Origin of the sequence: Arthrobacter endolithicus, assembly GCF_026627425.1 — a bacterium.
In the GTDB taxonomy this organism is placed as follows: Bacteria; Actinomycetota; Actinomycetes; order Actinomycetales; family Micrococcaceae; genus Arthrobacter_M.
On sequence record NZ_JAPNLH010000015.1, the window covers coordinates 57,672 to 98,447 of the forward strand.

The 40,776-nt window shown below is 63.3% G+C and carries 34 protein-coding genes and 1 tRNA gene (1 of these 35 cut by a window edge); 17 read left to right on the forward strand and 18 right to left on the reverse strand.

The genetic code is table 11. The features are described from left to right. From OS914_RS13410 to OS914_RS13460, 11 genes are all read right to left on the reverse strand, one after another. Nucleotides 1-18, reverse strand: the start of a protein-coding gene (locus OS914_RS13410; RefSeq protein ID WP_267546562.1) for an LLM class flavin-dependent oxidoreductase. It extends 1,041 nt beyond the left edge of the window; only the first 18 of its 1,059 coding nucleotides appear in the window; the start codon lies at nt 16-18; its stop codon lies off the left edge, out of view. Between the two features lie 95 nt (nt 19-113). After that, nucleotides 114-1,178: an alpha/beta fold hydrolase gene (locus tag OS914_RS13415; RefSeq protein WP_267546563.1), complete on the reverse strand. Its 1,065-nt coding sequence runs from the start codon at nt 1,176-1,178 to the stop codon at nt 114-116. 4 nt (nt 1,179-1,182) lie between these two features. Then, complete coding sequence (locus tag OS914_RS13420) at nt 1,183-2,043, reverse strand: 3-hydroxybutyryl-CoA dehydrogenase (protein WP_267546564.1); 861 nt, start codon at nt 2,041-2,043, stop codon at nt 1,183-1,185. Further along, nucleotides 2,040-2,792: an enoyl-CoA hydratase/isomerase family protein gene (locus OS914_RS13425; protein WP_267546565.1), complete on the reverse strand. Its 753-nt coding sequence runs from the start codon at nt 2,790-2,792 to the stop codon at nt 2,040-2,042. Before OS914_RS13425 ends, OS914_RS13420 begins: the two co-directional genes overlap by 4 nt. Next, a complete protein-coding gene (locus tag OS914_RS13430; RefSeq protein WP_267546566.1) occupies nt 2,789-3,961 on the reverse strand; it encodes an acyl-CoA dehydrogenase family protein in 1,173 nt (390 codons plus the stop codon). The genes OS914_RS13425 and OS914_RS13430 overlap by 4 nt, the downstream gene beginning before the upstream one ends. A 107-nt stretch (nt 3,962-4,068) precedes the next feature. Continuing rightward, nucleotides 4,069-6,150, reverse strand: a complete 2,082-nt coding sequence (locus tag OS914_RS13435) for an acetate--CoA ligase family protein (protein ID WP_267546567.1) — start codon at nt 6,148-6,150, stop codon at nt 4,069-4,071. Continuing rightward, nucleotides 6,150-6,986, reverse strand: a complete 837-nt coding sequence (locus OS914_RS13440; RefSeq protein WP_267546568.1) for an SDR family NAD(P)-dependent oxidoreductase — start codon at nt 6,984-6,986, stop codon at nt 6,150-6,152. The genes OS914_RS13435 and OS914_RS13440 overlap by 1 nt, the downstream gene beginning before the upstream one ends. After that, a complete protein-coding gene (locus tag OS914_RS13445; RefSeq protein ID WP_267546569.1) occupies nt 6,983-8,830 on the reverse strand; it encodes an ABC transporter ATP-binding protein in 1,848 nt (615 codons plus the stop codon). The genes OS914_RS13440 and OS914_RS13445 overlap by 4 nt, the downstream gene beginning before the upstream one ends. Further along, nucleotides 8,827-9,726, reverse strand: a complete 900-nt coding sequence (locus tag OS914_RS13450) for an ABC transporter permease (RefSeq protein ID WP_267546570.1) — start codon at nt 9,724-9,726, stop codon at nt 8,827-8,829. Before OS914_RS13450 ends, OS914_RS13445 begins: the two co-directional genes overlap by 4 nt. Then, nucleotides 9,723-10,697, reverse strand: coding sequence for an ABC transporter permease (locus tag OS914_RS13455; protein ID WP_267546571.1), 975 nt, complete (start codon nt 10,695-10,697; stop codon nt 9,723-9,725). The genes OS914_RS13450 and OS914_RS13455 overlap by 4 nt, the downstream gene beginning before the upstream one ends. Then, nucleotides 10,694-12,217, reverse strand: coding sequence for an ABC transporter substrate-binding protein (locus OS914_RS13460; RefSeq protein ID WP_267546572.1), 1,524 nt, complete (start codon nt 12,215-12,217; stop codon nt 10,694-10,696). Before OS914_RS13460 ends, OS914_RS13455 begins: the two co-directional genes overlap by 4 nt. 362 nt (nt 12,218-12,579) lie before the next feature. Between OS914_RS13460 and OS914_RS13465 the strand changes: the two genes are divergently transcribed. Together OS914_RS13465 and OS914_RS13470 are read left to right on the forward strand one after the other, a co-directional pair. Further along, nucleotides 12,580-13,197 (forward strand): TetR/AcrR family transcriptional regulator, encoded by a 618-nt coding sequence (locus tag OS914_RS13465; RefSeq protein ID WP_267546573.1) that lies wholly within the window; start codon nt 12,580-12,582, stop codon nt 13,195-13,197. Between the two features lie 6 nt (nt 13,198-13,203). Then, a complete protein-coding gene (locus tag OS914_RS13470) occupies nt 13,204-13,842 on the forward strand; it encodes an NUDIX hydrolase (protein WP_267546574.1) in 639 nt (212 codons plus the stop codon). A gap of 23 nt (nt 13,843-13,865) precedes the next feature. On the opposite strand, the gene OS914_RS13475 is transcribed toward OS914_RS13470, so the two are convergent. Then, a complete protein-coding gene (locus OS914_RS13475) occupies nt 13,866-14,327 on the reverse strand; it encodes a DUF3817 domain-containing protein (RefSeq protein ID WP_267546575.1) in 462 nt (153 codons plus the stop codon). Between the two features lie 329 nt (nt 14,328-14,656). Between OS914_RS13475 and OS914_RS13480 the strand changes: the two genes are divergently transcribed. From OS914_RS13480 to OS914_RS13490, 3 genes are read left to right on the forward strand one after another with little or no spacing between them, the layout of a single operon-like run. Then, nucleotides 14,657-15,571 (forward strand): ABC transporter substrate-binding protein, encoded by a 915-nt coding sequence (locus tag OS914_RS13480; RefSeq protein ID WP_267546576.1) that lies wholly within the window; start codon nt 14,657-14,659, stop codon nt 15,569-15,571. Between the two features lie 6 nt (nt 15,572-15,577). After that, entirely contained in the window at nt 15,578-16,552 is a 975-nt protein-coding gene (locus OS914_RS13485) for an amino acid ABC transporter permease (protein ID WP_267546577.1), read from the forward strand. Next, entirely contained in the window at nt 16,549-17,316 is a 768-nt protein-coding gene (locus OS914_RS13490) for an amino acid ABC transporter ATP-binding protein (protein ID WP_324290663.1), read from the forward strand. Before OS914_RS13485 ends, OS914_RS13490 begins: the two co-directional genes overlap by 4 nt. 62 nt (nt 17,317-17,378) lie before the next feature. Here OS914_RS13490 and OS914_RS13495 read toward each other — a convergent pair whose 3' ends face one another. Continuing rightward, complete coding sequence (locus OS914_RS13495; RefSeq protein ID WP_267546578.1) at nt 17,379-18,464, reverse strand: SGNH/GDSL hydrolase family protein; 1,086 nt, start codon at nt 18,462-18,464, stop codon at nt 17,379-17,381. A 127-nt stretch (nt 18,465-18,591) separates the two neighbouring features. Here OS914_RS13495 and OS914_RS13500 point away from each other — a divergent pair, with 127 nt between their 5' ends. The 4 genes from OS914_RS13500 (at nt 18,592) to OS914_RS13515 (ending at nt 27,101) form a co-directional block, all read left to right on the forward strand. Further along, nucleotides 18,592-19,011 (forward strand): MarR family winged helix-turn-helix transcriptional regulator, encoded by a 420-nt coding sequence (locus tag OS914_RS13500; protein WP_267546579.1) that lies wholly within the window; start codon nt 18,592-18,594, stop codon nt 19,009-19,011. A 68-nt stretch (nt 19,012-19,079) separates the two neighbouring features. Then, nucleotides 19,080-19,733: an HD domain-containing protein gene (locus OS914_RS13505; protein WP_267546580.1), complete on the forward strand. Its 654-nt coding sequence runs from the start codon at nt 19,080-19,082 to the stop codon at nt 19,731-19,733. A 96-nt stretch (nt 19,734-19,829) separates the two neighbouring features. Then, a complete protein-coding gene (locus OS914_RS13510) occupies nt 19,830-23,594 on the forward strand; it encodes a TM0106 family RecB-like putative nuclease (RefSeq protein ID WP_267546581.1) in 3,765 nt (1,254 codons plus the stop codon). Between the two features lie 12 nt (nt 23,595-23,606). Further along, nucleotides 23,607-27,101, forward strand: a complete 3,495-nt coding sequence (locus tag OS914_RS13515; protein WP_267546582.1) for a DEAD/DEAH box helicase — start codon at nt 23,607-23,609, stop codon at nt 27,099-27,101. A 35-nt stretch (nt 27,102-27,136) separates the two neighbouring features. Here the strand turns inward: OS914_RS13515 and OS914_RS13520 are convergent, their stop codons facing one another. The 3 genes from OS914_RS13520 to OS914_RS13530 all read right to left on the reverse strand — a co-directional run bounded on the left by OS914_RS13520 (nt 27,137) and on the right by OS914_RS13530 (nt 28,873). Next, nucleotides 27,137-27,457, reverse strand: a complete 321-nt coding sequence (locus tag OS914_RS13520; RefSeq protein ID WP_267546583.1) for a putative quinol monooxygenase — start codon at nt 27,455-27,457, stop codon at nt 27,137-27,139. A gap of 70 nt (nt 27,458-27,527) precedes the next feature. Then, nucleotides 27,528-28,601, reverse strand: coding sequence for an alkene reductase (locus tag OS914_RS13525; protein ID WP_267546584.1), 1,074 nt, complete (start codon nt 28,599-28,601; stop codon nt 27,528-27,530). A 189-nt stretch (nt 28,602-28,790) separates the two neighbouring features. Beyond that, a tRNA-Leu gene (locus OS914_RS13530) sits at nt 28,791-28,873 on the reverse strand. 308 nt (nt 28,874-29,181) lie between these two features. Between OS914_RS13530 and OS914_RS13535 the strand changes: the two genes are divergently transcribed. The 7 genes from OS914_RS13535 (at nt 29,182) to pknB (ending at nt 38,951) form a co-directional block, all read left to right on the forward strand. Beyond that, nucleotides 29,182-29,991: an FhaA domain-containing protein gene (locus OS914_RS13535; protein ID WP_267546585.1), complete on the forward strand. Its 810-nt coding sequence runs from the start codon at nt 29,182-29,184 to the stop codon at nt 29,989-29,991. Next, nucleotides 29,988-30,473 carry an FHA domain-containing protein FhaB/FipA gene (locus OS914_RS13540; RefSeq protein ID WP_267546586.1) on the forward strand — a complete coding sequence of 162 codons (486 nt, stop codon included), beginning with the start codon at nt 29,988-29,990 and terminating at the stop codon, nt 30,471-30,473. Before OS914_RS13535 ends, OS914_RS13540 begins: the two co-directional genes overlap by 4 nt. Nucleotides 30,474-30,475: 2 nt before the next feature. Then, on the forward strand, nt 30,476-32,125 hold the full coding sequence (locus tag OS914_RS13545) for a PP2C family protein-serine/threonine phosphatase (RefSeq protein WP_267546598.1): 1,650 nt from the start codon (nt 30,476-30,478) through the stop codon (nt 32,123-32,125). Beyond that, on the forward strand, nt 32,122-33,567 hold the full coding sequence (locus OS914_RS13550; RefSeq protein WP_267546587.1) for an FtsW/RodA/SpoVE family cell cycle protein: 1,446 nt from the start codon (nt 32,122-32,124) through the stop codon (nt 33,565-33,567). Before OS914_RS13545 ends, OS914_RS13550 begins: the two co-directional genes overlap by 4 nt. After that, nucleotides 33,564-35,024 carry a peptidoglycan D,D-transpeptidase FtsI family protein gene (locus tag OS914_RS13555; protein WP_267546588.1) on the forward strand — a complete coding sequence of 487 codons (1,461 nt, stop codon included), beginning with the start codon at nt 33,564-33,566 and terminating at the stop codon, nt 35,022-35,024. Before OS914_RS13550 ends, OS914_RS13555 begins: the two co-directional genes overlap by 4 nt. Continuing rightward, nucleotides 35,021-36,895 (forward strand): protein kinase domain-containing protein, encoded by a 1,875-nt coding sequence (locus OS914_RS13560; RefSeq protein WP_267546589.1) that lies wholly within the window; start codon nt 35,021-35,023, stop codon nt 36,893-36,895. The genes OS914_RS13555 and OS914_RS13560 overlap by 4 nt, the downstream gene beginning before the upstream one ends. A gap of 67 nt (nt 36,896-36,962) precedes the next feature. Beyond that, complete coding sequence (gene pknB, locus OS914_RS13565; protein ID WP_267546590.1) at nt 36,963-38,951, forward strand: Stk1 family PASTA domain-containing Ser/Thr kinase; 1,989 nt, start codon at nt 36,963-36,965, stop codon at nt 38,949-38,951. Nucleotides 38,952-38,954: 3 nt separating this feature from the next. Here the strand turns inward: pknB and OS914_RS13570 are convergent, their stop codons facing one another. Next, on the reverse strand, nt 38,955-39,596 hold the full coding sequence (locus OS914_RS13570) for an aminodeoxychorismate/anthranilate synthase component II (RefSeq protein ID WP_267546599.1): 642 nt from the start codon (nt 39,594-39,596) through the stop codon (nt 38,955-38,957). 271 nt (nt 39,597-39,867) lie between these two features. On the opposite strand from OS914_RS13570, the gene OS914_RS13575 reads away from it, so the two are divergent. Further along, complete coding sequence (locus OS914_RS13575) at nt 39,868-40,128, forward strand: cell division protein CrgA (RefSeq protein ID WP_267546591.1); 261 nt, start codon at nt 39,868-39,870, stop codon at nt 40,126-40,128. Here OS914_RS13575 and OS914_RS13580 read toward each other — a convergent pair. Continuing rightward, nucleotides 40,125-40,571: a hypothetical protein gene (locus tag OS914_RS13580; protein ID WP_267546592.1), complete on the reverse strand. Its 447-nt coding sequence runs from the start codon at nt 40,569-40,571 to the stop codon at nt 40,125-40,127. The genes OS914_RS13575 and OS914_RS13580 overlap by 4 nt on opposite strands. Nucleotides 40,572-40,776: the final 205 nt, after the last annotated feature.

The window sequence follows — 40,776 nt, forward strand, 5'->3', positions numbered from 1 at the left end:
GAAACCTATTCGCTTCATATGCTCTCCAACCCAGCGCACACGGCTGGCATTCCGCTGGATACGTAAAGGATGCTCAATTGGAGTGATCCGACGAACCAGCACCGGCAGCGGGCTCAGCCCCAGGCGGCCAGCCCCAGTGAACCCCCGGAGTCGAGGATCTCCTGGGCCCGGCCGGGGGTGGCCAGGATGGTGTTCCCGCCATCATTGACCACCAGCACACCGCCGAGGTGTGCCACATCGGCCAGGATCTGGTCCCAGTGCCGGTACTGCACATCATGTCCTTCACCGTCGTAAATCCGCTCCTCAATCACGTTCGGTAAAGCCGAACGCCACGTCTTCAGATGGGCGAGCGGGACGGTGGAGTCGGCACGGCCCCAATACAGAAAGGCCGGTGCGTGGACAGCGCCGAGTTCGGGCAGCGGAACGGTGCTATAGAGGTCGAAAGCCTGCACTAGGCCCTCCGGCGCAACGTCCCGCCCGCGGGCGAATACACCGCGGGTGGCCTCCTCGACCACCGAATCATCGAAGCCTGGAATCCGGTGCACGGGGCTGTCCGCCGGAAATTTCCACCAGGCCACCGGATCCGCGGCAACCGCCGCCACGTCATAGCGTGCGCCGGGTCCGTCCAGATACTCGGAGAAGGCGCACGCCAGGTGAAGTGAGCGCACCCGGCCAGGATGGGCAGCGGCCAGCTGGGCGGCGTATGGTCCACCGCCGGAGATCGCGACCACAGAGACCTTGTCGATGCCAAGACTGTCCAGCAGCGACCAGACGTCGGCCGAGTATTCGGCAAATCCGACCGTGGGATTGAACGGCGTCTGCCCCAGCCCGTTGCGTTCGACGGATAGCACCCGTACCTGCAGCTGCTCGCGCAGGGAACGCGCGAACTCCAGCAGGCCAAAGGCGCGCACGGTGGTACCGGCGCCGCCCAGGAACAGCAGAGGCTGCCACCCGGCATCCCCCTCATCGATGAAGTTCACTTCCCGGCCGGAGGCGACTACTGTGCTGTGCACCGTGGGGCCCAACGAATCAAACCCTTGTTGATGCACTGCGGTCACGTGTTCCGCGGTAGCCTGGGCCGCCGGCACCCGTGCCACGGCCCCCTGTGCTGCGGAGGGCTGTGATTCACTGCCTGGTGCTTCGGCCTTCAGCGATTCCTGCACCGATCCCATGGCCATCCCCTTATTCGTAGTTGTAAAATCCGTGACCGCTCTTACGCCCCAGCATCCCGCTTTCCACCATGCGCATCAGCAGCGCAGGCGCTGCATAGTGGGGTTCCTTGAATTCCTCGTACAGTGAGTTGGCCACGTGGAGCACGGTGTCCAGTCCCACCAGATCGGTCAGCCGCAGCGGTCCCATTGGGTGGGCACAGCCGTTCACCATCCCCGCGTCTATGTCCGCCGCCGAGGCATGGCCGGCTTCGACCATGCGGATTGCGGAGAGCAGGTACGGCACCAGCAGCGCATTGACGACGAACCCGGCGCGGTCCTTGGCGTAAATAACTTTTTTGCGCAGTGTTCCGGCGGCATAGTCGCGGGCGCGTTCGAGTGTTTCTGCGCCGGTGAGCAGCGAGGAGACCAGTTCCACCAGGTTCAGGACCGGTACCGGATTGAAGAAATGCAGGCCCACGACTTGGCCGGGGCGCGACGTCACGGCCGCAATTCGGCTGATCGGTATGGAGGACGTGTTGGAGGCCAAAATGGCATCCGGGGCCCGCACCGCCGCGTCTATACGGCGGAAGGCAGCCAGTTTGAGTTCCGGGATCTCCGGCACCGCCTCGATCACCAGCTGCCGGTCCGCGAAAGCCTCAATCCCGGTGCTGAAGCTGACCCGTGCCAGCGCGGCATCCCGGTCCTCGCCGCCGAGCTTGCCGGCCGCGACGGCCTTATCCAGGGACTGCGTGAGCCGCGTGCGGCCGTTGGCAACGGCGGAGTCGTCAAATTCAACCACGACGACGGCGCTCCCGGCCCGCGCGCAGACTTCGGCAATACCGGCCCCCATCAGCCCGCAGCCAAGCACTCCCACACGTTCAATCCCGCTCACTTCCCCTCCTCCGCCGATCTGTTCAGCGCCGCGTAGGCCAATTGCTCTATCAGCAGCGAGGATGCGGAGGAGGACTCCGCGGCGGCATCGATGGCGGCCTTCGTCCAGGCGACGGCCAGAGCTGGCTGCGCGGCCAGGAAGCCGGCCCGTTCCAGCGCCACCGGCATAACCTCACCGGCGGCCACCACCTCACGCACCAGCCCGAGCCGGTACGCCTCGGTGGCCGGAAACCGCTCCCCGAAGAGGATGATTTCCCGCGTCACCGCCGCCCCCACGGCCCGGACCAGACGGGTCAGGCCCCCTGAACTGGGCAGGATCCCGAGTCCCACCTCGGGCAGGCCGAACTGCGCGGTTTCGTCGGCAATGCGGATGTCGCAGGCCAGTGCCAGCTCAAAGCCGGCACCCAGACAATAGCCGGAAATAGCGGCGACCGTCGGCTGCGGCAGCCGGGAAACGACGTCGTACACGGACCCGCTGCCCCGGTAATAGGCCGCGATCCGCTCCGGTGTCATCTGCGGCAGCTCGGACGTGTCCGCACCGGCGGAGAAAGCCCGGGCAGATCCGGTGAACACGATGGCGGCCGCGGAACCGACCGCCGGCGAGCGCAGCACCTCCAACAGCTCCTGCTCCAAGGCTGTGGAGAGCGCATTGAGTTTGGCCGGCCGGTTCAGCTGCAGGACCACCACCTTGCCGTGGTCCTGCAGCTGAATCAACGGTTCGGTACCACTAGGGTCCGGGATTTCTGTCACCGCGGCACCGCTCCGGCGTAGCTCAGCAGACCCTCGGCCCCGCGCTTGTTGATTTCATTGCCGATGATGATGGTCTGGATCTCCGAGGTGCCCTCCCAGATCCGGTCCACGCGCAGTTCGCGCCACAGCCGTTCCACCGGGTTCTCCCGCATATAGCCGCGGCCGCCGAAGATCTGCAGGGCGTTGTCCACACAACGGTTGGAGGCCTCCGACGCACCAAGCTTGATCACCGCGGCCTTAGCATTGAGCAGCTTGCGGTCCATCCCCTGGTCCGCCTCCCATGCCACCTGGTAGGTCAGCACCCGGTTGGTCATGATGTCCACAGTGTTCTTGGCCAGCATGTTCTGGATCAGCTGGAAGTCCAGGATCGGCTTGCCGAACTGCACCCGCTCCTTGGCCCATTCCGCCGCCAGCAGGGTGGCTCTTTCGGCGGCGCCGATGGTACGGGCTGCGATCATCAGCCGCTCCTCCACAAACCAGTCCCGGGTCAGCTCGTAGCCTTGGCCGATCTCGCCCAGGATCTTGTCCGCCCCCACCCGGACGTCTTCGAAAAGGAACTCCGGGTGCTCGTAGACGAAGGTGTGGGTATACCGCGGGACCCGCTTGACCGAGACGCCGGGCAGGTCCTTATCCACTAGAAACATGGTGGGTGCGCCGTCCACGCTGGCCAGCACCAAAATGAAGTCGGCCACATCCCCAATGGTGACAAAAAGCTTTTCACCGTTTATCAGGTAGGAATCCCCGTCCTTGACGGCAGTGGTCTGAATATTCTGCGGGTCTGAGCCCGCCTCCGGCTCCGTAATCGCCACCGCATCGCGCCGCTCGCCGCGGATTTCCGGGATCAGGTATTCCTCGCGCTGGGCCGGGGTGCAGGCCTTCAGCGCGTTCGCCGGTCGCCACATGGTGTCCCAGAGCGCACCGGTAAGCTTGCCGACCTCCTCGGAGACGATGGCGTGCTCCAGCACGCCTAGTCCGGCACCGCCCCATTGAGTCGGCATGTTGATGGCGGCCAGGCCGTGGTTGATGATCAGCTGTTTGACCTTCACATGCTGCTCGGCGCTCAGGCCGTTGTTCATTTCGCAGTCCAGCTCGTACTGCATCATTTCATTGGTCCAGGCGATGGCGCGCTGCTTGAGTTCGATCTGCTGCGGGGTCATTCGGAAGTCCATGGGAATCCGCCTTCTGTTCGTATGACTGATTGCTTAGCTTGGTTTTGGGGTGGGCGTACAGGGGGCCGGCCGGCTCCTGCCCTGCGGGCCGGCCACGGCGGGGACGTTCAGTCGAGCACTATGCGTGCGTCCAGGGCGATGGCCCGGTCCGGCGTCGCTGCGACCGGGTTGCATTCAATTTCGCTGATTTCCGGGTGTGCGGCAGCAAGTTCGGAGAGCCGGGCAACGACGTCGGCCGCGGCATCCACGTCCACCGGAGGCCGGCCGCGGGCGCCCGTCAACAGGGCAGCGCCGCGCAGCGAGAGCAGCAGATCGCGGGCCTGCGCGGACGAGACGGGGCCGAGCGCGCAGCGGACATCGCGCAGAATCTCCGCGAAGACGCCACCGAGGCCCACCAGCACAATCGGACCGAAGCTTCGGTCGCGTCTGACTCCCACCAGCAGTTCGACGGCGCCGGTCAGATCCGCCATTTCCTCCAGCGAGCACGACGGCGGCGCAAGCCGGTTCTGTACGTCGTGCCAGGCGGCCAGCAGACTGTTGGCGTCCTGAAGGCCCAGGATCACCCCGCCACGGTCGCTCTTGTGCTCGTCGCCGAGCGCCTTGAGGACCAGGGGGAACTTCAGCCCGGCGGCCGCGGCCAGCAACTGTTCCTTGCTGCTGACCTCCACGGCCGGGACGAAGGGAATTCCGGCCCCGCTCAGCAGCCGGCGCGAGGCGTAGTACCCGGTGTCCGTAAGCGGATCGGCAGGTCGGGGCAGCTCGGGGACCCCGGTTGCCGGCTCGGTGTGCCGCCGTACCAACCGCCCCAGCGCCCAGGCCGCCTCCTCAATCCCCCGATATACCGGAATGCCGCCGTCCCGGAGGGTATCCGCGGCCGCGGACTGCCAGTTCATTGTCTGCACCACCACGGTTCCGCCGCCGGCCCTGGTGGAGCCGGCCATCTCCCGGGCGGCGTCGATCTCGCGGGCCGCCAGTTCGGGCCCGTAACTGCCGTAGCCGCCGAAGTAGCCGCTCATCAAGGTGGCATCAACATCCGCGCTGCCGGTGAGGTGGTCCAGGACCCGGGCGAAGCACATGATGTCCTGCTCCCCGCCCCCTGCCACATCCACCGGGTTGCTCACCGCGGCCGTCGGCGGCAGTTCCGCGGCCACCGCGGCCTGCAGCGCAGGCGGGAATTCGACGACGTCAAGCCCCTGTGCCGCCGCACTGTCGCTGGCAACCGAGGCCTGCCCGCCGCCGTCGGCGAACACGGCCGTCCGGGCTCCCCGCGGTACCTTGCTGCGCACCAGCGCCTGCAACAGGTGCGCCATCTGCGCCGGAGACGAAACCTGCTCGATCTTCGCGGCGCGGCAGGCGGCCTCCACAACGATCCCGGAGGACACCATGGCCCCGGTGTGGGATTTGGCGTTGCGCACCGAGGCATCGGTAGCACCGACCGTCAACAGCACAACGGGTTTGCCCGCCGCTGCGGCACGGGCCGCGGCGCGGGCGAATCGGCGGCCGTCACGGAAATCCTCGCAGTAAACGGCGATGGCGGCGGTGCCCTCGTGCGTGGCGTAGGCGTCAACCAGATCCGCGGCATCCAGATCCGCTTGGTTGCCCAGGCTGGCGAAACGCGAGACGCCCATGCCATGGTCCACCAGCAAAGTGGCCAGTTCGAGAGCAAGATTTCCGCTTTGGGAAATCACGCCGATATTACCTACCGGGAATTCGTTGGAGGCAAGGGTCAGTCCGCTGCTGTGGTCCAGCACTCCTAGGCAATTGGGGCCCAGCATCCTCGCTCCGGCAGCACGGACCTTCGCGGTGATGCGCTGCTCCAGTCTGCGGCCTTCCTCGCCAGCCTCGCCGAGCCCGGCACTGATGCCGACGATGGCACGGGCACCGGCGGCGAGCGCGTCGTCAACCGCTTCCTCGAACCCGGACACCGGGACCGCAATGACGGCCAGATCCACCTGGCTGCCGACGGAAACCACGCTCGGCGCCGCGGCCCTGCCCAGGACGGTCGCCCGGGTACGGTTGATCAGATGTACCGGTCTGTCACCTTTGAGCGCCTGCACGGCGATCCAGTTGCCGTATTTGCGGGTGTCGTCACTGGCACCGATGATGGCCACCGCGTTGGGTGCGAAGAGGGCATCCAGATTGCCTACGGTACTGCTTGAGGTGTTGATGTTCCCGATGGTGATTGTCATCAGAGCTCCTTTGCTGGAACGGGACGGCCGGAACCCCAGGCATTGGCTCCGCCGTCAATATCTATGGTGGTCCCGGTGATGTAGCGGGCGGCGTCGGTGGCCAGGAACGTAATGACCTCCGCAACGTCGCTGGGTTGGCCGAGCCGGCCCAGCGGGACACCCTGCTCCCACTCGAGCCGTGCCTGGGCGGAATACTGGTCCAGGCCTTCGCTGATGATGCTGCCGGGTGCGACCGCAACGGAGCGGATTCCATAACGGCTCCACTCCAGCGCCAGCCCGGACGCCAAATTTTCCACAGCTGCCCTGGCCGCGGTGGCATGCACCATGCCCGGGATGCCGCGGTGCGGTGAGAATGCCATGAAAACGATGAGCCCGGACCTGTTGGGAATCATGCTGCGCGTGGCCACCTCACGGGTGACGTTCCAGACCGACTCGACGGACAGCCGATGGACAGCCCGCCAGCCGTTCACACTGATCTCCTCGGCCGGGGCCTGGAATTGGCCGCCGGCGTTGTTGACCAAAACATCGATCCGGCCAAACGTTGCCAGCGCCTGATCCACCAGCTCCGTCACCTGCTCGGGCTCCCGGATGTCACCGGCCACTGTCTGGGCCTCACCCCCTGCCTGGCGGACCAGCTCGGCGGTTTCCTTTAACAGCGCCTCACGCCGCCCGGCCAGCACCACTTTTGCTCCGGTCCGTGCCACGGAAAGGGCTGTTGCCCGCCCGATGCCGGTGCCCCCTCCGGTGATCAGCACGATTTTATCCGCGAGTGCCTCGGGGTGGAAGCTGGACCGCACGGTTGGTTCTTCTGCCGGAGCGCTGCGCAGACCCGTCACAGCGCACGCGCCTGAAGCTCGTCGGCGGCAGTGGGGCCCGCCCCGGCAGCTGCCGTCCGCGGCCCGGCGTACAGCCGGCTGGGCAGTTGGAAGTTCGGCGTGGCCTTCATCAGCGAGCGGGTGTAATCATGCTGCGGGTTGGCAAAAACGTTCGCCACATCCCCAAACTCCACAATCCTTCCCTGTTCCAGGACAGCTACCTGCTGGGCAATGTTGCGCACCAGGGCAATGTTGTGCGTGATGAACAGCAGCGTCAGCCCCATCTCGGCCTGCAGGCTCCGGAGCAGATCCACCAGTGAGGACTGGACCGAGACATCCAGTGCGGAAGTAATTTCGTCACAGATCAGGACCTCCGGTTCGGTGGCCAGGGCGCGGGCGATCGCAACACGCTGGCGCTCACCGCCGCTGAGTTGGTCCGGATACCGCAGCGCGTGATCGGGCCGCAGCGACGCACGTTCCAGCGCGTTGCCCACAATCTCGCGGGAATTTTTGACCCTGCCGCGAACGGCAATGACGGGCTGCAATATCAGCTCCTCGACGGTGCGGCGCGGGTTCAGGGACTCGTACGGGTTCTGGAAAATATACTGGACCCGGCGGCGTTGCTCCTTGCTGCGCTTGAAGCTGCTGGCGGCCAATGGCACCCCGTCCAGCAGCAGTCCGCCGGTGAAATTGTGGTGGAGCCCGGCGATGCAGCGGCTCAGGGTGGTCTTACCGGAACCGGATTCACCCAGTAGAGCTACGCAATCACCGGTGTAGACGGACAAATCGATATCCTGCAGCACGGTGTTGCTGCCATAACCCGCCTTGAGCGCCTTGATCTCAATGGCAGGCCGTCCCGAGGCACCCCGGGCCGAATGTGCGCGGTTCGGCTGCGCAGCGATCGCGGGCAACGGCGTATCTGCCTTGAAGCAACGCACGCTGTGGCGCTCTCCCACGTCGGTGACGCCGGGCGGGGCCACCGTGCAGCCGGCATCAGCGAGCGGGCAGCGGGGTGCGAAAGCACAACCCTGCGGCCGGGCCAGCGGCGAGGGCGCGTTGCCGGGAATGCCGACCATCGGGCGCTTGGCTTCCAGATCCGGTACCGCCAGCAGCAGCCTGGCAGTGTACGGATGCGCCGGGTTGGCGAGGACGTCAGCGGTACTTCCGATCTCCACGATCCGGCCCGAATACATCACTGCGATCCGATCGGCCAGTTCGGCCACCACCGCCATGTCGTGGCTGATGTACACGGCGGCACAGTCATAGGTCTTACACATGTTCCGGACCGTCTGCAGGACATGCTCCTGCGTGCTGACGTCCAGCCCGGTGGTGGGTTCGTCCATGACAATCAGGGCCGGCCTGGCAGTGAAGGCCATGGCGACTGCGACGCGTTGCTGTTGGCCGCCGGAAAGCTGGTGCGGGTAGCGGCGCAGGAACGCGTCGTCGTCCGGAAGCGCAACCTCGCGGAGCACCTCCCGCACCCGGTTCAGCACCGTCTCGTGGTCACCGGCCAGGCATTCCGCCAGCTGGGTCCGGATGCGCAACGCCGGGTTCAGGGCCGACGCCGGCGACTGTGGAATGTAGGCAACAGTGCGGCCACGCAGTTCCCGCACTTGGCGCCAGTGCAGGCCGGCCAATTCCTTGTCCCCTACGGTGACGCTGCCGCCGTCGACCTTTGTGCCTTCCTTGCAGTAGTTCAGCAACGCCAACCCCAGGGTTGTCTTGCCGGAGCCGGATTCGCCGACCACTCCAAGGATTTCTCCGGGTCGGACCTCGACGGAGAGTTCGTCGATAATAGCGGCCATCGAGGGGACGCCGATGATTTTCAGTTCCTCCACCACCAGAGTGGGTGCGCCGGTGCTCATGCTTTGACTCCTTCGTCGCTGCCGATGGCCGCCTTGGCCAGGCCATCCGTGACAAGGTTGGTGCCAACGGTCAGTAGTGCGATGGCAATGACGGGCAGCGCCACCGACCACGGTGAAATGGTCAAGGCGATCCGGTTTTCGTTGATCATCAGCCCCCAGTCCGCGGTGGGCGGCTGCAGGCCAAGACCCAGGAAACTCAATCCCGCTACCAGACCGATCGAGTACGTCAGCCGCAGGCCAAATTCAACGGCCAGGGTACTGCTGATATTGGGGACAATTTCACCCACGAGAATCCGCCAGCGCGGGATACCCACCGATTCTGCGGCCTTGATGAAATCGCGTTCGACGACGGAGAGCGCAGCTCCGCGGACCACCCGGGCCACGCGTGGCAGGTGGCCCAGACCGACCATCACTACGAGCAGCCACAGCTGCGGGCCGATGATGGACAGGAACAGCAATGCCAGCACGATCTGGGGGAACGCCAGGGCAACATCGCCTGTGCGCATCAGCGCCTCGTCTAACCAGCCGCGGCGATACGCTGCGATCACCCCGGTAAGTGCGCCCAAACCGACCCCGAGGCCGGTGGCCAGCACGGCCAGAATCATGAGCGTCTGGCCGCCGGCCAGGAATCTGGAGAGGACGTCACGGCCCAGGTTATCCGTCCCGAACGGCCCTCCAACGCCCGCCGGGGAAAATGGCGCTGCCACAAACTCGGTGGGCGAATGCGGCGTCAGGTAGGGTCCGAGGAACGCCACCGCGAAGACCAAAATGCTCAGCACCAGGCCGATCACCGTCCGCTTGGACTTCAAAGACCGACGAAGCAGCCCTTCTTTACGTGCTGCACGCGATGGTGCCACGGACCTGGAGATAACCGAACCGGCCGTACCGTTGCTCACTGCGCTGTCCTTACTTTCGGGTTGGCCGCCAGGGTCACGACGTCGGCGAAGAGGTTTACGACGACGTAAAAGAGTGCGATGACGATGACCAGGGACTGGACAACCGGCAGGTCCCTGTTGGTCACCGCATCGATGAGCTGGAAGCCGATGCCGGGGAAGCGGAAAAGGTACTCCACGATGACAACGCCTCCGATCAGCCACGCCAGTTGTAGGGCCACCACCTGGGCGACGGGTCCGATCGCATTGGGAATGGCGTGCCGCCAGATCACGGTCCGCTCCGGCAGGCCTTTAAGCCGCGCCTGCTGGACATACTGGCTGTCGAGGACCTCAAGCATGGTGGCGCGCATAATGCGGATGATGTACGGAGAGACCGCCAGTACCAGGGTCAGAACCGGTAGAACCAGCTGAGCCGGATTACTCCAGACCTGTTGGCCCGGGATGAGCACGAAAACCGCCGGGAAGAGGTGCAGGAATCCGGTGGCCAGCAGCAGCACCAGCAGCACTCCGACCACGAATTCCGGCAGCGAGGCGAGCACCAGGGTGATCACGCCGGTAACGTGGTCTACCGCCGTGTCTTTCTTCAGCGCACTCCAAGTGCCGATGAAAACGGCGAGCGGAATGGCGATGACGGCGGCGCAGAGCATCAGGACGCTGGAGTTCAACAGCATCGGCGCAATCGTCTGGACCACAGGTTTGCCGCCCGCCAGCGATATACCCGGATTAAAAGTGATCAGCTTCCCCAGCCAGGCGAAATACTGCTCCGGCAAAGTGCCGCCCAGATGGAGCTGCTCGCGCAAGGCGGCCAGCCGCTCCGGTGTCGCCTCGCGGCCCAGGATGGCCTGGGCCGCGTCCCCGGGCAGTGCCTGCGTGGCCACGAAGACCACGATCGACACTACCCAGAGGGTAAAGAGGCCGAAGAGTGAGCGCCGCAGAAGCAGCCGGCGCATCCCCCCTGCGTTTGCTTTTGTCATTTGTTCAACCACACGTTGCGGAAGCCGAATGAGGTCAGCGGGATACCGCTCTTATCCGGGGTGAATCCGTTGACGGCGGAAGTGTAGGCGTCCACGCTGTTCGGGAAGCCCCAGATGATGTAGCCACCGCGGTCGAATTCGATTTGCTCGGCTTTCTGGATCAGGCCGCAGCGCGTGGCCTGATCTGTCGCCGCATTGGCCTGCCCGACCAGGTCGTTCCACTCCTTGTCATCCCAGTGGGTCTCGTTGTAGGGCGAACTGGTGAAGCCGGATGCCGCGGTCTGCGGCAGGTAGTCGCGGGTAAACCAGAAGTCCTGGGAGAACGTCCACTTCGTGTACTGGTCCCCGTAGAACTCCCCCGGATCCACCTTCTTAACATTGACAGTTACGCCGGCCGCCTTCGCCTGCTGGGCAAATACCTGGGCCGCTTCGACCAGCCCGGCGGCCGCGGCCGACGTCACCAGGTCCACGCTCAGATTAGACTTTCCGGCCTCAGCGAGCAGCTGCTTGGCCTTGTCAATGTCCTGGTTGCGCTGGGCGACGTCTTTTGGAAAGCACGCGTCGAACGGTGCATACATATCGTTGCCGATGGTGCCGTGGCCGCCGAGGACCTGGTCAACCATTTGCTTGCGGTCCACGATCAGTCGGAAGGCCTGCCGGACCTTCGGGTCGTCAAAGGGTGCCTGGTCCACGCGCATGGTGAACGGCAGCCACGAGCCGGTGGCCGATTCGAGCACCTTTAGCTGCGGGTTGGCCTGGACCACATTGACCTGGCCCAGCGGCAACTGGTCTATGGCGTCCACCTGGCCGCCGAGCAATGCGTTTACCCGGGCCGTATCATCGGGGAAATCGATGATGGTGACCTTGTCCAGGTATGGTTGTCCGGCCCGCCAATAGTTCGGGTTTTTGGCGAAAGTGCTCTGTTGGCCCGGGGTGAAGCTCTCCGTCATGAACGGGCCAGAGCTCACAGGATTCTTGGGATCGTAGCCGATCGGCACGATGCCCGCGTTGTATTGCGCGATGATATCCGTGAAGGTGGCAAAGGGCTTGGTAAACGGAAAGACGATGGTCTGCGCATCGGTTGCCGTCATGGCATCCCGCTCCAAGCCGGCTAATGCCGTGGCGCCTGCCTGCGGATTCTTCGGATCCGTGATGCGCTTGAAGGTGAAAATGACGTCGTCGGCGGTGATCGGTTTCCCGTTGCTGAACTTCAGGCCAGCACGCAGGCGCACGGTCCAGGTCTTTGCATCGGCGGAGGGCGTGATTTTCTCCGCCAAAGCCATTTGAACCTTGTGGTCGTTGTCATAGCTGGCGAGCGTTTCGTAGAGCTGGATGGCCCGGGCTTCATCCGGGTGGGTGACCGGTGCATGGGCATCGAGAGTGTCCTTGGCGGATCCCCCGACAATGCCGACACGCAGGGTGCCTCCGGTCTTGGGCGCAGATCCGGCGCCGACATCCGCGGTGGGAGTACCGGCTGAGGAACAGCCTGTAAGGCCCATCAGTGCGACCGCTAACGTCACGGCGGTTAGTGTTTGAAGACTCCTGAAACGACGGTTCGCGGTCATAGACTGTGACTCCTGCGGCGATGAAGGATGAAGATCCGGGACCAACGCATCTGACTGACGCGTCGGTTATAGGACAGCCTTGTGTGTCAGATCACACCTGTCAAGCCCCTGGCATATTTGTGACGTGGATTCGCCTAAAGCTGCTGCATTTGAGCAGAAAGTAGGTCAGGAATATCGCCGTCGCCAGCCGTCCATCGCGAGTTTTAGACTGATTCCCGGCCAGTCAGGGCAACACATAATTCTGATTGACGGGTCAGTTTTGGCAGTAGACTACAGTCATCAACACAGGTCACGCTCTTCGCAGTGAAGGAACCGCAATGAACGAAACTGCTGAATCCAGAGGGAATCAGGAACGCCGGAAAGCCATCCTTGACGCAGCGTGGCAGCTCATTGCCGAGCGTGGCTACCACCACGTACGGGTCCAGGATATTGCCAGAATCTGCGGCACCAGCACCGGTACGGTGCACTACTATTTTCCGGGAAAAGATGATGTCCTGCGCGAGGCACTCCGGTATTGCGTCGACCAGGCATTTGAACGTCAGGGAGTCGCGCTCCGTCAGATCGATAACGCCCGCAAACGGCTTCTCGCCCTGATTGAAATGCAATTGCCGACCGGAACCCAGGTACGTAACGAATGGTCGATCTGGCTCCAATTCTGGGCCGAAACCTGCCTGAATCCCGAGCTCCGTCCGATCCACAATGATTTTTACGCTCGCTGGATGGATACCGTGGTCAGCATCGTACGACGTGGCCAACGGCAGGGCGTTTTCAGCGACGTGGACCCCGTCGATTTTGCCCGTCTGCTGACTTCCGCCACGGATGGTGCCGCCATCAAGATCCTGACCGGCGCACCCGATATGTCCGTCGATGCAATGCGTAACATGCTTGTGCGGATTTTGGACAAGGAACTCGCCCTGTCCAGCCCGGCCATCTGAACCGCAATGCGGACGGGTGACGAGCTGGCCTCACTTCCGCTGGCGGAGCTACGCCCGATCATCGCAGCGCGGCTCTCCGGCTTGGTCCGACGGGCAGTCGACGACGATAAAGCGGACCGGCGCGCAGCCGTCGCCATCGCGGTATACGAAAAAGTCGGCGGTACGCATTTCCTGATGATCAAACGGGCACACCGGCACTCCAATCCCGGCCAGTGGGCACTGCCCGGTGGCCGGATGGATGACGGCGAAACAATCGCCGGAACAGCGATCCGTGAACTCTTCGAGGAGACCGGTCTCGCGGCCGGACCTGATGACGTAGTGGGTCTGCTGGACGACTTCACATCGTCGCGGGGGATCGTCATCACTCCTGTCGTCATCGCGTTGTGCGGCGTGCAGTCTCCCCTGCGAAGCCCAAACGAAGTGGCATCCCTGCATCCCCTGCCCTTGACGCGGCTGACGGCCCCGGGGGTGCCCCGCTGGAAGCGCTCGTCAGGATCAGCGGCCCTCTTACAGCTCCCGCTTCGACATGACATGGTCGTTCATGCTCCAACCGGGGCAATCCTCTGGCAGTTTGCGGAGGTGGCCTTACAGGGCAGACGCACCCGCGTTGCCGATGTTGCCGAGCCTGGCTTTACTGCTCACTGACAAGCGCCCCGTAAGGCATCCGGCTAGCTCCGGCCGCCGGGCGGACCGATGATCAGCAGCGTGCTCATAATGAGAACAACAGCCAGCACAAAGACCGCGCCCAGGACGGCCGGGCGGCGAAGCATCCAGCGCAGCAGCCGGCTGACCGTGGTGTGATCTCGCGGGTCAGCCGTCGCGGTACGCCGCCAGGCGCCGTCGAGCTTTCCCTTCCGATCCATCACCAGATCGAAGGGAATGGTGGCGTAGGGGACAATGGCGGCTGCGACGGCCAGGGTGGTCAGCCGCTTCGGCCAGTGCTGGTTCACGCCCACCAGACCGGCGGTCAGCGCATAACTGATGAAGACGAAACCGTGGATGGATCCGGCGATCTGCACCGGGAGGCCGCCGGCGTTAAAGGCATACTTGAGCACCATGGCGACGATCAACAGGGTCCAGGTGACGGCCTCGGCAAAGGCGAGCGTCCGGTAAAACAAGCGCGGTGACATGCGTAATTCAGGTCCTAGGGTTGTCGGGTGGGTCTATTGACGCACGGAACCGGCACCCTGAGGCGAGGGCGTAGCCCCACCCGGGTGTGTGCCGTTAACACGGCGAAGGTTGCGGTGCCGGCAGATGGGGATGTCTGACCGCCATGACCACGGTTTGTTTCCCTTCGACCGCATCTACGATTCTATGGCCCTTCGTCGCAGCGTGCGGTCCGGGTCCGTCACCAAACCGCAACCCGCCGTCGTCGTCATATGGTCCAGCTCACAGCTGCGACCGCTGTAAGGTCGGCACAAGGCGCTCTCCGGCGCACCCCTGATGAGAGAAGCAATCCATGCGATCACGATATGCCGCCGTCTCCGTCCTAGCCGCTGCCGCCCTCCTGCTCACGGGGTGCGTTGACAACAGCACTCCCCCCGCGGGCGGTGGCGCCTCCTCCGGATCCTCCGGCTCCCCGGAGGCGGTGGTGGTCAAGAAAAATGATGCGATAGCCGCCATGCTGCCGGAGAAGATCAAAACCGCCGGGGTCCTCAACGTCGGAATGGCGAACAATTACCCGCCGAACGAGTTCAAGGACGGCAACGGCAAACCTGCCGGCTGGTCGGTGGACCTGACCAACGCGCTGGGCCAGGTGCTAGGCCTGAAGGTCAACTTCGACATCGGCACGTTCGACAACATCCTGCCTGCCATTAACGCCGGTAAGGATGACATGGGCATGTCCTCCTTCACCGATACCGCCGAGCGGGAGAAGCAGGTGGACTTCGTCAACTACTACTCGGCCGGCATCCAGTGGGCTGCCCCGGTGGGCAAGACGGTTGATCCGAAGAATGCCTGCGGCCTGAAAGTAGCTGTTCAGGCCACCACCTACGAGGACACGCATGAGGTCCCCGCCAAGTCGAAGGCCTGCACGGATGCGGGCAAGCCGGCCATCGAGATCTTCAAGTACGACGCGCAGGATCAGGCCACGAATGCGCTGGTGGTGGGCCAGGTCGATGCGATGAGCGCAGATTCACCGGTCACGCTGTACGCGATCTCACAGACCAAGGGAAAACTGCAGCCGGCGGGCGGCGCGTTCGAGGTCGCACCGTATGGAATGCCGGTGGCCAAGAACAGTCCGTTCACCCCGGTGCTGCAGAAGGCCCTGCAGGCGCTGATCGACGATGGCAGCTACACCAAGATCCTGTCCAAGTGGGGCGTTGAAAGCGGCGGGGTCAAGACGGCAGACATCAACGTCGGCGCGAAGGGGTAACCGGCCATGCTGGATCCGGAGGAGGGCGAGGCCATTAAGGCCGTCCCGCTGCGGCACCCGTGGCGCGTCCTGATCGCCGTCGTCCTGGTGCTCTCCTTGGCCGTCTTCATTCTCGACGCCGCCCAGCGCGAGGATTACGGCTGGGCCAATGTGGGCAAATACATCTTCGACAAACGGATCAGCCAGGCCGCACTGGTGACTCTGCAGCTGACCGTTTATTCCATGCTGATCGCCATTACATTGGGACTGCTGCTGGCCATCATGCGGCTCTCGCCCAACCCCGTGGTGAAGAGCGTCGCCTGGTTGTACCTGTGGATTTTCCGCGGGACGCCAGTGTATGTGCAGCTGGTTTTTTGGGGCATCGTGGCGCTGATTTATCCGGTGCTCACGCTGGGCGTTCCCTTCATGACGCCGTGGGTGACCGTGCCCAATGACGTTTTCCACAATCTTTTTATCACCGCTGTGATCGGACTGGCGCTCAATGAGGCGGCGTACATGTCCGAAATTGTGCGGGCGGGCCTGCTGTCGGTGGATGAGGGGCAGGAAGAGGCATCCAAGGCCCTGGCGATGTCCTGGGGACAGACCATGCGCTACATCGTGGTGCCGCAGGCGATGAAGATCATCATTCCGCCCACCGGCAACGAAGTGATCTCGATGCTCAAGACAACATCCCTGGTGGCGGCGATACCGTTGAGCATCGATCTTTACGGAGTCTCCCGCGGCATTTCCGCGGTGACGTTCACCCCGGTACCGCTGCTGATCGTGGCCTCCATCTGGTATCTGCTGTTCACCTCCGTGCTGATGGTGGGCCAGCATTTCATTGAAAAGCGCTTCTCCCGCGGGACCGGGCGCCGCAAAGCGGATAAGCCGACGACGGGCGGCGATCCAGCCGCCTTCGCAGGTTCACATGCCGGCAACGGGCCGACGACGGCGGCACTGACCAATGCGCCCGCCGGCAACGAAGCAGGGGGCAAAGGATGACAGGCAGGACCATGGTGCACGCGGACCGTGTATCTAAAAGCTTCGGGACCAATAAGGTGTTGCGAAGCATCAGTCTGACGGTCAACGCCGGTGAGGTGCTGTGCATCGTGGGTCCCAGCGGCTCCGGAAAGTCCACCTTTCTGCGCTGCATCAATCACCTGGAACGGGTGGATGCCGGCCGGCTCTCCGTGGAAGGCCAGCTGGTCGGGTACCGGGAGAAAGGCGGCAGGCTGTACGAGCTCAAGCCGAAGGAAGCGGCCTTCCAGCGCCGTGACATCGGCATGGTGTTCCAGCGCTTCAACCTTTTCCCGCATCTAACCGCGGTGGAGAACATCATTCAGGCCCCGATGCGGGTCAAGCGGATGTCCAAGGCCAAGGCGACCGCGCGGGCGATGGAGCTGATGGAACGGGTGGGGCTGGGCGACAAGGGCGATTACTATCCGGCGCACCTCTCCGGCGGCCAGCAGCAGCGCGTGGCCATTGCCCGGGCGCTGGCAATGGACCCGAAGCTGATGCTCTTCGACGAACCGACCAGCGCGCTGGACCCCGAGCTGGTTGGTGAGGTCTTGGATGTGATGAAAGGGCTGGCGAAAAGCGGAATGACCATGATCGTGGTGACACACGAGATGGGCTTCGCTCGTGAAGTGGCGGATTCGCTGGTGTTCATGGACGACGGCGTCGTCGTGGAATCCGGGGACCCACGCCAGGTGCTGACCGACCCGCAGCATGAGCGGACCAAGGCTTTCCTCTCGAAGGTCCTCTGACCGGGAGGCTCCGGGCCGGATCTTCCGCACGGGAAGCTCCGATCGTTGCGGCGCGGCCAGGCTCAGGCCGGCCAGTTCCAGGGCCGGAGGCCATGGGCGCCGGCGAGCGCGGCGGCGCCCTCCCATACGCGTTGCAGCACGCTCATGATGCCCATCGGGCGGTCGGGCGCGGCGGGGCCTGTCACCGGGCCTGTCGCCGGTTCGCGCCCCAGCTCCACCTTTCGCGCAGAGGCCAAGGCCCGTCGTCCCATCCACGTACCCATTGCCGCCACCCACTTCCGGTTTGTTGGTGCATAAATACGGTGCGGGACCGCCAAATGAACGCCGGTCACGGGTGCAGCGGCCGCGCAGACGCTGGGCAGGAGCAGGCGCGCGGCCCGCGCATAGCCCAGCGGAGATGAATGGAAATGATCCGTGGCGAACATCTGCCCCGGGTTTTCCAGGAACTGCGGCCCGAGCATATCGCCAATCGCGACCGCCCTGCCACCGGTCCGCAGAACCACGAAGGTCTGCGCCACGGCCAGGACCCGGCTGTACCATCCGGCGATGAAACGCAGTGGAGGTACCAGCGCCTTGATGGTCCCCATATCCGGACAGGTACCGACCACCACCTGGCCCCCCTGAGATTGCAGATGCCGGATCGCGCCGGCAAGCAGCGCGGCCGACGCCGGAATGGACCGAAGCTGCATTACGTCGTTGCCGCCCACCAGGATTGCTGTCACATCCGGAATTCCTTTCAGCAGTCCGATCTGCGCGGTCAGGTCCCTCGATTCGGCCCCCGAAACCGCAACGTTGTCCAGGACCACGGGGCGCATGGCCTTTGCCGAGAGGCCGCGGGCCAGCAGTGCAGGAATGGTCTGACTGCTTCGCGAGGCTCCCACCCCCAGAGCGTTAGAATCCCCCAGGACAGCCAAACCGATGGTGGCACCTGCATACCCGGAACCGTAAAGTCCCTCCGCCCGGGGAGGATCTTCGGCCGCGGCCCTGCGGAAATGAACCCCGATCCAATACGCCTCGACGACGGAAATGACCGCTGCAGCAATAACGCTGCCCAGGCTGAGCCGGATGAGGCGCATCGCCAGAAGGGACACTTGGCGGGTCAACAGCGGCAACTGCTGCGCGCCGCCGTCGTACTTTCCGATCAGCATGACGTGCCTCGTTCGACGAAAGAAAGCCCGCGCCCAGCGGTGGCCGGCTCGCGGCCGGAACCGGCCGTGTTCTCACCATACGCGCCGTAACCGACCGCGACGTGGGCAAACTTTGTATAGTGGGGCCATGGCTACCCAACGTCCCCTCGGATTCTGGCTCAAGTTGGTTGACGGGCTGATCAACCAACAGTTTGACGGTCTCGTCGAAGAACACGGCGTAACGCGCCCGCAATGGCAGATCATGAATGTGCTCGCGGAAAATCCGTCAAGCGAGACGGAACTGACGAATGTCCTCCAACCGTTCTTCGACTCGACGGTCTCCGTTTCCGCCGCCGAACCGGTCACCGAGCTGCTCGAAAGCGGCTGGGTCGAATTCGACGGTGAACGCTACTCGCTCACCGGGCTTGGCCACGACAGTCTGCTCCGGCTGGGGGAGGTCGTGGAACACCAACGGGAGAAGATCACCAAAAATATTCCTGCCGAGGAATACGAGGCGGCCCTGGACGTATTGCAGAGGATGGCCCGCAACCTGGGCTGGCGCGAATAACTCGATATCCTTATGAGCTGGACGTGCGTTTTGTAACGGGCGCGGGCAGTCGAAGATGAGGATTGAAAATGACGGAAGCGACATTCACAGTAGAGACCGCCATGGTCCTGGCCGAGGTTGCGCACTCGCGCCAGAAGGACAAACTTAAACGGCCCTACCGCGACCATGTTATCGCCGTGGGTGACGCGCTGGCGGATTTTGGTGATGAGATCCGCATCGCCGGGTATCTGCACGATATTGCTGAGGACACGCCCATGACGCGGCAGGGACTTCTCGACATGGGAGTGCCGCCACACTCGGTGGAAATCATCGAGCGCGTGTCTACCAATCTCCAGGAAGATCCGGACGATTATCTGGCCTGCATCCGCACCGTTGCCCAGCATCACGACGCGTCCTTAGTGAAAATTTCGGATAATGCGCATAACTCGCTGCCCGAACGGGTGCAGGCGCTGGCCAGGAAATGGCCGGATAAGACGCCGACCACCAAGTACGCAGATGCCCGGGAGATTCTTTACCGGGCCGTCCCCGAAGCCGAGGTGCTGCTCATCCTGAAGCGGGCAAATCCCTTCCTGATCCCCGCGCTGGAGGCAATCATCGCCGCCGACAACGACGCTGATACCGGGGAGGGAGATTCCGGGGACGCCGGTGATTCACCCACTGTGGACGGCACGGATGCAGCGGAATCCACGGACGCAGCGGAATCCACGGACGCAGATTCCTAAGCCGCACCGCGATCCCTGCGGGCGCCCACTGCCGGCAGGAATTGTCGGTGGCCGCTGATACGTTGTCAGCACCATAAGAGCTAAGGGCGGGACGGCATGTTTCTTCTTGACGGTGCGAGGGAGGGCGGGGCTTCATCAACGGATTCACCGGGCCGGCCGCAGGACCTGGTGTATTCCGCCAGCGACCTGGTCATCGCTGCGCACTGCGAGTACCAGTTGCTGCGCAAACTGGACGAACGGCTGGGCCGCAGCACCAGGTCCGTCTTCGCTGTGGACGCGATGCTGGCGCGGACCGCACAGCTTGGAGACGTGCACGAACACAGGGTCCTGGACGGATTCGTGTCCCGTTATGGAGCCTGGAATCCGGTAACTGCCAAGGGTGTATACGATGTTGCCCCCGCTGCGTCGATGGACCGCGCAACGCTGCAGGCCAAACACGATGAATCCATTGCCGCCCTGCAGAACGGTGCGGACGTCGTTTTCCAGGCCGCCTTCTTTGACGGCACCTTCCACGGGCGCTCGGACTTTCTGGTCAGGAACTACGACGGCACGTACGCCGTGTTCGACACGAAACTGGCGCGTCACGCGAAGGTCTCCGCGCTTCTCCAGCTGGCCGCCTACGCGGACCAACTCCGCAAAGCCGGGATCACGCCGTCGCCCGCCATCACGCTGGTCTTAGGCGACGGACGGCACAGCGATCACCAACTAGCCGATGTCCTGCCGGTCTTCAGGGAGAGGCGCACCCGCTTTTTGGCCATGACTGCCGCTCATCGGGCGCAGGAACGCCCCGTCCGCTGGGCAGATTCACAATACACGGCCTGCGGACACTGTGACTATTGCGTCGAGCAGGTCCAGAAGAACCGGGACCTGCTGCTCGTGGCCGGCATGACAATGGCGCAACGGCAGAAACTACAGGCAACAGGGATCAGCACCATCGATCAGCTCGCCGCCATTCCGGCTGACCGGCTCACGGGGCTAAGTCCGACCGTCGCGAGACTGCGCGAGCAGGCCCAGTTCCAGACCGGCACAGCGGTTCCGGACGGCGTGGTCAGCTACTTAGACAAGGAAGGCCTCCCCCAAACCATCAGCTACCGGGTCTTGGAGAACAACACATTGGGCAGGCTGCCGCGTCCGGACAGCGGCGACATCTTTTTTGACTTCGAGGGCGACCCGCTCTGGCAGGACGCGGTAACCGGCAGATGGGGACTGGAGTACCTTTTCGGCGTCATTGAAGCTCCGTTGGCACCGGATGAAAAACCGGTTTTCCGCCCCTTCTGGGCGCATAATCGGGCCGAGGAAAAGCGCGCTTTCCTGGACTTTCTCAGCTACGTCGCCGAGCGCCGCAGAGCCCATCCTGCCATGCGGATTTACCATTATGCGACGTATGAAAAGACAGCGTTGCGCAATCTGTCCCTGACCCATCTGGCAGGTGAGGACGCCGTCGATGCGCTCCTGCGGGAGGGGGTCCTGGTGGACCTCTATGAGACAGTGCGGCACAGTCTGCGGATCTCCGCTGATTCTTACAGCATCAAGAAACTTGAACCCCTGTATATGGGAACCACTCTGCGCAGCGGCGATGTCACGGATGCCGGCGCATCGGTGGTTGCCTACGCGGACTATTGCGCCGCCAGGGACGCCGCAGAGACGGAAGATGCGACGGACGCCGAGAAAGATTCAGCTGCGGCCCTGGCAGCCCGGATCCTTGCCGGAATCCGTGACTATAACGCGTACGACTGCCTCTCCACCCTGCGGCTGCGGGACTGGCTGCTGAGTGTGGCGGCCGCACGCGGAACTCCACCGGCCGGCACCCCGGCGGCCCCGGACGACGAAGACGGGGACGGCGGCGGGGACGTCAACGGGGACGGCAACGGGGACGGCAACGAGGACGGAGACGGGGGCGGCAACGCAGCGGATTCGGCCAGGCACCGGTACGAGCCATCAGCCGAGGAAGCCAACCTGCAGGGTTACCTCGCCGCTCTCCCTGCCGGTAAGCCACTGACCGCGCAGGATCAGGCCGTCGCGATGGTGGCGGCCGCCGTTGGATACCACCGCCGGGAAGAGAAGCAATTCTGGTGGGGACACTTTGACCGCCTTAATCAACCGCTGGCCGCCTGGGAGCAGCACCGGGATGTGTTTACTGTGGACCGGGCCGAGGTCGTCGAGGATTGGGTGAAACCGACATCGCGGAGCAACGCTGTGCGGACCCTCCGACTATCCGGACATTTGGCCGATGGCTCGGTGTACGCTCCCGGGAAAACCTTCTTCCGTATGTACGAACCCCCGTTTCCGGAGGCTCTTGAGCGGGCCGATGACGGGATGACTGCGCGGGCAGGCTGGTTTGCTACGCAAGTACTGGAGGTATCGAGGGAGGCAGAGGAGGATGTGCTGCTGGTGCGGGAGAGGCTGCACAACGGCGCCGAGGAGCACCGGCAGCTGCCCTTTGCCCTGACACCGGAGTGCCCGATCGGTACCGACGGGCAGAAGAACGCCCTCACCGCCCTTGCCGCCAAGGTCGGTGTTTCACTGCCCTTTCTTCCGGCAGACCCGGCCCTGGACCTCTTGCAGCGCCGCCCACCCCGTTTGAAAACCCTGACCGGATTACCGGCGGTCGGGGAAGGTCCGGAAGCTTATGCGGACGCCATTACGGCCACTGTTGCGGATCTGGACCGTTCCTATCTTGCCGTCCAGGGCCCTCCCGGCACGGGTAAGACGCATGTGGGCCCCCATGTCATCGCCAACCTAGTGGCCCGAGGCTGGAAGGTCGGCGTCGTGGCCCAGTCACATGCCGTCGTCGAAAACCTACTCCGTGCGGCGATCCGCACGGCCGGCGTGTCAGCTGACCGAGTAGCCAAAAAGGTGCTGGGAACGAGTACCGAGGTGCCGTGGTCCGGAAGATCCGACGACGCCGTCGCCGGTTTGCTGGCCCGTCCGGGTGGGTGCCTGGTGGGCGGGACCGCCTGGACCATGACGGGGTCGAAAGTCGCAGCGGATTCGCTGGACCTCCTGGTGATCGATGAAGCCGGACAATTTTCCCTCGCCAACACCATGGCCGTTTCCCGCGTTGCACCGAGGCTGCTGTTGCTGGGCGATCCCCAGCAGCTGCCGCAGGTAACGCAGGGCAAGCATCCGGAACCGGTGGATGAATCGGCGCTCGGCTGGCTATCGCCCGGCGTGCACACACTGCCGGCGGAACTGGGCTACTTCCTGTCCACCTCGTGGCGGATTCACCCCTACTTGTGCGCGGCAGTCTCCGATTTCTCCTATGATGGCCGGCTCCGGTCTGCGCCGTCAGCGTCGCTGCGTCACCTCGCGGGCGTTCCCGCGGGCGTGGCCTGCGTTCTTATCCGGCACAGCGGCAACTCCACGTCGTCAGGGGAAGAAGCGGCCGAGGTAATCCGGCAGACACGTGCCCATCTTGGTCTTGCCTGGCTGGACCGGAAGCAAACAGAGGTGCCGCGGCCGCTGGAACAGGAAGACATTCTGGTTGTCGCCGCCTACAACGCCCAGGTCCAGCTCATCGCGCGGGAACTCGGCAGGGCCGGACTGGGTAAGGTACGAGTGGGCACGGTGGACAAATTCCAGGGACAGGAAGCGCCCGTGGTGATAGTTTCCATAGCCGTCTCTGCGGCCGGTGACATTCCGCGCGGCATCGAATTCCTGCTTTCCCGAAACCGCATCAATGTAGCCGTCTCCCGCGGACAGTGGCGCGCCGTTATTATCCGCTCCCCCGAACTGACCAACTATCTTCCTGTCCGTCCGGAGGGACTGGCACAACTTGGCGGATTCATCGCCCTCTGCGAGCGGGCGGCGTCCAGCGGGAATGGAGCCCGGGCCACCGGCAGTTCTGCGGCCGCCCCATGAGAGCATTAAGAGGTGTCTAGTCCCGTGGAGCTGGAGGTCATTCTGCCGCCCATGGTGGACATTACGGACATTGTCCGGCTGGTGGGTGAACCGGCACTGGGCCGCGCCCGCCCTTACGCGCGCAACGGATCGGTGCACAGGATCGGCTGGGACCCCACGAAAGGGCTGCTGACCGGAACGGTGCAGGGCGCCGCCGCTGCTCCGTATCACTGCCGCATCGACCTGGTCGCTCAGGGCAGCGGGCGGCTCATTCCGGTCAGCAGCTCGTGCAGCTGCCCCGTGGCCTTCGACTGCAAACATGTCGCGGCCACTCTGCTCAGCAGCAATGCCGTGCGCCTGCAGCGGGAGATGGCAACGACCCGCAGTGCTCCGGACCAGGACACGTTGACGGCACCGCCTGCGGAGCGCAAACCGCTGGCCGGCTGGAAATCCAGCCTCAGTACTTTGGTCGGGCCGGTAGCCAAACCGGGCCGGGACACCCCCGGGCGGCTCGTTGCCGGCGGCACCGGCCCGCAGCGCATGACCACGGCGATGGGGCTGCAGTTTGAGCTGCGGCCCGTCGCCCCGGCGCGCCGGACCCGTTGGGCCATTCCCGGTCCCGCTGCACCAGCCAAGGCCGGAACACGCGGCCCGTCCGCCGGGCCCTATCGTCTGGGCGTCCGGCCGGTCACCCTTAACAGCAAAGGCAACTGGGTCAAGGGCAGCCTGACCTGGAATACGGTCAGTTACCAGGTGAACAGGCTCAATCTAGACCCGGAACAGCACCGCTGGTTCTGCCAGTTCGCCCCGCTGCACCGGGCGAACGGCCAAGTCTATTTCGGCCAGGACAATGATTGGCTCTATCTGGATGACTTCAGCAGTCCGCTGTTATGGAATCTGTTCGACGATGCCGCCCGATTGGGCATCGCTTTGGTGGGGACCAAGAAGGATGCCGTCATCAGTATTGGCAAACATGCCGATGTGAGCATGGACGCCACCGGGGAAGGGGATTCTTCGTTGCGGCTTGCCGCGGTTCTGCTGATCGACGAGCAGGCTTACCCGCCGCTGGACGCAGGAACCATCGGCAACCATGGCGTGTATGCCTACCAGGTGTCCCCCGCAGCCATTACCTTGGCGCCGGTTTCCGCTGGGCTGTCAGCCGAGCAGAGGGCTCTGCTGCGACAGAGTGCCGCCGTCGTTATCCCGGCAGCGGACGTTGACGAGTTCATGACGGAGTTCTATCCCCGGCTGCGCCAAGCAGTCAGCGTCCGCAGCCCGGACGATTCCATCCAATTCCCCAAAATCCAACCGCCTGTATTGGTGCTGACTGCTGCCTACGAGCCGGAGCACACGCTGTTGCTGCACTGGGACTGGGAGTATCCGCAGCCCGGTGGCGCCCTGCGGCTTCCGCTCCACGCGGTACCGCAGGCTGCCGGCTACCGGGATGCGGAGACCGAGGCCACCGTGATGGCGCTGGCCACCGCGGCGCTGCGTCCGGCCGCACTCCAGGCCAACGCCATGCTCAAGGGCATCGACGCCGCAGAATTCAGCGAGCGTTCGCTGCCAAAAATTGAAAAGCTCGACGGCGTACGGATGGACGTGCTCGGGGATCGTCCCGACTACCGCGAACTGACCGATCCCCCGGAACTGACTATCAGTACGGTTGAAACGGATCAGCGGGACTGGTTCGATCTCGGCGTCATGGTCACGATCGGGGGACGGAAAATTCCCTTTGATAATATCTTCCGGGCGTTGGCAAAGGGGAAAACCAAGCTGCTTCTGGTGGACAATTCATACCTGTCGCTGGACCAGCCCATATTTGCCCGGCTTCATCAGCTCATTGAGGAAGCCCGCGCCCTGCAGGAATGGGAAACCGGCCTGCGGATCAGCCGCTACCAGGCCGGTCTGTGGTCCGACTTCGAGGACCTGGCCGAGGACACGGAACAGGCGCAGAGCTGGCGGGCCGCTGTCACCGGGCTGCTGGAATTGGATGCCGTGAAACCGACGCCGGTGCCACAGTCTCTGCTCGCCACCTTGCGCCCTTACCAGCTGGACGGATTCACGTGGCTGGCGTTCCTCTGGAAGCACCAGCTGGGCGGCGTCCTCGCCGATGACATGGGTCTTGGTAAGACGCTGCAGACTCTGGCACTGATACTTCACGCCAAGGAGTCCGCCGGACAAATGCCGTCCGGTCCGAATGGAGCGCAGCCGGACGGACCACCGGCCGCGCAGCCGGACGGACCACCGGCCGCGCAGCCGGACGGATCACCGGCCGTGCAGCATGATGCACAGTTGCCGTTCCTCGTCGTCGCACCCACATCCGTGGTTCCCAACTGGCTCTTGGAAGCCGCACGGTTCGCCCCGGGCCTGAAGACGGCCGGGATTACTGACACGCAGGGAAAAAGCGGCGTGCCGCTGTCCCGCACGACTGCGGGGACCGACGTCGTCATTACGTCGTACGCGCTTTTCCGGCTGGATTTCGAGGCGTATCAGGGGCAGAAATGGGCGGGGCTGATTCTGGATGAGGCTCAGTTCGTAAAGAACCGGACCGCGAAAGTCCACCTCTGTGCCAAGGACCTCAAGGTTCCGTTCAAGCTGGCCATCACGGGCACGCCGATGGAGAACAACCTGATGGAGTTATGGTCGCTCTTCGCCATCGTGGCGCCGGGGCTGTTTCCCTCAGCGCGTAAGTTCACCGAGACATATCAGCGGCCGATTGAACGCGGCGAGGACCAGGCCCTGCTGGCCCAGCTGCGCCGCCGGATCCGGCCGCTGATGATGAGACGCACTAAAGACGCGGTGGCAAAGGACCTTCCGGCGAAACAAGAGCAGGTGCTGGAGGTGGAGCTGGGCCCGAAGCACAAGAAGATTTACGAGACCTTTCTGCAGCGCGAACGGCAGAAACTGCTCGGTCTGATCGAGGACATGGACAAGAACCGCTTCATTGTTTTCCGCTCGCTCACGCTGCTGCGCATGCTCAGCCTTGACGCATCTCTGGTGGACCCGAAGTACGCATCGGTGCCCTCAGCGAAACTCGAGGCCCTCTACGAGCAGTTGGAGGATGTCCTCGCCGAAGGCCACCGGGCATTGATCTTCAGCCAGTTCACATCGTTTTTAAAGAAGGCGGCCCAGCGGCTGGACGAGATGGGCATCCCCTACTGTTATCTGGACGGATCCACACGACGGCGGGCGGAGGTCATCACCAAATTCAAAGACGGCGCCGCCCCGGTGTTCCTCATCAGCCTCAAAGCCGGTGGCTTCGGCCTGAATCTTACCGAGGCGGACTACGTCTTCCTCCTCGATCCATGGTGGAATCCCGCGACGGAGAATCAAGCCGTGGACCGGACGCACCGGATCGGCCAGACCCGGAATGTGATGGTCTACCGAATGATCGCCAAAGGGACCATTGAGGAGAAGGTGATGGCGCTCAAGGAGCGGAAGGCGCGGCTCTTCGACGCGGTGATGGACGACGACGCCATGTTCAGTTCAGCGCTGACCGCAGACGATATCCGTGGGCTGCTGGAGTAAACGCAGATCCCCCTTGATGATCGCAGCGGGTGCCGCTACTGGACGGTAAGCTCACCCATCCGGCCCCAGCCCTCGGCGCCGATCTTCTCGCTGATGATCTGCGGCGTTTCAGCCAGGGCCTGGGGCATGACCGTCATCGCGCGCTGGAAGTGCGCGCTGTTGACGTGATCTCCGGCGGCGTCATCGTGGAAGGCTTCGACCAATGTGAATTCATTGGGATTATCCACGCTCCGGGACCAGTCGAACCAAAGATTGCCCGGTTCCTGCCGCGTGGCCGCGGTAAATTCGCGGGTCAGATCCAGCCAGCGCTCCGTCCAATCGGGCTTGACGTTGAATTTAACGACGATGAAAATCATTGCACGCCTGCTTCCTCAAGTAACTGTCCCAAACGGTCCCTGCCATCATTCCACTGACAAAATAGGTCTGCTAGCTTGCCAACGCAGGATAATCCGTGTAACCGGCAGCTCCGTCGGTGTAAAAGGTCAGCGGATCCGGTGCATTCAGTGGCAGGTCCTCCTGCCACCGCCTCACCAAGTCCGGGTTAGCTATCGCCGGCCGGCCCACAACGACTGCGTCCGCGTGGCCGTCTGCCATCAGCGCCATTGCTTCGTCCCGAGTGGTCACGATGCCGAAACCGCTGTTGAGCAGCAGCGGGCCAGCAAACCAGGCCCGCAGATCCTGGACCAAAGAGCCGGTGGGGTCTTGGTGCAGAATGCTCAGGTATGCCAGATTCAGCGGCGCGATCGTCTTCAGCAGCGAGGCATAGGTGGCGCGCACGTCTGCGGCGTCAGTTTCCAGGGCGCCCTGGATATTGTGCTCGGGCGAAACCCGGATGCCTACCCGTTCGGCACCTATTTCCGCCGCCACAGCCGCAACAACCTCAGCCACAAAACGGGCCCGGTTCTCCGGCGAGCCGCCATAGCCATCGTTGCGCTCATTCGATGCAGGGGAGAGGAACTCATGGAGTAAATAGCCGTTGGCACCATGCAGCTCGACGCCGTCGAACCCGGCGGTAATTGCGTTGCGTGAAGCACGGACAAACTCGCCAATGACCCCTTTCAGTTCGTCGCCGCTGAGCTCATGCGGGACGGGATACGCAAGCTTGCCCTCGTAGGTCCGGGTTAACCCGTCGATGGCGATTGCGCTGGGGCCCACCACCGGAAAGCCACCGGTTATTGCCTCGTGCGTGACCCGGCCAGCGTGCATGACCTGGGCAAAGATACGGCCGCCCTCCTCGTGGACTGCCTGCGTTACTTTGCTCCAACCTGCCAGCTGCTCATCCGTGACCAGTCCGGGCTGGCCGGGAAAGCCCTGCCCCGCATGACTGGGGTATGTGCCTTCACTGACGATCAGGCCAAGGGAGGCGCGCTGCCGGTAATGCTCCGTTACGAGCGGTCCAGGAACCCCGCTCCGCCCCGAACGCGAGCGGGTCAGGGGAGCCATCACTAGCCGGTTTCGCAGCTCAAGAGCGCCAACGGTCAGGGGAGAGAACAAGTTCAAGGGAGTCTCTTTTCAGTCGAGTTAGGTTCACTGGTCCCAACGTCTCTGCCCCTGCCACTATTTCCGTTTGAGAGCAGAGTCACCACCGCCGGCCCCGGGTTAGCCCCTGACTTTGCGCACAAAAAACGCCCCGGTCCTGAGACCGGGGCGTTCTTGTTTCCCTTGGTTTGACCCTGAAGGAATAGAGCGTGCGCGAGGGGGGATTTGAACCCCCACACCCGTTAAGATACTGGCACCTGAAGCCAGCGCGTCTGCCGTTCCGCCACTCGCGCGCTGCCGTCTTTTGTCCGGTTTTTCAGCCAGATGGTTCAGAAACCCAAACCAAAAGAACAGCGAGATCAAGATTACCCGACGCCGTGCCGAAATACCTAAACGCCTGGATCAGCCATGCCAGGGGCCGCCGAACAGAGACCAGTTCGAAGCCGAAGGCGCAGTCATCCGTGACCCTGGCGTGTGGCCATACCGAGGTATGAAACTGCGCCCGCAAGGAGCACCAGATGGGGATTTTCATGGTTCCGCCCAGTAGTATCGGGATGGACAAGTTCGCGCAGAATATCGAGAAATTGTGAGGAGAGGGCCGATGGGGCTGTTGGATAACGTCGAAAAAGGCATCGAAAAAGCCGTACGTGGCGCCTTCTCCCGTGGATCAAAAGCACAGGTCCAGCCGGTGGAAATTGCCAGCCGCCTCCGGCGCGAGCTCGATGACAAGGCCATGACGTTGGCCGCTGGACGGACGTTAGCGCCCAACGTCTTTGACGTTCAACTCAGCGAACAGGATTTTGAGCGTGCCCGCAGTTGGGGCACCGCGCTGGCCGAAGAACTCTGCGACGTCGTGATCAATCATTCGCGTGGTCAGGGCTATATATTGCAGGGCCCCGTCCGGGTCGCCTTTCACCAGGAAGCGGAGTTGAAAGCGGGCGTTTTCCAGATCGGCTCCCGGACCGAAAAGACCGGCGGCAGCGCCTCCGCGGACCAGCCCAAGAGTCAGCCGGAGCAAAATGTGGCCTCGGTCGATGTGCCCGCGGGTTATCCCGCAGGGCCTCCCGCGGCCCCACCGCGCCCACCCGCCCGGGCCGCAGCACAAAATCTTCAGCCGGTGCTGGACATTGACGGCCAGCGCTACTCACTGAATGCGCCGAGCATCATTCTGGGCCGGTCATCGGATGCCGACATTCTTATCGATGACACGGGCGTTTCCCGAAAGCATCTGGAAATCCGGACCGAACACGGCCGGTCGACGGCCGTAGATCTGGGATCCACCAACGGCAGCTATGTCAATGGCCGAAAGGTCTCCGGCAGCACAGAGCTGTCCGACGGCGCCACGGTGACGATGGGCCGGACTAAGATCATTTTCCGGTTACTGCCGATGCGAAACGGCGGACGCGGATGAATGAGCTCAGCGGCCTGACGGTTACCGTACTGCGCTTTGGCTTCCTGCTATTGCTGTGGGTGATGATCTTCAGTGTGGTCGGGGCGATGCGCCGTGACCTGGTGATCGGGCGGAGGACCAAGGTCGGCACCCCAACCGCCCGCCAGGCGCGCAGGCACCCCGAGCTGGTGGACGCACCTCCGGCCCGTGCGCAGGCACGGACCTTGGCGGTCACCGAGGGCCCGTTGGCGGGGCGCACCCTGGAACTGTCCGGGACACCGATTCTCCTCGGACGCGCTCAAGAAGCCACGCTCGTTCTCGAAGACGATTACGCCTCCGGACGTCACGCCAGGCTCTTCCCGCAGGGAAGCCGCTGGTTCATCGAGGATCTAGGTTCGACGAACGGCACGTTCCTGGGCGACCAGCAATTGACCCGCGCCTTGCCGGTCGAGCTCGGCGTCCCGGTCCGGATCGGTAAGACGGTCATCGAATTGAGGCCGTGACCATGGCCGACCGTCCCTTGGTCCTCCGCTATGCCGCGCGCTCGGACGTCGGCAAAATCAGGGCCAAAAATGATGATTCCGCCTACGTGGGACACTTTCTCGCCGTGGTCGCTGACGGGATGGGAGGCCATGCCGGTGGTGACGTTGCCAGCGCCTCCACTGTGCTGGACCTGATCCATCTGGACCGCGACGGGTATCAAGGCGATGCCGGCACCTATCTGGCCGACGAAATTCAGACCGCCAATTCCCTGTTATCCGAACTGGTCCAGGTCAATCCGAAGCTGGCGGGTATGGGCACCACGGTGACGGCATTGCTGCTCTCCGGTCATAAGCTTGAATTCGCCCATATTGGGGATTCGCGTGCGTACCGGCTCAAGGACGGGGTCTTTGAGCAGATCAGTAAGGACCACACCTTCGTTCAGCGGATGATTGACGAAGGCCGCCTGCGTCCGGAGGAGGCGGAGACGCATCCGCATAAGAATGTACTCATGCGCGTGTTAGGTGATGTGGACGCCTCCCCCGAACTAGACCTCACGACCTTCGACGTCACACCCGGAGAGCGTTGGCTGCTTTGTTCGGACGGCCTGAACTTTGTCCGCCATGACATGGTGGAAGACGTAATCCGCAATACCCGTTCGCTTTCCGATTGCGCCGACACACTCATTGAACTGACTCTTGCCGCCGGAGCTCCGGACAACATTACCGTAGTGGTGTTTGAAGTCGCCGAGCTGACCGGGGATGATTTGGACACCGCGGCGCTGCCTGCCGTGCCCGCGAAGACCGGCCAGCTGTCGGAGCACGAGGGACCGGTGGTCTCCGGCCTGTCCGAAAGCACTACGGCAGAAACCAGTGCGCCGGAATTCGAGGCAGGGGAAGCCGCCGCTGAGGCCGAGCCGGCTGAGGAGGTCCGCTCACATCTCAGCGCCGACATCATCAATGCAGAACTGGCAGGTCGGCCGCACGAACTGGTCGGGGCCGCCGTCACGGCCGCGGCCGAGGGAAAGATTCCGGCGCTTGCCGGACGTCCCGCAGCCTTGCGCGCCGCCGCCGTGCTGACGCATAAGACCGCCGCACCCTCGGTCATCGAATCTGCCGAGGGGTACGAAGCCGACGGGTATGAGACGGAAAATCCCCTTGCCCCCCAGCGGCGCAGCATCCTGCGAATCGTTATTGCCGCCGTCATCGTGCTGATTCTGCTGGTGGGCTTGTGGCTCGGCTACGCGTGGACCCAGACGCGTTATTACGTAGGCCAGGCTAACGGGCACGTAGCGATTTTCAACGGCGTGTCTCAGCCGTTGGGACCCATCGCGCTTTCCCACGTTTACCGGGAGACGGGGGTAGACGTCTCAAGTCTTCCCGACTACTCACAGCAACGGGTCGCCCAGACCGTGCCGGCCGCCGGGCTTGAAGACGCCCAACAGATCATTATCGATCTGCAGCTGGGCACCGGATCCGGAGCTCCACCGTGCCCATCGCCAACACCGTCGACCACATCAACCTCAGCAGCCACAGCCACAGCAACAACCTCCGCTTCGACCTCATCACCCGCCGCGGGCGGTCCCCCGGCCTCCGTTCCGACCGCTTCCGGGCAGCCAACGGCATCCTCCAGCGGCCCGACCAGCCGATCAGCATGCTCGGGAGGTGCCAAATGAGCCAGCTGCAGACCGTGGCAAAACCGCGGCGGAACATTGAGCTAGTACTGCTGGTTCTGGCGTTGGTGGTGGGCATTTCCGCCAATGCCTTAGTGGACATCAATTTGAACCGCCCGTTCGATTCCGACTTCTACTCCCAAGCGGCCGTCCTAACGGTCCTCTCCCTCGGAATGCATATCTCGCTCCGCTTCCGTGCAAAATATGCCGATCCGGTCATACTTCCCATCGTCGTTGCCCTCAATGGCATCGGTCTCGCCATGATCCACCGGTTAGACCTCGCCACGGACGACACAGCCAGCCCGCGCCAGTGGCTGTGGACCTCGGTTGCTGTCATTGCAGCAATGGCCGTCATCTGGTCCCTGCGGGACCATCGAGTCCTGCGGCGTTTTACCTATATTTCCCTCATCATCAGTGTGGTGCTGCTGATCCTGCCGCTGATTCCCGGCATCAGCGCTGGAGATGTCAACGGAGCCAGTGTCTGGATCAGGATCGGCAATAATTCCTTCCAGCCGGGCGAGATAGCCAAGATCACGCTGGCTATATTCTTTGCCGGTTATCTATCCTCCAACCGCGACCTGATCCTTCTCGCCGGAAAGAAGATCGGTCCACTGCAGCTGCCCCGGGCCCGCGACCTTGGCCCGATGATCGTCGCCTGGCTGGCCAGCGTCGGCGTCCTGGTATTCCAGCACGACATCGGCACCTCGGTGTTGTTTTTCGGTCTGTTCATGATCATGATCTACGTCGCCACCAGCAGGATCAGCTGGGTTGCCATCGGTCTGGTGCTGATCGCCGTTGGCGGCTTTTTTGCGATGAAGATCTTCCCGCACGTTAGCCTGCGGGTCAACACCTGGGTGCACGCCTTCGATCCGGAGGTGATCGGCCGCAGTGTGGGCAGCAGCTACCAAATCGTGCAGGGGCTGTTCGGCATGGCCAGCGGTGGCCTGATCGGCTCGGGGCTCGGACAAGGCCGGCCGGACATTGTTCCACTGGCTAACAGCGACATGATTATTGCCTCGCTAGGCGAAGAGTTGGGCATGATTGGCCTGTTCGCCGTCGTGCTCCTCTATCTTCTGCTGATCACCCGGGGCTTCCGCGCCGCATTGGGAACCCGCGATGCCTTTGGCAAACTGCTGGCCGTGGGCCTGTCCTTCGCGATCGCCCTTCAGTGCTTCGTCGTCATTGGTGGCGTTACCCGGCTGATCCCGCTCACCGGACTGACCACCCCATTCCTTGCCGCCGGCGGCTCTTCGCTTTTGGCCAACTGGATAATCGTGGCCCTGCTCCTGTTGATCTCCAATGCAGCCCGCCGCCCGATCTTCACTGCCCCGGCGAAAGAACCGCAGGTCCCTGCCGGCGAAGCACCCCCGCCCGGTTCTTCCCGCGCACCCGTGCAGACGCCCCGTTCGATCAAAACTCCCGCCGAGAAGGTGATCAGCCCGTGAACCAGGCCATCCGCAGTTCCTGGGTTGTCGCCGTCGCACTTTTCGCGTTGGTTCTCGGCTCCATCACGTATGTCCAGTTCTTCGCCGCTGACGATCTAAAAAACAATGACCTAAACAGCAGGGCCCTGATCGCACAGTTCTGCAATGACCGCGGTGCCATCCTGGTCGGCGGCCAGCCCATTGCGGAGTCCGTCCCCTCCCCGGACAAGTGCAAGTTTCAGCGCGTCTACCATCAGAGCGAGCTTTATGCCGGTCTGACCGGGTTCTTTTCCCAGGCATACGGACAGTACGGCATCGAGAAAGCGGAAAATCCGCAGCTCACCGGGGAAACCGCCGATGCCTTCTACGACAGGGTTGTCTCCTTGCTCTCCGGCGCGCAACCCAAGGGCCGATCCGTGGAACTGACCATAGATCCGGCCATCCAGCAGCTGGCATACAGCATGATCCCGGACGGCCAGAAGGGTTCCATAGTCGTAATGAATCCCAAGACTGGAGCCATCATCGCCATGGTCTCCAAGCCGTCCTACGACACCAATCTGCTGGCCAGCCACGATCCCAAGGCGGTGGCCGAAAACTACAACAAACTGCTCGGCATTGACGGAATTAATATGTTTGGCTCCAGCGCCTACACGAAGCTATATTCTCCGGGTTCGGTGTTTAAGCTCGTTGATACCGCAGCCGCACTCGCCTCCGGCAAATACAACAAGGATTCCGTTCTGGCGAACCCACAGGAGTTGACGTTCCCCGGCACCGATGCCACGCTGCCCAACTACGTCAACGGCGGCTGCGCAGCCAAGACGCAGGCGGATTTTTCCTTTGTCCTTGAGCAGTCCTGCAACACACCCTTCGCGCAGATAGCCTTGGATTTGGGGCAGGATGCCATCACCGAGCAGGCCAAGAAGTTTGGCTTTAACGACGATTCACTGTTCTTCCCGGACAAGGTAACGGCCAGCAAGTTCCCCGGAAGCAAGGGCCCGCTGGGGCCGGCCGAACTGGCCCGCAGTGCCGTTGGACAACAGGATGTGCAGGCAACGCCGCTGGAGATCGCCATGATGACCGCGGCCATTGCCAACGGCGGCGCTCAGATGAAGCCAAAACTGGTGAAAACGATCCGGACCCCGGACCTTAAACCTGTCGAGGAATTGACACCGGAGGTTCTGCGGCAGTCCACTACTCCCGAGATTGCTCATCAGATCACCGACTGGATGACGAATGTCGTGGACAAGGGGATAGCCCATGCAGCCAGCGTTCCGGGCATCGAGGTGGCGGGAAAAACCGGCACGGCCGAGGGCATTCCCGGCGTCGTGAACAACAATGCCTGGTTCACCGGATTCGCTCCGGCGCAAGATCCTCAGGTGGTGGTATCGATCGTCATGTCGAATGTCGATATTGCCACCGGAGCAAAATTGACCAGTCCTAACGCAAGCAAACTTATCGAGGCGGTGTTGAATAAGTGAGGCCAACTTCGGGTATCACCTTAGGCGGCAGGTTCCAGCTCACATCTCGCATTGCGATTGGTGGGATGGGCGAGGTGTGGCGGGCGAAAGATCTGGTCCTGGGCCGGACGGTGGCGATCAAGATTCTCAAGGAGGAATACACCGGGGATCCGGGCTTCCGCGAGCGGTTCCGGGCCGAGGCCCGCCATACGGCACTGCTGAACCACATTGGCATCGCCAATGTCTTTGATTACGGTGAAGAGGACGGCTCTGCCTATTTAGTGATGGAGCTGGTCCCGGGCGAGCCTTTGTCCAGCATTATTGAACACGAGCACGTGCTCTCCTCCGACCGCACGCTTTCGATCATCGCCCAAACCGCCAGGGCATTGTCCGTCGCGCACGCGCAGGGCCTGGTGCACCGTGACGTCAAACCCGGAAACCTGCTGATCACGCCCGAGGGCAGGGTTAAAGTCACCGATTTCGGCATTGCCCGGCTCGCCGACCAGGTCCCGTTGACCCAAACCGGACAGGTCATGGGGACGGCGCAGTATCTGGCTCCGGAGCAGGCCACAGGTCAGCTCGCCACCGGTTCCAGCGATATCTATTCTCTTGGCATTATCGGATACGAGTGCATTACCGGTCACCGCCCCTTCTCGGGTGAATCCCAGATCGCCATTGCGTTGGCCCAGGTCAACGATGCACCCCCGCCGCTGCCGGATACGCTTCCGACGCCGGTCCGTGCGCTGCTGATGTCCATGCTGGCGAAGGATCCGGCGAACCGTCCAGCCAACGCGAACAAGCTCGCGGACGCGGCCGAAGCCATCCGGAATGGGGACATTAAGGCCGCTCACGCTGCCGCGCCCGGGATGCTGCTGTTCGAAGCGACCACCGGACCCATCACGGCGCCGGTGGATGTTCCCGGAACCGCCGCAACAACAGCCGTCCCGACGGGCTATCCGTCGGATTTTTCCGCTGCCACTTCTGCCCTCCCCACCGTTGCAGGGGCCACCATCAGCGCACAGGCCGGGCCGGGAAATAGACTCTCCGGCGGCGAGGGGATGGTGGCCGCGACACAATGGGAAGAGGACGACGACGAGACTGCCGCACCTGCCAAGCGCGGACGCAGCCCCTGGACCTGGCCGCTGGTTGCCCTGATCCTGCTGATCCTCTTTGTCATTGCGATGGTGCTCCTGCAGCAGCTGGGCGTTTTTTCCCCCAGATCCACGTCGGTGACATCGAGCGCCAGTTCCAGTTCCAGCGCTGTGCAGTCGCGTTCGACGGCGACGACGGTTTCCAACGTGGTGACGATCCAGCCGGATCAGTACAACGGCCGGCCGTTCAGCGAAGTCCAGCGGGCCCTCATTAATTTGGGCATGGGAGTGAACCCGGTGGAGGCCTTCAGCTCGACGGTTGAATCGGGAATTGTCATGAGTGTTGCCCCTACAGGATCGCAGCCAAAGGGCAGCACCATCACCGTGACCTACTCCAAGGGACCCGAAATGGTGACGGTGCCGGCCTTTGCGGGCCAAAACGCTGAGACCTACAACTCCGAACTTCTGCGCCTCGGACTGGTGCCCGCGACCAACAACGCGCCCAATGCAGCCAAGGCCGGTACGGTCATCGGGGTCGCGCCGGCTCCGGGCAACAGTGTGGCCAAGGGATCCACTGTGACCTACACAGTCTCGACCGGACCGGCACCGACACCGACACCGGCGCCGACACCGACACCGGCGCCGACACCGACACCGACACCGACGCCGGCACCGGCACCGACGCCGACACCGCAGCAGCCGACTGCCACACCTACCGCGCCGGCCACGCCTGCTGCGCTTGGCGACTGCGGCGTGGGAGTGCCCGAGGGAAGCCCCGCCACCTGCAAGCCCGCCCCCTAGTCGAAAGCAGCCGCCGTCGTAACCCGCAACCACCATGGCCCTATCACCCGGAAAGGACCGCTGACTTATGAACATCCCGCGCGTCCTCAATGAACGTTACGAACTGGGCAAGCTGCTGGGCCGCGGCGGGATGGCTGACGTGTACATTGGCAAGGACACCCGCCTCGGACGTACCGTGGCCGTGAAACTACTGCGCGCTGATCTGGCCCGGGATCCGCAAGTGCAGGCACGATTCCGCCGCGAGGCGCAGGCGGTCGCCGGGCTGAATCATCCATCGATCGTTGCTGTGTATGACACCGGTGATCATGGTGCCGGTGACCCGCTAGGGGATGGCACCCGGATGCCGTTCATTGTGATGGAATTCGTTTCCGGCCGGACCCTGCGCGATCTGGTCCGGAGCAAAGAACTGACCATTGACCACGCGATTGATTACACGCTCGGCGTGCTGTCCGCGCTCGAATACAGCCATCGTGCCGGCATTGTGCACCGGGACATCAAGCCCGCCAATGTCATGGTCACCGACGACGGCAACGCGATCAAGGTGATGGACTTCGGGATTGCGCGCGCCATCGCCGATTCTTCCGCCACCATGACCCAGACGCAGGCCGTGATCGGCACCGCTCAATATCTCTCTCCGGAGCAGGCCCGCGGGGAAACAGTGGATGAGCGCAGCGATCTGTACTCGGCCGCCTGCCTCTTCTACGAGATGCTCACGGGACGGCCTCCCTTCCTGGGGGACAGCCCGGTCTCAGTGGCATACCAACATGTCAGGGAGACGCCGGAGGCGCCCAGCCGCTTCAATTCGTTGGTCAGCCCCGCCCTGGACAGTGTGGTTCTGCGCGCACTGGAAAAAAACCGGACTGACCGGTTCCAGAATGCCGCGGCCTTCCGGCGTGCCCTCCGGGCCGCCAAGGGTGGCGTGCAGATCTATCCCTACTCTGCTTCCGAAGCTCCCACCGAGGTCTACGGCCTGCAGCGTACGCCGACTCCGCCGTCGGTGGCGACTGTCGCCGTCGCCGTTGAAGCGCGTCCGCGGCCCGGCGCGCACTATCTTCAAGACGACGGTCCCGCCACCCGTGCCATGGCCAAAGCGCTGACCGGAGGACCGCTCACCACGGGTTCGGTGCCCGAAGAGGACCCGGACGCGCTGCCGCTCGGGCTGCCCGCGGAAAAGGAATTGGACCGGACTGTCCGCCGGCGCCGTCGTGCATGGATCATCACCTTGTTCGTTTTGTTGGTCTTGCTGCTCGGTGGCGGCGGCTTCCTGGCCTATAACCTGCTCAACGCAAAACCACCCGCCACGGTCCAGATCCACATTCCCGATGTCCGCATGATGCCGGAAACCGATGCGATGGCCAAGCTCTATAATGACAATCTGCGGCCTTCGCTGCAGCGACGCTACGATCCCAGCGTCGCCAAAGGACTGGCAGTAGGCACGGATCCAGCCGCAGGAAACTCTGTTAATCCCAATACGACGGTCACCTTGATTATTTCGGACGGTCCTGCCAGCGTTCAGATCCCCACGTCCCTGGTCAACGTCACCGAACCCACCGCCCGAGACGCGATCAGGTCGCTGGGGCTGCTGCCGGGGGAGACCAAACAAGTCAATGACGGCACTGTCGGTGCCAACCTGGTCGTCACAACCAGCCCATCACCGGGCCAGGTGGTGGCGGCGGGATCGAAGGTGGATCTCATGGTTTCTACCGGCAAGGTGACGATGCCGTCGCTGATCAGCCTTAGTCAGGCGGAAGCCCGGCAGGCCATCGCGAGCGCGTCAGGAACCCTGCAGATCGCCTTTGTCGAAAAGGAGAATGCCGTGGTGGAGCCCGGCCGGGTTACCGGCCAGTCAGCGGACGCGGGGTCCAGCGTCGACCAGTATTCCACCGTGACGGTGGAGATCGCCAAGGCTCCCGCTCCGGCTCCGGCACCCACTCAGGCTCCCGTAACCGCAACCGCACCGACCGAGACGGCGACCCCGACGCCCCCGCCGACGTCGTCGGCCTGCACGTCCAAGAAGGACAAGGACTGCACGCCTCCGCCGGCCCCTAGTAAATAGCCACTACTGGCTGATGAGCGGGCTCATGCCGGCGGCCCTGGCCGCCGCTCCCGTCAGGCCCAACGACTCCAGCCAGTTGCCCAGCATCAGATAGCCGCCCTCGGTCAGGACGGACTCCGGGTGGAACTGAACTCCGTATAACGGCGCACGCCGGTGCGCCAGTCCCATGACCACCCCGGTGGCGGTTTCCGCCGTAATCTCAAGCTCGGCCGGAATGGATTCCCGCACTGCCGCCAGCGAATGGTAGCGGGTCGCCGTAAACGGGTTGGGTAGCCCCGCGAAGACGTTTAAGCCCCCGTGCTGCACCGGGGAGGTCTTGCCGTGCATCAGTTCCGGTGCGTGCGTCACGGTTCCGCCGTACGCCTCCGCCAAGGCCTGATGCCCAAGGCATACACCCAACATGGGTTTACTCTCGCGGCCGCACCACTTAATCAGTTCAATGCAGATGCCCGCCTCGGCCGGCGTCCCCGGCCCGGGGGAGATCAGCACACCATCACGCGGACCGGTGAGTTCGATGGCTTCGGCCAACGTCACATCATCATTGCGGACGACGGTGGTCTCAGCTCCCAGCTGCTGCAGATAGCCCACCAGGGTATAGACGAAACTGTCGTAGTTATCCACGACCAGAATGCGTGTGTTCATGATGTGTTGGTGCCAATCGTTGATTCGGTAAAAGGTTTGCCCTGCGAACGCCAAGCGAAGACGCCGGGGAAGTAGTCCCAGCTTGCGGTTTATCACAGTCCTGTGGCGGCACCGCCCCGTCATGGCCCGGTTTTGCCGCATGAACGGCTAGAATTGCAGCCAGAAACCGAACAGATCCCGTCCGCGGAAATATTCCTCTCAGGATACCAAGTGGCCGGGCTGCCCCCGTTACAGCAAGGGCGCGCCGCTGGTGCCAGCCCATCAAGGAGATCCTGTGCCCGAGTCAAAACCGCGCCGCCAGCCCCGCCGTGGAAACCAGGAGCAGGCCAGCGCTAAAACCAAAGCCAATATGCCCAATCCGGTCTGGTACAAGCCGGTGATGTTCGGTCTTATGCTCATCGGCTTGTTCTGGATCATTACCTTCTACATCAGCAGCGGCGCATTCCCACTGCCGAACGTGGGAAACGGAAATATCCTGATTGGTTTTGTTATTGCGATTGCCGGCTTCTTGATGACGACGCGCTGGCGGTCCTAGACCTCCTCGTCCTCGGGCTCTACTTTGCCGCCGCTGCCGTAGTCGCCTTTGGCATACTGCCCGGACCCGTGTTCCCCGCTGCGCGGCGCTACGTTGCCGGCACTTCCGTAGTCGGCTTCGACAAAACGGCCCGTCTGCAGTTGTTCTTCCGGCCCGGCTTTCCGCGCGCTTTCGCTCCCGGCCTTGCCGTACTCACCTTCGATGTATTGGCCCTCGCCCGCTCCGCGGCGGTGTCCTGCCTCGCGGCCGGCCTTGCCGTAGGAGCCCTCGACGTACCGGCCTCTGTCCTCGTCATTGGCCGATAGCCCATCCTCACCTTCCGGGAGCACAGCGCCACCCTGCGCGGCAGTAGCGCCGTCCTTCAGCTGCTCGCCTTTGTCGGGGATGGAATCGCCACTGTGGGGAACCTCCGGCTCTTCGTAATTGCTGTTCTCGATCATCATTTGCGCCTCTCCTACTGTCGTTGCAATGTCTTGGCCTTCGAATTCCAAGTCTAGGGATGACAGACCCGCAGCAACAGGGGCGACGAGACTCAGCTAAAGTGCTCGCGAAATGGGGTGCGTGCCGCATTTGAGAAGTGCTCGCGAAATCTCTGGTGCATGTTCGGGTGCTTTGGTGTGCTGGAGGGATGGACTATGGGATGTCGTT

What these genes read in the sequence shown, in the direction of transcription:
- OS914_RS13415 (WP_267546563.1), bottom strand. Translation starts at nt 1,178, where the DNA reads ATGGCCATGGGATCGGTGCAGGAATCGCTGAAGGCCGAAGCACCAGGC.
- OS914_RS13430 (WP_267546566.1), bottom strand. Translation starts at nt 3,961, where the DNA reads ATGGACTTCCGAATGACCCCGCAGCAGATCGAACTCAAGCAGCGCGCC.
- OS914_RS13435 (WP_267546567.1), bottom strand. Translation starts at nt 6,150, where the DNA reads ATGACAATCACCATCGGGAACATCAACACCTCAAGCAGTACCGTAGGC.
- OS914_RS13445 (WP_267546569.1), bottom strand. Translation starts at nt 8,830, where the DNA reads ATGAGCACCGGCGCACCCACTCTGGTGGTGGAGGAACTGAAAATCATC.
- OS914_RS13455 (WP_267546571.1), bottom strand. Translation starts at nt 10,697, where the DNA reads ATGACAAAAGCAAACGCAGGGGGGATGCGCCGGCTGCTTCTGCGGCGC.
- OS914_RS13465 (WP_267546573.1), top strand. Translation starts at nt 12,580, where the DNA reads ATGAACGAAACTGCTGAATCCAGAGGGAATCAGGAACGCCGGAAAGCC.
- OS914_RS13470 (WP_267546574.1), top strand. Translation starts at nt 13,204, where the DNA reads ATGCGGACGGGTGACGAGCTGGCCTCACTTCCGCTGGCGGAGCTACGC.
- OS914_RS13475 (WP_267546575.1), bottom strand. Translation starts at nt 14,327, where the DNA reads ATGTCACCGCGCTTGTTTTACCGGACGCTCGCCTTTGCCGAGGCCGTC.
- OS914_RS13480 (WP_267546576.1), top strand. Translation starts at nt 14,657, where the DNA reads ATGCGATCACGATATGCCGCCGTCTCCGTCCTAGCCGCTGCCGCCCTC.
- OS914_RS13485 (WP_267546577.1), top strand. Translation starts at nt 15,578, where the DNA reads ATGCTGGATCCGGAGGAGGGCGAGGCCATTAAGGCCGTCCCGCTGCGG.
- OS914_RS13490 (WP_324290663.1), top strand. Translation starts at nt 16,549, where the DNA reads ATGACAGGCAGGACCATGGTGCACGCGGACCGTGTATCTAAAAGCTTC.
- OS914_RS13495 (WP_267546578.1), bottom strand. Translation starts at nt 18,464, where the DNA reads ATGCTGATCGGAAAGTACGACGGCGGCGCGCAGCAGTTGCCGCTGTTG.
- OS914_RS13500 (WP_267546579.1), top strand. Translation starts at nt 18,592, where the DNA reads ATGGCTACCCAACGTCCCCTCGGATTCTGGCTCAAGTTGGTTGACGGG.
- OS914_RS13505 (WP_267546580.1), top strand. Translation starts at nt 19,080, where the DNA reads ATGACGGAAGCGACATTCACAGTAGAGACCGCCATGGTCCTGGCCGAG.
- OS914_RS13510 (WP_267546581.1), top strand. Translation starts at nt 19,830, where the DNA reads ATGTTTCTTCTTGACGGTGCGAGGGAGGGCGGGGCTTCATCAACGGAT.
- OS914_RS13520 (WP_267546583.1), bottom strand. Translation starts at nt 27,457, where the DNA reads ATGATTTTCATCGTCGTTAAATTCAACGTCAAGCCCGATTGGACGGAG.
- OS914_RS13535 (WP_267546585.1), top strand. Translation starts at nt 29,182, where the DNA reads ATGGGGCTGTTGGATAACGTCGAAAAAGGCATCGAAAAAGCCGTACGT.
- OS914_RS13540 (WP_267546586.1), top strand. Translation starts at nt 29,988, where the DNA reads ATGAATGAGCTCAGCGGCCTGACGGTTACCGTACTGCGCTTTGGCTTC.
- OS914_RS13545 (WP_267546598.1), top strand. Translation starts at nt 30,476, where the DNA reads ATGGCCGACCGTCCCTTGGTCCTCCGCTATGCCGCGCGCTCGGACGTC.
- OS914_RS13550 (WP_267546587.1), top strand. Translation starts at nt 32,122, where the DNA reads ATGAGCCAGCTGCAGACCGTGGCAAAACCGCGGCGGAACATTGAGCTA.
- pknB (WP_267546590.1), top strand. Translation starts at nt 36,963, where the DNA reads ATGAACATCCCGCGCGTCCTCAATGAACGTTACGAACTGGGCAAGCTG.
- OS914_RS13580 (WP_267546592.1), bottom strand. Translation starts at nt 40,571, where the DNA reads ATGATGATCGAGAACAGCAATTACGAAGAGCCGGAGGTTCCCCACAGT.